The 43709-nt window shown below is 65.8% G+C and carries 41 protein-coding genes and 1 pseudogene; 10 read left to right on the top strand and 32 right to left on the bottom strand.

The genetic code is table 11. The features are described 5' to 3' along the window. The 5 genes from BM060_RS29935 to BM060_RS29915 form a co-directional block, all read right to left on the bottom strand. A partial coding sequence (locus BM060_RS29935; RefSeq protein ID WP_143096611.1) for an acyl-CoA dehydrogenase family protein occupies positions 1 to 176 on the bottom strand: 176 nt, incomplete at its 3' end. A 36-nt stretch (positions 177 to 212) separates the two neighbouring features. Then, complete coding sequence (locus BM060_RS29930; protein WP_074985878.1) at positions 213 to 1118, bottom strand: SDR family oxidoreductase; 906 nt, start codon at positions 1116 to 1118, stop codon at positions 213 to 215. Between the two features lie 21 nt (positions 1119 to 1139). Beyond that, positions 1140 to 2279: an acyl-CoA dehydrogenase family protein gene (locus BM060_RS29925; protein ID WP_074985890.1), complete on the bottom strand. Its 1140-nt coding sequence runs from the start codon at positions 2277 to 2279 to the stop codon at positions 1140 to 1142. A 40-nt stretch (positions 2280 to 2319) separates the two neighbouring features. Continuing rightward, positions 2320 to 3390, bottom strand: a complete 1071-nt coding sequence (locus BM060_RS29920) for an acyl-CoA dehydrogenase family protein (protein ID WP_135499937.1) — start codon at positions 3388 to 3390, stop codon at positions 2320 to 2322. A 29-nt stretch (positions 3391 to 3419) separates the two neighbouring features. Continuing rightward, positions 3420 to 3728, bottom strand: a complete 309-nt coding sequence (locus tag BM060_RS29915; protein WP_074985876.1) for a hypothetical protein — start codon at positions 3726 to 3728, stop codon at positions 3420 to 3422. A gap of 223 nt (positions 3729 to 3951) precedes the next feature. On the opposite strand from BM060_RS29915, the gene BM060_RS29910 reads away from it, so the two are divergent. From BM060_RS29910 to BM060_RS29895, 4 genes are all read left to right on the top strand, one after another. Continuing rightward, positions 3952 to 4755 (top strand): IclR family transcriptional regulator domain-containing protein, encoded by an 804-nt coding sequence (locus tag BM060_RS29910; RefSeq protein WP_210147056.1) that lies wholly within the window; start codon positions 3952 to 3954, stop codon positions 4753 to 4755. A 177-nt stretch (positions 4756 to 4932) separates the two neighbouring features. Beyond that, the gene (locus BM060_RS29905; protein WP_074985870.1) at positions 4933 to 5865 is read left to right on the top strand and encodes an alpha/beta hydrolase; all 933 of its coding nucleotides are present in this window, start codon (positions 4933 to 4935) and stop codon (positions 5863 to 5865) included. A gap of 95 nt (positions 5866 to 5960) precedes the next feature. Further along, the gene (locus BM060_RS29900) at positions 5961 to 6713 is read left to right on the top strand and encodes an SDR family NAD(P)-dependent oxidoreductase (RefSeq protein ID WP_074985868.1); all 753 of its coding nucleotides are present in this window, start codon (positions 5961 to 5963) and stop codon (positions 6711 to 6713) included. Positions 6714 to 6810: 97 nt separating this feature from the next. After that, a complete protein-coding gene (locus tag BM060_RS29895; RefSeq protein WP_135499938.1) occupies positions 6811 to 7527 on the top strand; it encodes a carboxymuconolactone decarboxylase family protein in 717 nt (238 codons plus the stop codon). A gap of 46 nt (positions 7528 to 7573) precedes the next feature. On the opposite strand, the gene BM060_RS29890 is transcribed toward BM060_RS29895, so the two are convergent. The 4 genes from BM060_RS29890 to BM060_RS29875 form a co-directional block, all read right to left on the bottom strand. After that, a complete protein-coding gene (locus BM060_RS29890) occupies positions 7574 to 8239 on the bottom strand; it encodes an SDR family NAD(P)-dependent oxidoreductase (RefSeq protein WP_210147057.1) in 666 nt (221 codons plus the stop codon). Between the two features lie 166 nt (positions 8240 to 8405). Further along, complete coding sequence (locus BM060_RS29885) at positions 8406 to 9314, bottom strand: alpha/beta hydrolase (RefSeq protein ID WP_074985864.1); 909 nt, start codon at positions 9312 to 9314, stop codon at positions 8406 to 8408. Positions 9315 to 9428: 114 nt separating this feature from the next. Further along, positions 9429 to 11435: an oxidoreductase gene (locus BM060_RS29880; protein ID WP_074985862.1), complete on the bottom strand. Its 2007-nt coding sequence runs from the start codon at positions 11433 to 11435 to the stop codon at positions 9429 to 9431. 53 nt (positions 11436 to 11488) lie between these two features. Further along, complete coding sequence (locus tag BM060_RS29875) at positions 11489 to 13024, bottom strand: flavin-containing monooxygenase (protein WP_083426871.1); 1536 nt, start codon at positions 13022 to 13024, stop codon at positions 11489 to 11491. A gap of 113 nt (positions 13025 to 13137) precedes the next feature. Here BM060_RS29875 and BM060_RS32760 point away from each other — a divergent pair, with 113 nt between their 5' ends. Next, positions 13138 to 13425 (top strand): hypothetical protein, encoded by a 288-nt coding sequence (locus BM060_RS32760; protein ID WP_135499939.1) that lies wholly within the window; start codon positions 13138 to 13140, stop codon positions 13423 to 13425. A gap of 17 nt (positions 13426 to 13442) precedes the next feature. Here the strand turns inward: BM060_RS32760 and BM060_RS29870 are convergent, their stop codons facing one another. The 19 genes from BM060_RS29870 to BM060_RS29780 all read right to left on the bottom strand — a co-directional run bounded on the left by BM060_RS29870 (position 13443) and on the right by BM060_RS29780 (position 32962). After that, complete coding sequence (locus BM060_RS29870; RefSeq protein WP_074985884.1) at positions 13443 to 13778, bottom strand: hypothetical protein; 336 nt, start codon at positions 13776 to 13778, stop codon at positions 13443 to 13445. 114 nt (positions 13779 to 13892) lie between these two features. After that, positions 13893 to 14795: an NAD(P)-dependent oxidoreductase gene (locus BM060_RS29865; RefSeq protein WP_083426869.1), complete on the bottom strand. Its 903-nt coding sequence runs from the start codon at positions 14793 to 14795 to the stop codon at positions 13893 to 13895. Positions 14796 to 14876: 81 nt separating this feature from the next. Then, complete coding sequence (locus BM060_RS29860) at positions 14877 to 15629, bottom strand: SDR family NAD(P)-dependent oxidoreductase (protein WP_074985859.1); 753 nt, start codon at positions 15627 to 15629, stop codon at positions 14877 to 14879. A 58-nt stretch (positions 15630 to 15687) separates the two neighbouring features. After that, entirely contained in the window at positions 15688 to 16254 is a 567-nt protein-coding gene (locus tag BM060_RS29855) for a nuclear transport factor 2 family protein (RefSeq protein WP_074985857.1), read from the bottom strand. Positions 16255 to 16311: 57 nt separating this feature from the next. Then, entirely contained in the window at positions 16312 to 17967 is a 1656-nt protein-coding gene (locus BM060_RS29850) for a flavin-containing monooxygenase (protein WP_074985855.1), read from the bottom strand. 108 nt (positions 17968 to 18075) lie between these two features. Continuing rightward, positions 18076 to 19173 (bottom strand): ABC transporter substrate-binding protein, encoded by a 1098-nt coding sequence (locus BM060_RS29845; RefSeq protein ID WP_210147058.1) that lies wholly within the window; start codon positions 19171 to 19173, stop codon positions 18076 to 18078. 274 nt (positions 19174 to 19447) lie between these two features. Beyond that, positions 19448 to 20698 (bottom strand): OprD family porin, encoded by a 1251-nt coding sequence (locus BM060_RS29840; protein ID WP_074985851.1) that lies wholly within the window; start codon positions 20696 to 20698, stop codon positions 19448 to 19450. A gap of 183 nt (positions 20699 to 20881) precedes the next feature. Further along, the gene (locus BM060_RS29835; RefSeq protein WP_074985848.1) at positions 20882 to 22066 is read right to left on the bottom strand and encodes a CaiB/BaiF CoA transferase family protein; all 1185 of its coding nucleotides are present in this window, start codon (positions 22064 to 22066) and stop codon (positions 20882 to 20884) included. A 41-nt stretch (positions 22067 to 22107) separates the two neighbouring features. Further along, on the bottom strand, positions 22108 to 22893 hold the full coding sequence (locus BM060_RS29830; protein ID WP_074985846.1) for an IclR family transcriptional regulator: 786 nt from the start codon (positions 22891 to 22893) through the stop codon (positions 22108 to 22110). After that, positions 22883 to 23665 carry an IclR family transcriptional regulator gene (locus tag BM060_RS29825; RefSeq protein WP_159458829.1) on the bottom strand — a complete coding sequence of 261 codons (783 nt, stop codon included), beginning with the start codon at positions 23663 to 23665 and terminating at the stop codon, positions 22883 to 22885. The genes BM060_RS29830 and BM060_RS29825 overlap by 11 nt, the downstream gene beginning before the upstream one ends. 99 nt (positions 23666 to 23764) lie before the next feature. Continuing rightward, positions 23765 to 24583 carry an enoyl-CoA hydratase/isomerase family protein gene (locus BM060_RS29820; RefSeq protein WP_074985841.1) on the bottom strand — a complete coding sequence of 273 codons (819 nt, stop codon included), beginning with the start codon at positions 24581 to 24583 and terminating at the stop codon, positions 23765 to 23767. Positions 24584 to 24603: 20 nt separating this feature from the next. Then, positions 24604 to 25383, bottom strand: a complete 780-nt coding sequence (locus tag BM060_RS29815; protein ID WP_074985838.1) for an SDR family oxidoreductase — start codon at positions 25381 to 25383, stop codon at positions 24604 to 24606. A gap of 19 nt (positions 25384 to 25402) precedes the next feature. Next, positions 25403 to 27343 (bottom strand): AMP-binding protein, encoded by a 1941-nt coding sequence (locus BM060_RS29810; protein ID WP_074985835.1) that lies wholly within the window; start codon positions 27341 to 27343, stop codon positions 25403 to 25405. Positions 27344 to 27395: 52 nt separating this feature from the next. Further along, on the bottom strand, positions 27396 to 28121 hold the full coding sequence (locus tag BM060_RS29805) for an ABC transporter ATP-binding protein (protein ID WP_074985833.1): 726 nt from the start codon (positions 28119 to 28121) through the stop codon (positions 27396 to 27398). Continuing rightward, positions 28118 to 28861 carry an ABC transporter ATP-binding protein gene (locus BM060_RS29800; protein WP_218161396.1) on the bottom strand — a complete coding sequence of 248 codons (744 nt, stop codon included), beginning with the start codon at positions 28859 to 28861 and terminating at the stop codon, positions 28118 to 28120. Before BM060_RS29800 ends, BM060_RS29805 begins: the two co-directional genes overlap by 4 nt. Further along, positions 28858 to 29808, bottom strand: a complete 951-nt coding sequence (locus BM060_RS29795; protein ID WP_074985831.1) for a branched-chain amino acid ABC transporter permease — start codon at positions 29806 to 29808, stop codon at positions 28858 to 28860. The genes BM060_RS29800 and BM060_RS29795 overlap by 4 nt, the downstream gene beginning before the upstream one ends. Continuing rightward, positions 29801 to 30676 (bottom strand): branched-chain amino acid ABC transporter permease, encoded by an 876-nt coding sequence (locus tag BM060_RS29790; protein WP_074985829.1) that lies wholly within the window; start codon positions 30674 to 30676, stop codon positions 29801 to 29803. The genes BM060_RS29795 and BM060_RS29790 overlap by 8 nt, the downstream gene beginning before the upstream one ends. Positions 30677 to 30705: 29 nt before the next feature. Beyond that, a complete protein-coding gene (locus BM060_RS29785; RefSeq protein WP_210147059.1) occupies positions 30706 to 31815 on the bottom strand; it encodes an ABC transporter substrate-binding protein in 1110 nt (369 codons plus the stop codon). 286 nt (positions 31816 to 32101) lie between these two features. Next, entirely contained in the window at positions 32102 to 32962 is an 861-nt protein-coding gene (locus BM060_RS29780; protein WP_074985824.1) for a MaoC family dehydratase, read from the bottom strand. Between the two features lie 386 nt (positions 32963 to 33348). Between BM060_RS29780 and BM060_RS29775 the strand changes: the two genes are divergently transcribed. Together BM060_RS29775 and BM060_RS29770 are read left to right on the top strand one after the other, a co-directional pair. Continuing rightward, complete coding sequence (locus tag BM060_RS29775; protein ID WP_074985821.1) at positions 33349 to 35004, top strand: electron transfer flavoprotein-ubiquinone oxidoreductase; 1656 nt, start codon at positions 33349 to 33351, stop codon at positions 35002 to 35004. Between the two features lie 103 nt (positions 35005 to 35107). Then, positions 35108 to 35896, top strand: a complete 789-nt coding sequence (locus BM060_RS29770) for an IclR family transcriptional regulator (protein WP_074985818.1) — start codon at positions 35108 to 35110, stop codon at positions 35894 to 35896. A 6-nt stretch (positions 35897 to 35902) separates the two neighbouring features. Here BM060_RS29770 and BM060_RS29765 read toward each other — a convergent pair whose 3' ends face one another. Further along, complete coding sequence (locus tag BM060_RS29765) at positions 35903 to 36694, bottom strand: helix-turn-helix domain-containing protein (RefSeq protein WP_074985816.1); 792 nt, start codon at positions 36692 to 36694, stop codon at positions 35903 to 35905. A 129-nt stretch (positions 36695 to 36823) separates the two neighbouring features. Here BM060_RS29765 and BM060_RS29760 point away from each other — a divergent pair, with 129 nt between their 5' ends. The 3 genes from BM060_RS29760 to BM060_RS29750 all read left to right on the top strand — a co-directional run bounded on the left by BM060_RS29760 (position 36824) and on the right by BM060_RS29750 (position 40707). Beyond that, positions 36824 to 37639 (top strand): carbon-nitrogen hydrolase family protein, encoded by an 816-nt coding sequence (locus BM060_RS29760; protein WP_074985813.1) that lies wholly within the window; start codon positions 36824 to 36826, stop codon positions 37637 to 37639. An 89-nt stretch (positions 37640 to 37728) separates the two neighbouring features. Beyond that, positions 37729 to 38823 (top strand): polyamine ABC transporter substrate-binding protein, encoded by a 1095-nt coding sequence (locus tag BM060_RS29755; protein WP_074985810.1) that lies wholly within the window; start codon positions 37729 to 37731, stop codon positions 38821 to 38823. Positions 38824 to 39309: 486 nt separating this feature from the next. Next, a complete protein-coding gene (locus BM060_RS29750; RefSeq protein WP_043317342.1) occupies positions 39310 to 40707 on the top strand; it encodes a tyrosine-type recombinase/integrase in 1398 nt (465 codons plus the stop codon). Between the two features lie 114 nt (positions 40708 to 40821). On the opposite strand, the pseudogene BM060_RS33460 reads toward BM060_RS29750, so the two are convergent. From BM060_RS33460 to BM060_RS29735, 3 genes and pseudogenes are all read right to left on the bottom strand, one after another. Beyond that, positions 40822 to 41047, bottom strand: a pseudogene (locus tag BM060_RS33460) (IS5/IS1182 family transposase); the annotation flags it as partial. A 418-nt stretch (positions 41048 to 41465) separates the two neighbouring features. Continuing rightward, positions 41466 to 43445, bottom strand: coding sequence for a DEAD/DEAH box helicase (locus tag BM060_RS29740; protein ID WP_143096610.1), 1980 nt, complete (start codon positions 43443 to 43445; stop codon positions 41466 to 41468). Further along, positions 43408 to 43709, bottom strand: a 302-nt coding sequence (locus BM060_RS29735; RefSeq protein ID WP_143096604.1) for a transposase domain-containing protein, incomplete at its 5' end; no start/stop codon positions are given. The genes BM060_RS29740 and BM060_RS29735, both read right to left, overlap by 38 nt.

Here is a 43709-nt window from a genome sequence, read left to right as displayed (position 1 = left end):
TCCTCGGGGATCATCGCCGACAGCCAGCCGGCCTCGGTCATGGCTTTGACGAAGGCTTCGGGGAAGCCTTTCACTTCATCGATCTTGCGCCAGTACTCGGCGGGGAACTCCGCACAGAGGGCGCGCACGCCCTCACGGATGTCCTGGTAGCTCTCTTGGGCACGCTCAGCGTTCATCAACTCAACCTCATGGATACAGTGGCAGCGGGCCGGTCAGACCGGGTCCCAGCAGAACACGTCGGCGCTGACCTGCAGCGGCGTGAAGGAGCCGGCCAGCGCCGGCATGCCGTGCTCGGCGATGCTCTGCGCGGTCCAGCCTTCGCCCTGCTGCACCGAGCGCACCGGGCGGTTCTGGCTCATCAGGAAGATTTCGTTGCGGCGCACGGTGAAGACCTGGCCGTTGACGCCCTTGGCCTGGTCGGACAGCAGGTACGCCGCCAGCGGCGCGTTCTTCTCCGGGGTCATCTGCTTCAGGCGCTCGACGCGGGCCTTCTCCTCCGGGGTGCTGTCGGGGATGGCGCTGGTCATGCGGCTCCAGGCGAAGGGCGCGATGCAGTTGGAGCGCACGTTGAAGCGCTGCATGTCCAGGGCGATGGACTTGGACAGCGCGACCATGCCCAGCTTGGCCGCCGAGTAGTTGGCCTGGCCGACGTTGCCGATCAGCGCCGAGGTGCTGACCATGTGCACGAAGGCCCCGCCGTTCTGCGCGCGGAAGCGTTCGGCGGCGGCGCGGCTGACGAAGAAGCTGCCGTTGAGGTGGACCTGGATCACCGACAGCCAGTCCTCCACGCTCATCTTGTGGAAGATCACGTCGCGGATGATCCCGGCGTTGTTCACCACGCCGTCGATGCGCCCGAAGCTGTCCATGGCGCAGGCGACGATCTGCTGCGCGCCGTTCCACTCGGCGACGCTGTCGGTGTTGATCACCGCGCGGCCGCCGAAGCCTTCGATCAGTTTCAGCGTCTCCTGCGCCGGGGTGGCCGAGCCGCCCTCCCCGCCCAGCGAGACGCCGACGTCGTTGATCACCACCGAGGCGCCGGCGCGCGCCATTTCCACCGCGATGGCCCGGCCGATGCCGCCACCGGCACCGGTGACCACCACTACTTTGTTGTCGAGCATGTCGTTCTCTCCGTCGTTCGCTTACAGGCCGAGCACGGCCTTGGCCAGGATGTTGCGCTGGATCTCCGAGCTGCCGCCGTAGATGGTCGCGGGGCGCGCCTGGAGGAACAGGCCGGTGGGGTTGAGGTTGCCGTTGCCCTCGATGGGCTCCAGCAGCGCGGCGTACTCGCCGGAAATCTCCAGCATGTAGTCGGTGATGCGCTGGAACAGCTCGGTCTGGTGCACCTTGAGCAGCGACACGTCGGCGCCCAGGCTCTCGCCGCGGCGCAGGCGCTCGGCGAAGCTCTCGAACAGCAGCTTGTGGTCGTCCAGGTCCAGGCGCAGGCGCGTCAGGCAGTCGCGGAAGCCGGGCTCGTCGGACAGCCCCAGGTGCTCGCCGAGCAGCTCCAGGCGCGTCAGCGCGTTGGCCGACTGCTTGGGCGAGCCGAGGAAGATGCGTTCGAAGCCCAACAGCGCCTTGGCCATGGTCCAGCCGGCGTTCATCTCGCCGACCAGGTTGCCGCGCGGCACGCGCACGTCGTCGAAGAACACCTCGCACAGCTCGTCGTGCAGGTCGAGGTTGAGGATCGGCCGCACGGTCACGCCGGGGCTGTCCATCGGCACCAGCAGGAAGCTGATGCCTTCCTGTTTCTTCGCCGTCTTGTCGGTGCGCACCAGCAGGAAGATCCAGTCGGCGTCGGTGGCCAGGGTGGTCCAGATCTTCTGGCCGTTGACCACCCACTCGTCGCCGTCGAGCACGGCCTCGGTGCGCAGGCTGGCCAGGTCCGAGCCTGCGTTCGGCTCGCTGTAGCCCTGGCACCAGATGTGCTCGCCGGAGAGGATGCGCGGCAGGAAGTACTGCTGCTGCTCGGGCGAGCCGTAGCGGATCAGCAGCGGGCCGAGCAGCATGATGCCGTGGTCCGGGGTGCGGGCCACGCCGTAGTTCTCGAACTCCTCGGTGTAGATCAGCTGCTTGGCCGCCGACAGGCCCATGCCGCCGAACTCGCGGGGCCAGCCCGGGCACAGCCAGCCGTGCTCGGAGAGGGTCATGTACCAGTCCTTGACCTCGTTCCAGTGCAGGCGCTTGGGCAGGTCGCGCAGCTCCTCGGGGAAGTTCGCCCGTAGGAACTCGCGCACACTTTGGCGGAACGCGTCGTCGCTCAGCGCGTTGAAGTCGGGCAGTTGCGGTTTGTCGCTCATTGTCGTTCTCCTCCAGCGGATGTCAGGCGTCGCCCAGGCGCGGCATGCAGGCGTCGTAGCGGCGTCGGTGCTGGGCGGACGAGCCGTAGAGGTTGGCCAGGCTCATGGCCTTGCGCAGGAACAGGCCGACGTCGCATTCGTCGGTGTAGCCGATGGCGCCGTGCAGCTGCACGGCCTGGCGGGTGACCAGCAGCGCCGCGTCGGCGGCGCGCGCCTTGGCCCGCGACACCGCGGCGCGGCGCTGGGCCACGGGGGCGCCGGCGTCACAGGCGGCCGCGGCGGCCTCCAGGCTGGCGCGCCACAGGGCCAGTTGCAGCTTCAGGTCCACCGCGCGGTGCTGCAGGGCCTGGAAGTTGCCGATGGCCTGGCCGAACTGCTTGCGGGTGCGCAGGTAGTCCAGGGTCAGGGCGAAGGCCTGCTCGGCGGCGCCCAGCAGATAGGCGGCGGTGCCCAGCGCGGCCTCGTCCAGGGCGTCGGCCAGGGCCTCGGCGTCCAGCGGCAGCAGCTCGGCCGGGGCCTGCTCCAGCAGCAGGCTGCCCAGGTGGCCGCCGTCCTGGGTCTGGGCGAGGTACAGGGTCACGCCGGGCGCCCCCACCTCGACCAGCGCCAGCCCCCGGTCCGTGCTGACCAGGAAGCCATCGGCGCCGGCGGCCATGGGCAAGCAGACCTTACTGCCGCTGACCTTGCCATCGACCAGGCGCGTAGCCCCGGCCTGCGGTTCCAGGCTGTCGTACTGCTCCTGCAGCGCAGGCAGCAGCAGGCGCTCACCAGTCAGCTGGGCGGCCAGCAGCTCGCCGTTCAACAGGCGCGCGGCCAGCACCGCCGGCACGAAAGGCTCCGGCACCAGCGCGGCGCCCAGCACTTCCAGCAGCGCGCAATATTCGGCCATGCCCAGGCCGGCGCCGCCCTGCGCCTCCGCCAGCGGCAGGCCGAGCCAGCCGTTGCCGGCCATCTCGCGCCACACCGCCTTGTCGAACCCTGGGGCCTGGTAGCGCAGCCCGCGCACCCGCGCCAGCTCGCCCGCCGGGGCGAAGGCCGAGGCGCTGTCGCGGATCATGCGGATATTTTCCAAACGCTCTTCAGACGAATACATCCCGTTCTCCCGATTACCCGACATGCCGCTCACAGCCGAGCCATGTCAGTTGCATAACGCTTCAAGTCGCCACGCCGCGCCTGGCCCTCGTGCTGCCCGGGCTCGCGTCCGGGCAGCAGGGGTTGTTGCAGTGCCAGCCTGGCCTGGGCCACCCGCGCCTCTCGCGCGCCGGCATTGCCGTCATGGCCGGATCGCAGCGCGGCGCCACCGCTCCACAGCGGCGGCTGCCCCAGCACGACGCCCAGGAGCAACGCATGGATCACGGCGGCCCGGCGCTGGCGGACGCGTCGCACCGCAGTCCCGACGGCCCCGTGTCGTGCGCTGGTTCCAGCAATCATGTGGCGCCCCCTTTCGTGTTGCCTTCGCTGCGTGCCAGAGGTTGAAATCGATATTTCATTATCTGAAATTTCATTTCAATCAACGATGCCGCTAAAATCCCCCCGTCAGCCACGCTATCTGCGCGTTGTTCCGTAGTTCGGTATTCGGCGGGCCCGGCGAAGGCTGCCGCCCCGCTCCGGCGACAGGCCCCCAACCCCCATGCCCCAGACTCAAGGACGCCCCGTGAAGAACCTGCGCAAGCCATCTTTCAAACCGGTCGAGGCCGTTGTCCGCGCGCTCAGGGTGCTGCGCGTCATCAACGAGGAGAAGCAGTCGACCGTCGCCTCGCTCCACCGGCAGACCGGGCTGGACAAGGCGACCATCGTGCGCATGCTGGAAACCCTCCACCATGAGGGTTACGTCGCCAGGGACCAGGAGCGGGCGCTGTATTCGGTGACCGCGCGCACGCTCCTGCTGAGCCAGGGCTACGACAGGTCGCGCTGGCTCGCCAGCGTCGCCGAGCCGACCCTGGCGCGCTTCCGCAACGCCATCGGCTGGCCTTCGGACCTGGCCCTGTTCGATTTCGACGCCATGGTGGTGGTGCAGACGTCCCGCGGCAGCGGCCCGCTGTCGTTCAACCGCCAGCCCGGCTTCCGCTCGCCCATGCTGGCCACCTCCATCGGCCTGGCCTACCTGGCGTTCTGCGGCGAGGAGGAACGCCGCTCGATCATCGAGAACCTGGCCGCCAGCCCCGGCGAATGGAACCAGCTCGCCCAGGACCCCGAGCGGCTCGAAAAGCTGCTGAAGAAGATCCGCAAGGACGGCTTCGCCGTCATGAGCAGCGAGTACAGCCGCGACGTCTTCGCCAGCAACGTCTGGGCCATCGGCGTGCCGGTGATGCACGAGGGCGAGCTGTTCGCCACCATGAACGTCATGCTGCTCAAGAGCGCCGTCAACCTCACCGAGGCGCGCAAGACCCTGCTGGCGCCCCTGCAGCGCACCGCAGCGCAGATCGCCCGCGACCTCGCCCAGTCGCGCTACAGCTGACGGCAACGCCCGACGCATCGGGCGCCGTGCGATGGAGGCCGGACGGGCATTCCATTGCACGGGCCGCAGCCCTCGTCAAAGCCGCATCCCCAGCCTGCTATGGAAAGATGGCCGTGACCGCCTGCGACTCGCGTCGGGGCGGGTCCGGTCATGCATGACAAGAAGAGGATGCGGCCCATGGCACTCGATCCCAGTACGCAAGATTTCGTCACTGCCGCGCGGCTCAATGCCCGCAAGCCCAGGCACCTGATGTCGCCCGAGGAAGCCCGCGACGCCCTGGCTGGCCTGAAGGGCCTGCTCGGCCCGGGGGCCGGGCTGGCGCTGCGGGAGAACCGCAGGCTGGCAGTCGCGGGCGGCGAGATCGAGCTGCGCCTGCTTCGCCCGGAAGGCGAGCTTCTGGGCGTGATCGTCTATTTCCATGGCGGCGGCTGGGTCGTCGGCAGCAACGACGAATTCGAACCCATGTGCCGCAACCTCGCGGCGCAGAGCGGCTGCGCCATCGTCATGGTGTGCTACCGCAAGGCCCCGGAACAGCCCTTCCCCATCCCGCTGGAGGATGCCTGGGCCGGCTTCGAGTGGGTCGCCGCGCAGCGCCAGGCGCTCTTCGGCGGCGACCTGCCGTTGCTGCTGGCCGGCGACAGCGCCGGCGGCAACCTGGCGGCCTGCGTGGCCCTGCGCGAGCGCCAGCGCGGCGGCGAGCGCATACGGGGCCTGGTGCTGATCTACCCGGTGACCGACGCGGACTTCCAGACCGCGTCCTACCTCGACCCGGACATGCAGGTCCTGCTGCCCGCCGAAGTCATGCGCTACTACTGGGACCACTACGTGCCCGATGCCAGCCGGCGCAGCGACCCCCGGGTGGCGCCGCTGCGCTCGCCCAGCGTCGCCGGCCTGCCGCCGAGCATCATCCTCACCGCCGAGCACGACGTGCTGCGCGACGAAGGCGAAGCGTTCGCCGCGCGGCTGCGCGAGGCGGGCGTGCCGGTGGCCCATCGCCGCTTCGAGGGGCAGATCCACGCTTTCATGATGATGGTCGACCTGCTGCCCGGCAGCGCCGAGGCCATCCGCTACACCGCCGACGAAATCAGGGCCCTGCTCGGCAGGCGCTGAGCAGGGCCGACCTTGCGAGCGAAGGTGTCGGTTCCCGGTGGGCAGCGGCTCACGCCGGGATCGATGCCGTTTCCATCCACCCCGGGAGAACCCCCATGCAAGCAGAGAAGCAGACCGTCCTGATCACCGGCGGCGCCAGCGGAATAGGCGCCGCCGTCGCCAGGCTATTCATCGGCCAGGGCGCGCAGGTCGCCATCGCCGACATCCATTTCGAGCAGGCCAGGGCGCTGGCCGCCGAGCTGGGCGACAACGCCAGGCCCTTCGCGCTGGACGTCGGCGACGCCGGGAACGTCCGCAGCCTGGTCGCGCAGCTGGGCAAGGTCGACGTCCTGGTGAACAGCGCGGGCATCCTGCTCAACAAGCCCTTCCTCGACACCGAGCCCGAGGACTTCGAGCGCCTGCTGCGGGTGAACCTGCTGGGCACCTGCCTGGTCGCCCGGGAGGCGGCGCGGAACATGCTCGGCCGCGGCGGGCGGATCATCAACGTCGCCTCCGCGGCCGGCCTGCTGGGCTTCCCCGGGCGCACGGCGTACGCGGCCTCCAAGGGCGCGGTGATCGCCGCGACGCGGGTGATGGCCCTGGAGCTGGCCGAGCACGGCATCCTGGTGAACGCCATCGCCCCCGGCTCGGTGGCGACGGCGATGACCGCCGCCACCTACGACGAGCGCTTCCGCCGCAGCATCACCGCCAGCGTTCCGCTGGCCCGGGTGGCCAGCCCCGAGGAGATCGCCGAGGTCGCCGTATTCCTGGCCTCCCCCGCCGCCAGCTACATCACCGGCCAGACCTTTGCCGTGGACGGCGGCATGAGCAGCACCGGCATGACCTGCCAGAGCCTGCAGCAGGACTAGCCCCGGCCACCGGCGCCTGCCGCCGCGGCGGGCGCCTCGAACCCAAGCGAGGACGACCGCATTGAACCCACGGAATATCGAACTCAAAGACGCCTTCGTGAAATTGCAAGGCTACTGGAACGACGACCTGCAGCGCGCCCTGGATACCGATCCGGGGTTCTTCGAGGCCTGCCTCCGGCTCTGCTTCCCCTCCCCGCGCCCGCCGCTGCTGGAGGCGCGCGTGCGGCACCTGGTGCTGATCGCGGCCAACGCCGCGGTGACGCACCTGAACGAACGGGAACTGGGGGTGCAGATAAAATGCGCGCTCGACCAGGGCGCCACCCGCGAGCAGGTCCGGGAAGTCCTGCAGATGGCCTCGGTGCTGGGCATGCACGGCTTCATGCTGGGCGCTCCGATCCTGATGCGCGAACTCGGCGGCGGCCAGGCCCGCGAGGCGTCGGCCGAACACCGCGCCAGGGCGGAACAGGTCCGGGACAAGTTCACCGCCGGCCGGCAGTACTGGAGCGAGCTGCTGGAGGACATGCTGCAGGCCCACCCCGAGTTCTTCGACGCCTATGCCGACTTTTCCTCGGTCCCCTGGCTGACCGGCACCCTCGAACCCAAGGTCCGCGAATTCATCTACGTCGCCATCGACGTTTCCACCACCCACCTGCATGGGGAGGGGGCGCGGATCCACATGGCCAACGCCCTGCGCCATGGGGCGACGGTGGACGAGCTGGTGGAGGTGATGCAGATCGTCAGTTGCCTGGGCGTGCAGAGCTGGACCACCGGGCTGCGCGTGCTGGAGCAGGTCGCGCCGTCCGCCCAGGACTAGCCCCCGCGGCGCATGCCGGGCAACTGCCCGGCATGCGCCCTTCCCGTCAGCGCTGCCCCGCGTTTTCCCGCAGGCGCCACATGCCCGCCCCCGCGGCGAGCCAGCCGCCGTCCACGGCCAGGCATTGGCCGGTGACCGAGCCGGCGCGCCCGGAGCACAGGTAGGCCACTGCATCCGCCACTTCGGCCGCGCTGGAGAAGCGCCCGCTGGGAATGCTCGCGACGTAGTCCGCATAGTCCTTCGCCGACAGGTTGGCGATGGACAGCGGGCTTTCCACCGGCCCGGGCGCCACGGCGTTGCAGCGAATGCCAAGGGGCGCGAGTTCGACCGCCGCCTGGCGCGTCAGCCCTTCCAGGGCGGCCTTGGACGGCCCGTAGGCAGCGCGCCCCACGCTCGCCCGCCTGGCGGTGATGGAGGTGATGTTGACGATGGCGCCGCGGCCACTGCGCGCCAGGACCGGGGCCGCCAGGCGAATGAGCGCGAAGGGCGCGGTGACGTTGACCTCGAAGGTGCGCCGCCAGGATTCGAGGTCGGTGTCCATCAGCGGCCCGAACTCCACGATGCCCGCGCAGTTGACCAGCGCGGCGAGTTCGCCGCACTGGGCGACGATCGAGGCCAGCTGCTGGTGGTCGGTGATGTCACAGGCCACGGGGGTGACGAACTCCTCATGTTCCAGTTGGTCGATGGCGCCAGCGCGATCCAGGCAGACCACTCACCAGCCATCGGCGATCATCGCCTGGGTGATCGCACGGCCGATCACTCCGGCGCCACCGGTTACCAGCACGACAGGACGACTCATACCTTGACTCCTTGGTTGGGTGAAACAAGGGTTGGGAGGGAAACCGCTGCATTGGCGCCGGCCCAGGCATCCGCCCGGCTCAGGGCAGGCTGTCCACCCAGCGGCGGATGTCGGCGAACGCCTCGCGCGCGCGCCGGCTGACCATGGCCATGCGCAGGAAGCCGTGGATCAGGCCGTCGTAGCGCAGGTGCGTCACCGCCACGCCGCTCTCGGCCAGGCGCCTGGCATAGGCGTCGCCTTCGTCGCGCAGGGGGTCGAATTGCGCGGTCATCACCAGCGCCGCCGGCAGGCCCGCCAGCGACGGCGCGCGCAGGGGCGCGGCGTAGGGCTGGCAGCCCTGCTCCGGGGTGGCGACATAGTCCTGCCAGAAACGGATCATCGCGTTGCGCGTCAGCGAGTAGCCCTCGGCGTTCTCCAGGTAGGACGGGGTGGCCGGCGTGTGGTAGTCGGTGACCGGGTAGGCCAGCAGTTGCCCGACCAGGCGCGGGCCGCCCTCCTCGCGCAAGCGCAGGGCGGTCACCGTCGCCAGGTTGGCGCCCGCGCTGTCGCCGGCCAGGATCAGGCGCTCGGTGCTCACCCCCAGTTCCCGGTCGTTGGCGGCGATCCAGCGGACGGCGGCGATGCAGTCGTCCAGCGGTATCGGGAAGCGGCATTCCGGCGCCCGCCGGTAGTCCACCGCCACCACGCTGCAACCGCTGGCGTTGGCCAGGTCGCGGCACAGGTGGTCGTGGGTTTCCAGGTCGCCGATGACGAAGCCGCCGCCATGGAAGTAGACGATGAGCCTGTCCGACGCCAGCTCCAGGGGCGTGTATTGCCGCAGGGGAATGCCCAGGCCCGCCACCAGGTCGCGGACCGCGGCGACCGGCGCGCGACGCTCCGGTGGAACGGGCGCGACGCTCGCACGCAGCTCCGCCAGGCTCATGCGTTCCATGGGCGGCATGCCCTCCAGGGACTTCAGGACTACGGCGATTTCCGGATCGAGTGGCATGGCTGGGCTTTCTCCCTGTAGCGCTGGGCAGTTGGCCGCGAAGCCGCCGGGGCCGCCCTGGGCGGGCCGGCCGGTGGCCTTCGCGAAGCGTTCCGAGCCGGGTGGCTCACGGGTTCACATGTTGTTCCACAGGCTTTCGATCCGCGGCTCGTCGATCGAGCGCGCGGCGAAATGGCCTTCGCGCATGGCGCAGACCAGGTCGCGGGGGGAAAGGGCATCCCCCACCACGTACAGCTGCGGCCCGGCGTCCACCAGTTCGTCCCACAGCTCCCGCAGCGCCTCGCGATAGGCCACCACCACGGTGGTGTCGGCCTTCACGCTCTCCGGCCTGAAGCCGTCGATGGGGCGCACCTGCACCGCGTCCCGCTGGATCGCCACCACCACCGAGCTGGTGAGGAGGCGGAAGTTGCCCAGGGCATAGAAGCGCCGCAGCGCGGCCTGGGTCCTGCCGGTCTTGTCGATTTCCGGCGCGAAGGAGGCGTGGCGCGTCACGTAGGTGACGTCCAGCCCGCGCTCCAGCAGCATCTCGCAGCAGCCGATGGCCTCGTAGTGGCCGATGTCGTCCACCACCACGGCGCTGCCGCCCAGCTCGCCGGCGGCGCCGAGCACCAGGTCCTCGGAGGAGACCACCCGCGCGCCGGGCTCGATGTCCAGCTGCAGTTGGGGCGCGGCGGTCTGCACGAAGGCGTCGGCGGCGGCCGACATGGAGCCGGTGGCGAGGATCACCACGTCCGGCTGCATCGCCAGCACCTCGGCGGCATCCACGTAGGTGGACAGCTTCACCTGCACGCCGAGGCGGAAGACCTCGCGTTCGAGCCAGTTGGTCAGGTCGCCGATGCCATGGTTCTTCGGCAGGTGCTTGGCGAGGTTGATCTGCCCGCCGAGGTCGGACGACGCCTCGACCAGGGTGACCTCGTGGCCCGCCAGCGCCGAGACGCGGGCAGCCTCCATCCCCGCCGGGCCGCCGCCCACCACGACGACCTTGCGCGGCTGGCCGGAGCGGACGATCAGGTGTTCGCCGAGGCGGCCTTCGTGGCCCACCGTCGGGTTCGCCGTGCAGCTCATGCGGCCGGAGAACAGGCCGCCGATGCAGCCCTGGTTGCAGGCGATGCAGGGGCGCACCTCCAGCGAGCGCCCCTCGACTTCCTTGCGCACCAGATGGGGGTCGGCGATGGTGGCGCGCACGAGGTTCACCATCTCGGCATCGCCCGCCCGCAGCGTCTGCTCCACGTCGTCGAGGGTGCCGAAGCGGCCGACGACGATGCGCGGCACGCTGACGTCCTTGCCCACCTCGCGCATCGCCGGCAGTTGGTAGCCCGCGGGCTGGTCCATCGCGGCATAGCGTTCGACGTGGAAGTAGTAGTCGCCCTGGGAGATGTTCACGAAGTCGATCAGCCCCTTCGCCTGGAGCCGGAGGATCGCGGCGTTCACGTCCTGCGCCGAGAGGATCGCCGGATCGGAGCTGGCGCCCATGCGCACGCCGAGCGCGAAGCTGGCCGGCACCTGGGCGCGCACCTCGCCGAGCAGTTCCTCCAGGAAGCGCAGGCGATTCTCGAAACTGCCGCCGTAGGCGTCGCCGCGGGTATTCAGCGACGGCGAGAGGAATTGCGAGATGAGGTAGCCGTTGCCGGCCAGCACCTCCGCGCCGTCTATCCCCGCCTTGGCCAGGCGCACGGCGGCCGCGGCGTAGGCGTGGACCAGCTCGGCGATCTGCCGCGGCGACATGGCCACCGGCGGCATCCGCGAGTAGCGCCCGGGCAGCGCCGTCACCGACCAGGGCGGCCCGCCGTTGGGGGCCGGCTCGACGTTGCCGCCGTGCCAGAGCTGCTGGAACAGCTTCATGCCCGTCGGGCGGATGGCCTCCACCAGGCGGCTCAGCGGGGCGATGCCGGCGTCGTCCTCCAGGCCCAGGGAAAAGGTCGAGGAACGGTGCACCGATACGCCTTCCAGGATGGTCAGGCCGATCCCGCCCCGCGCCCGCTCCAGGTGGTAGTGGATGTGGTCGTCGTTCACCTGGCCGCGCGAGAACAGCGTGGCGTGCGCCGTCCGCACGAGGCGATTGGGCAGTGTGACCGGCCCGACCTGCAGGGGGGAAAGGGCCAAACGGTACTTCGAGGTCATCAGGTACTCCACGGTATTGCGGTTTCGCCTTGCGTTCTCGCGGCCCGGGCCCGTCAGCGGCCGGCCGGGGCCTGCGGCGCGACGAAGGCGTCGTAGTTGGCGTCGTCCTCGCGGGCCAGCAGGTCGAAGTAGGCGCGCGTGCGCTCGGGCCAGTTGTTGACCACCTTGCCGCTGGCGGTGCGATACCAGTTGTGGCAGCCGCCGCTCCAGGAGAAACGGTCGAATTTCGGCGTCATGTCGGCGTAGAAGCGTTCCTGGGCCTGCGGCTTCACGCTGATGAAGCGGCCCGGGGCGGCCTGCAGGCCCTTGGCCTTGCGCGCGATGTACTTCGCCTGGGCCTCGAGCATGCCGATGATCGAGTTGTGCGTATTGGTATTGGGCCCGTACATCAGGAACAGGTTGGGGAACTCCGGCACGCTCATGCCGAGGTAGGCCTGCGGCTCGCCTTGCCAGGTGGCGTGCAGGTCGGCGCCGTCCAGGCCCTTGACCACCATGGGGAAGAGGAAGTCCGTGGAGCGGAAGCCGGTGGCGAACACCACCACCTCGGCCTTGTGGCGGTTGCCGTCGGTGTCGACGATCTCATCGCCCTGGAAGGCCTCGAGCCCGGCGGTGACCACTTCGACGTTGTCCCGCGCCAGGGTGCTGTACCAGTCGTTCGACGCCAGGATGCGCTTGCAGCCGGGCAGGTAGTCCGGCGTGACCTTGCACCGCAGCTCGGGGTCGGCGATCTGCGACTCGATCAGCTGGCGCCCTTCCTCGCGCGCCTGAACGTTCATCGGCGTGTCCGCCATGTACTTGTCGAAGCCGGCCTCGAACTGCTCGTAGAGGGCTTCGCGCTCCTGCCGCAGCAGCTCGGGGTGGAGGCGGTAGTGCAGGCGCTCCTGCAGGGGGATTTCGCGCTCGGGCTTGGGGAACACCCAGGCCGGCGAACGCTGCAGCAGAATCAGCTTCTCCACCTCGGGGGCGATGGCCGGGACGATCTGGATCGCGCTCGCCCCGGTGCCGACCACCGCCACGGTGCGCCCCTTGAGCTCGACGTCGTGGCGCCACTGCGCGGAATGGAAAGCCGCGCCCTGGAAGCTGTCCAGCCCCTCGACCCTGGGCATGGCCGGGTGATTCAGCTGGCCCACCGCCGAAACCAGGGTGCGGCAGGTAGCCAGCACCCCGTCGGCGCCGTGCAGCGTCCAGATGCCCCGCGCCGGGTCGAACTCGGCCTTGAGCACTTCGGTGTTGAAGCGCGTGCGCAGCGTCACGCCCTGGCGTTCGGCGGTTCGCATCATGTAGGCGAGGATTTCCCGCTGCGGCGGATAGTTCGAGGTCCAGCTCCACTCCGGGGCGAACGACAGCGAGTACAGGGCCGCGGGCACGTCGCAACGGGCGCCGGGATAGTGGTTCTCGCGCCAGGTGCCGCCGACCTTGTCGGCCTTCTCGAACAGGACGAAATCCGTCAGGCCCAGCTCGTCCAGGTAATGCGCCATGGCGATACCCGCGAACCCCGTGCCGATGATGGCGACTTCATGATCGACATATTGCTCGCCGATATCTGCTTGCTCGCCGATATCTGCCGACTCACTTGTGTAATTGACCATGTTTCACAACCCTACTGAATATTCGGCGAAACGACTCCGCCGCCCTGCGAACGGATCGCACGGATATTGAATTGACGACAGGAGCGCTAGAGGACGAGGAAGGCGACGCCAAAGTGCGCGGACTCAGCCTGCGCACGCTTCCTCAAAACATCATCGGCGGGAATGAACAGGCAAGTAATGAGGCGATAAATGCGTTGCAGATAAATATTCATCGAGATCACCCGTTTTGTATTTCTTATGTGATTCGATTAGAAAACCGCCGCCCGGCAGCGTCAACGCAACCCTGGCAAGGGTTCCGTACAGTGGAATCCGCCGCCCAAGAAAAAAGCAGCGCCCGCCAAAGTCGGGACACTGCTTCGATGCTCAAAGCGAGCAAGACTCCAATCGCTTCGGGGCCTTAAGCCGCGCCGTGCGGCGCCTACAGGCAGCTCCTGGCGCGGTCGCCCCAGGTTTCGGCCCGGCCCTGCGCCGTCGGCAGGAAGACCTCCACCCTGGAACCGCTTTCCTGGGCGTCGATGATCGCCAATGCCACCGGGCCGCTCTGCGGCGCGGAAGCCTCCAGGGAAAACCCGCTCCGCGTCCTGGTCTTGGATGTGGATATATTCACCGCCTGCCACTTGGGCTCCAGGCAGGTGACATATTCCTGCGGGGACTTCCGGGTATATTCGGAGAAACTTCCCGACCTGCTTTCACCCGATGGTGTAGAACATCCATATAGCGTCATCAGGGAAATGACACCGGCCATCATTTTCATCATTGCGCTCCTTGGTAGTTCGCTGTGCGAAGTCCCGTTTGAAAAGTCACTTCGAAAAAACTCCGCCGGAAAAAGCCCCGTCGAAAGAAGGCGAACAACGCCTTCCACCGGCCCTCAGGCGCTGCGCACTTCGGTGCCCGCCTGTTTCTCCACGAAGCGGATGATGCTGGTGAAGTCTTCGTCGCTGTGCCCGTCGGCGACGGCGGCCGCCCAGATCGCGCGGACCGCCTCCAACCCCGGAACCGGTACCTCCAGGGCCGACGCCTCGTGCACGCCGAGCGCGACGTCCTTGGCGACGATGGAGAGATGGGCGCCGAAGCTGTAGGAGCCGGGCTTCAGCGCCTGCGCCAGTATCTCGGTCAGCGCGCGGCTGCTGCCGGTGCTGGCGGCCAGCACCTCGAGCATGGTCGCCGCATCCAGGCCGGCCTTGCTGCCCAGGGCCAGGCCCTCGGCGGCGACGACCATGTTCGCCGCCATCACCAGGTTGTTCACCAGCTTCATGATCTGCGCCTGGCCGGCCTGGCCGCCCAGGTTGGTCACCTGCCGGCCGATCCGCCCCAGCCAGGGCAGTACTTCGTCCACCGCGGGCGGCGGGCCGGACACCATCATCGTCAGCCGGCCCTCGCGGGCCGCGGGGGCGCCGCCGCTGATGGGCCCGTCCACCAGGGCGACGTTCTTCGCCGCGAGGCCCGCGGCGATGGCCTGGATGCAGTCGCGGCCGATGGTCGAGGTTTCGACGTACAGCCGCACCCGCTCGCCGAAGATCACCCCGCCCTCGTCCAGCGCGACGCTCTTGCTGATGGCCGGACTGGGCAGGCAGGCGAAGACGATTTCCGCGGCGTCGGCCACCTCGCGCGGGGAGCCATGGACGACCGCGCCCTTGCGCGAGAACGCGTCCAGGACCTGCGCGTTGCGGTCGAAGACATGCAGGGTGACGTCCTCACCCAGCAGGCGCTCGGCCATGGGCGCGCCCATCTGGCCAAGGCCTATCCAGCCCAGATCGATTCGTTTCGACATAAGTTTTCTCGCTCCTGCAGGCTCGCCGAGGGCGAGCGATGCGTGGAAAAGGGGCGCGGGCCGCTGCCCTGCCCCGCTGATTCAGTAGATCGTCACGCCGCTGTCGACCGGCAGTATCTGCCCGGTGACGCGCCGGGACTCGTCGGCGCCGAGGAACACCGCCATCTCCGCCATGTCGATGGGCTCGCAGACGCCCAGCAGGCACTGGTCGGCGAGTTTCTTCAGTTCCTCGCGCTGGTCGATCAGCCCGCGGGTGCGCTCCGAGAGGGTCAGGCCCGGGGCGATGGCGTTCACCCGCACCTTGTCGGCGGCGTATTCGTGCGCCATCGAACGGGTGATCGCCGACACGCCGCCCTTGGCCGCCGTATAGCAATCGCGCTCGGGCAGCGACATCAGCGCGACCATCGACGAGAAGTTGATGACCGAGCCGCCGCCGGCTTCGATCAGCCTGGGAATGCCGTACTTGCAGCAGACGAAGGTGCCGAACAGGTCCAGGCTGATCGCCCGCCAGAACTCTTCCTCGGGGGCCCCGGTGACGCGGCTGTCGTGGGGCGTGGAGCCGCCGGCGACATTGCACAGGATGTCCAGCTTGCCGAAGGACTTCACCGCCAGCTCGATGCCGGCGACCACGCTTTCGCTGCGAGTGACATCCACCACGCCGGCCACGATGCGCCCGCGATCGACGCAGGAGGCGATGACGCCCTCCAGCGCGTCCCGCGAGATGTCCGCCGCCAGTACGCAGGCGCCCTCCTGCACGAAACGCCTGCAGATCTCCGAGCCGATGCCACCCGCCGCGCCGGTGACGAAGGCCACCTTGCCAGCCAACCTACCCATTGTCTTTCTCCTTCAAGCTGATGCCCGCCCCGCCACCACGGGGCGAACGAACCCATGGTCAATCGCCCAGGCCGGCGGCGCGGCGGATCGCGAACAGCGGATCGCCGGCGTCGCGCTTGCCCAGCGCCCACCTGGGATGGTCGTCCACCGTGCCGACGTTGGGCCGGGCATGGGTGGAGTCGAACACGGTCACCCGCTTGGCGATGCGCCACTGGCCGTCGCGCTTCTCGAAACGGTCGACGTAGCGGCCCAGCACGTCCATGCGGACGCTGGCCGAGGCGTCGGCGTCGTCGCCGAAGAACATCTTGCGGTGTCCTTCGGAGCTGGCGCTGAGCTCCAGCACCGCGAAGAAATAGGTCTCCACCACCGCCAGGTTCTGGTCGCCGAACTCGATCAGGCAGTTGCCCAGCAGGTGCGTGGACTTGGGCACGCCGGAATGGTTGCCGCTCACCCAGTCGATGAACTGCTCGCGACTGCCGAAGAAGTCGCCGTGGTGATCGGTGGCGTCCTCGAAGAAGGCCGCGCGGGCGCTCTCCCAGTCGCGGCGGTCGACCGAGCGCGCGTAGCGCATCACCACGTCATGGATGATGGATTTGTCGATCAGTTGCTGGATCGCATCAGTCATTGCTGTTCCCTTGTAGTCACGGATGCCGGCCGCCTTGGCCGCGGCCGGCAGGGCGCATCACGCCAGCTCGGTTCCGGCCTTGGCCGCGGGGGTTTCGAGGCGCTGGAAGATGAAGCCGCGATAGCCGTCGTTCGCCACCTCGTCGCACTTCTCCCGATAGCCGCCGGCGCCCCCCAGGTAGGGGATGAACACCCGGGGCTTGCCGGGCACGTTGGCGCCCAGGTACCAGGAGTTGGCCTTGAGGTAGAGGGTGTTGCTCACCACCTCCTGCACGTGCTCGAACCAGTGCTCTTCCGCGGCCTGGTCGGCCTCGATGGAGGCCAGGCCGTTGCGGCGCATGTAGGCGATGCAGTCGGTCACCCATTCCACGTGCTGCTCGATGGACACCGCCATGTTGTTCAGCGGGCCGGGGCTCAGGGGGCCGGTGATCATGAAGAAGTTGGGGAACTCGCTGGTGCTGATGCCCAGCAGCGCCCGCGGGCCGTCCCGCCACTTGTCCTGCAGCTTGCGGCCGTTGCGGCCGGTCAGGTCCACGCGCAGGATCGCGCCGGTGAGGGCGTCGTAGCCGGTGGCGAAGACCATGGCGTCGAATTCGTGGTGCACGCCGTCGCGGGTGAGGATGCCGGTCTCGGTCACGCGCTCCACCGGTGTCTCCCGCAGGTCCACCAGGGAGACGTTGTCGCGGTTGAAGGTCTCGTAGTAGGCGATGCCCAGGCACGGGCGCTTGGTGCCGAAGGGGTAGCTGGTGGGGATCAGCTTCTCGGCGATGGCCGGGTCCTTGACGATCCCGCGGATCTTGCGCGCGAAGAAGTCCGCCACCGTCTTGTTGGCCGCCTCGTCGGCGAGGATGTCGGCGTAGGTCATGCGGAAGGCCAGCAGGTGGCCCATCTCGCCCCAGGCCTGCTCGTACTTCTTCTCGCGCTCCTCGGCGCTGACGTCGAAGGCCTTGGTGCTGGGGAAGTCCACCGGGATGCCGTAGCGGGTGTAGCGGGACTTCTGGCGGCGCGCGGCGTAGCTCTGCTTGACCCGGTCGCGGAGTTCGTCGGTCAGCTTGTAGTTGTCGGTGGGCACGCAGTACACCGGGGTGCGCTGGAACACGCTCAGGTGCGCGGCCTGGCGGGCCACGATGGGAATGACCTGGATGCCCGAGGAACCGGTGCCGAACACGGCCACGCGCTTGCCGGTGAAGTCCACGCCCTCGTGGGGCCAGCGCCCGGTGTGGTAGGTGGCGCCCTTGAAGCTGGACAGCCCTTCCAGCTCGGGGGCCTTCGGCTCGGACAGCACGCCGACGCCGCTGATGAGGTAGCGCGCCTTGAGGGTTTCGCCGCGGTCGGTGTGCACGGCCCAGAGCGCCTGCTTTTCCTCGTAGGTCGCGGCCGTCACGCGGGTCTGGAACTGGAAGTGGCGGCGCAGTTCGAAGCGGTCGGCGACATGGTTCAGGTAGCTGAGAATCTCCGGCTGGGCCGCGTAGCGCTCGCTCCAGTTCCACTCCTGCTGCAACTCCTCGGAGAACGAGAAGGAGTAGTCGAAGCTCTCCAGGTCGACCCTGGCGCCGGGGTAGCGGTTCCAGTACCAGGTCCCGCCGACGTTGTCGCCGGCCTCGAAGCCCTGGACGTCCAGGCCCATGTCGACCAGCTTCTTGGTCATGTAGAGGCCGGACATGCCGGCCCCGATTACCACCGCATCGACGATGCGAACCGTTTTCTCAGTCATGGCAGTGCTCTTCCCATCTCGGTGAATCGATAGCCAGCCAGCGCTGGCGCTGGGCATCCGCCCCCGCCGGGCACGGGGCGCCGGCGGGAGCGAAGCGCCCGTTCCTCGTCAGTCGGCCAGCCTGGCCGACAGCTCCTGCGGCTGGATCCGCTCGATCTCCACCAACTGGTTGCCCTTGAGCTGGGCAACGATGGCCGGAATCAGGATCTGCTGCGGCGTTCCGTAGGTGGCGGCGCCACCGAAGGCGGCAGGGCCGTAGAAGGAGTCGAAGGTGACCTTGGGCAGGGCCGCGGCGACGGCGCCGGGCTCGATGCTCTGGGCCTTCTGCATGGCGGCGGCCAGCGCCTTCACGCCGTCGTAGGAGGCGATCTGGATCGGGTTGACGTCCTCGCCGGTCAGCGCCCTGACGCCCTCGTTCAGGTAGGCCCGGTGCTTGTCGATGGCGCCGCCCTGGGGCGTGGCGAAGCCCATGTACAGGTTCTCCACCGCGCCCTGGCCGGTGACCAGCAGGCCGGCGGCGCTGGTGCCGATCTGGTTGACCTTGACGCCGTTCCAGCCGAGCGCGGCCAGCTCCTTGAACACCCGGCCGCTGTCCGCGGCGGGGCTGGCGCAGAGGTCGACGACGTCCGGCTTGAGCGCGGCCAGCTTGGCGGCGACCGGCTGGAACTCCGAGGTGCCGCGCTCGAACCAGTCGCTGGCGATCACCTTCACCCCGGCGGCTTCCCAGGCTTGCCTGGTGACCGCCTCGACTTCCTTGCCGCTGGCGTCGTTGGGGTTGAGCAGGACCACCGTCCTGATCTGCGGGTTGGCGCTTTTGACGTAGCGGACCAGCGGCGCGACGATTTCGCGGGGGCCGTTGTTCAGCGTGAAGGTCAGCGGGTACTTCGGCCCCTTCAGGCTCTCGCCCCAGGCGGAGGTGAACATCAGCACGCCGCGCCGCTCGGAAAGCGACTGCAGGGCGCGGGCGGTGGCGGTGCCATGGGCGGCCACCACGTACTTGACGTTGTCCTTGCTCAGCAAGGTCTGGGCGACCTTCGCCCCATCGGCGGCGTTGTACTTGTTGTCGTAGGCCACGCACTGGAAGTTGTAGACGTGCCCGGAAACCTTCACGCCACCGGCGGCCGCGACTTCCTTGGCCGCTTCGTCGCACAGCCATTTCGAACCTATGCCCCAATTACCGGCGGAGCCCGAAAGAATCAGCGACATGCCGAGTTTTATAACTTCATCGGCACTGGCCTGAGAGGAAACCGATGAAATACCTATGAATAAAGAGCAGGCAAGCGAAACAACTTTCTTATTGATCTTCTTCATGGCGGTTACCGCATGATGTTTTTATTTGAATTCATTAGAAGTTCGGCCTGCCGCAGCGTCAACGCAACCAGGCCGGACGTTCCGTTCTTTGGAATCTTTCGGTTGAACCGGGCCCGGGCAAGTTCAGGCATCGATGACGCCAAGGCCTGAACCCGGCCTGCCCCTGGGCTCAGAACAACGGGATGGTGTAGTTGAAGATCAGGCGGTTCTGGTCCTCGTTGCGCTGGATGTCGCTGCGCATGGAGGCGTTCCACCAGGTGACGCCGAGGCCCTTCAGCGGCCCACTCTGGATGACGTAGTTGACGTTGAAGTCGCGCTCCCACTCGCCCTGGTCGCCCCCGCCGACGGCCTCGATGTCGCGCCCCCGCAGGTACATCGCCGAGGCGGTCAGGCCGGGGATGCCGACACCGGCGAAGTCGTAGCCGTATTGCGCATAGCTGGTGGCTTCGCCCGCGGCGGTGAAGTTGGTGATGAGGCGGTTGGTGTACAGGTAGACGTTGACACCGCCGGCGCCGGCGTCAGGCACGCTGCCGGAGTTCAGCTGCACGAAGGGGCTGTCGTCGGAAACCTTCTGGTAGCCCAGCAGGAACGAGTGGCCGTGGACCGAGTAGATGAAGGTCGCGCTCCAGGTGTCGTTGTCGATCTCGCCGTCGCCGCCGCTGGTGTAGCCGCTGACCTGGTAGCCGGCCTTGCCCGAGGCGTTGGCGCCCTGGGAGTTGGTCTTGAAGTAGCGCAGGTCGGTCTTCAGGAACTGGTCGTTGCCCAGGCTCAGGGTGTGCACCGCGCCGACGAAATGCTGGCGGTAGTAGTCCTCCAGCGAGGCCTGGTAGTACTGCACCAGCAGGTTCTTCCTCAGCTGGTAGTCCGCGCCGGCGAAGTAGAACTCGTTGCTCTCCTCCTTGCCGCCCCGCACCGACAGCCCGGTCCGGTCGCTGGAGCCGCGGCCGGTGGTGCTCTCGAGCTTGCCGCCGACCAGGGTCAGGCCGTCGATCTCGCTGGAGGTCACCATCCCGCCCTGGAAGGTCTGCGGCAGCAGGCGGGCGTCGTTGGCGTCGACCACTGGCAGCTTGGGCAGCAAGGTGCCGACCCGCGCCTCGGTCCTGGAGGCGCGCATCTTCAGGGTCATGCCGAAGCGGCTCCAGTTGTCCACGGCGCCCTCGCCGTCGGAGGGGATCAGGGTACTGCCCGGATGGCGTCCCTTGCCGCTGTCGAGCGTCACCCCCAGCAGGCCCAGGGCGTCCACCCCCAGGCCGATGGTGCCCTCGGTGAAGCCCGACTGGTAGTCCAGCTTGAAGCCCTGGGCCCATTCCTCGGTCTTGGACGGCGCGTTGCTGCCGTCGCGATAGTCACCGTTGAAATAGAAGTTCCTCAGCCCGAGGTTGAGTTTGCTGTCACCGATGAAGTCCGCCCTGGCGTGCATCGAGGCGAGTACGCCAAGAAGCGGGACAGTTATATACAACGTGCGTTTCGAACTACACATACCACCACCCTCATTTTATTGTTTTTGGGGTCGAGAAAAGCCGACGCCAGAACTTATCGTCAGCGCGTTTTAAATGGTGATAGATCTAAATTACTGGAAGTGGATACTCTGGGCAGGCCGTCGTCAGATCACCTTTTTAAGTTGCCACTCCTTTATCTGGGCAGGGTCGAAACCATATTCCTGGAGAACTTCCAGGGTATGTTCCCCAACCAACGGAGCATGTTTCTGGATTTGCAGGGGCGTTCGGGAAAGATTCACCGGCGGGGCTATGTAGGGCGCCCCCGAATCCAGGTGCGGATGTTCCAGCCAGACGTAGGCGCCGCTATCGGCAATCGCCTGGTCGGCATTCACCTGCGCCGGCGAATAGACCGGCCCGGCCGGAATCTTGGCCTGGCCGAGTTCCTGCAACGCCTGCTCCCGCGTGCGCTGGGCGCACCACTGGGCCATGCGCTCGGAAAGCTCCTCGCCGTTGCGCCCCCTGAGCTCGTCGTCGGCGAAGCGCGGGTCGTCCAGCAGCTCCGGGCAGCCGACGATCCGCGTCCAGCGCTTGAACATGGCCGGGCCGATGACCTGCACAATGATCCAGCCGTCGCGGGTCTCGAAGATGTCCGAGGGGCCGTAGCTCTGGCTGCGGTTGGCGGTGGCCTGGCGCTCCAGCTTCAGCAGCTGTTCCTCGATGAGGTAGCCGCTGGAGAAATTCAGCGCGGTCTGCAGCAGAGAGGCCTCGACCTTCTGCCCCTGGCCGCTCTTGTTGCGCTCGTAGAGGGCGGCGACGGCGCCCAGCGCGCAGGAGATGGCCGTGGCGTAGTCCACCACCGGCACCATCGACTTGATCGGCTGACCGGGGAAGCCGGACAGGTAGACGCCGCCGCTCATGGCCTGGCCGACGCCATCGAAGCCGATCTTGTCGCGCAGCAGTTCGCTGTCGCCGAACGCCGAGGGCGCCACCAGGATGATGTCGGGCTTGATCGCCTTGAGCGTCTCGTAGTCCAGCCCGAGGTTGACCAGCGTCGCGCCGGGCATGTTGGCGATGACGATGTCCGCCGATTCCACCAGGCGCCGGACGATCCTGCGCCCCTCCTCGCTGGCCAGCTCCAGGGTGATGGAGCGCTTGTTGCGGTTGGATTGCAGGAACACCGCGCCATCGCCCTGTTCGGTGACCGGCATGACGAAGCGGTCCTCGCTGCCGCCCAGCCGGTCGATGCGGATGACGTCGGCCCCCAGGTCCGCCAGCAGCGCGCCGCAGAACGGCCCGGCGATGAACCGCCCGAAATCCAGGACCCGAATATTCTCTAGCACCTTCGCCATGGTTCGCCTTTTCACTTGTTCAAACGGAGGATTCTTGTTCACTAGAACGGCCCTTCGAGGTCACGGAGGATGCGTTCCAGTTCCGGGGCGGCGTCCTTGAGCCGCTCGCCGATGACACTGCGGACCTTGTCGAAGTCCGCGCCCACCACGGCGGCGCCGCAGTTCAGCCCCATCACGGTCGCGGCGCGGCCGATCCGCACCGGTACGCCGATGCCGTAGGTGTCGCGCTGGTAGCCGCCCTTGACCAGGCAGGTGCCGGTGCTCTGCAGTTCCGCGAAGCTGCCCTGGATGCCCGCCAGGACCTGCGGGTAGCGCTCGCCGAAACGCCGTTTCATCTCGCCGAAGAGCTGCGCGCGCTCCGCCTTGCCGAGCCCCCACAGGTAGGCGCGGCCTATGGCGGTGGACTCCATCGGCAGCATCGAGCCCACGCCCAGGCGCAGCGTGGCGATGGACCGGCTCGAACAGTAGGTCACGTAGAGCATTTCCAGGTCGTCGCGAACGGCCAGCGCCACCGACACGTTCAGCTCGTCGGCCAGTTCCTGCATGAAGGGCTGCGCCAGGCGCACCAGGGGGCTCGACTCCAGGTAGGCGTGGCCGATCCCCAGCGAACCGGCCCCCAGCTCGAACTGGCGCCCGCCCACCGCGTGGCGCAGGAAGCCGGCGAACATGAGCGTCGTGGTCAGGCGCGACACCGTCGATTTCGGCAGGCCGGTGCGCGCCACGATCTCGGCGTTGGACAGGGGCGTGCGCTCGCCGCGGAACGCCCGGAGGACCTGCAGGCCGCGCTCGACGGTCAAGAGCGCATCGCCGTGCTCGTCAATTGCCATGCTCGGGCTCCTCCCTGTAGTGGCTGGCGGCGGAGGCGTCCAGCGAGTGCTTGAACTGGCTCGCCAGCGCCGCCAGCTGCGGCCCCAGCTCGCGCGAGACGCGGGCCTTGCTCATGTGCGCCAGCGAGCCGATGCAGGCCAGCACGAACAGGCCCTTTCCGGCGACGTTCATCGGCACCGAGACCACGCCCAGGTCGCGGTCGAGCTTGCTCAGCGAATAGCAGAAGCCCATGGTCCGGAACTGGTTGATCGACTCGGTCAGGTGCGGCTCCAGCCCCTCCCACTGCGCGGGCATGCGCCTGGCGATGTTCTCCAGCAGGTAGGCGCGCTCCAGGGCCGGCAGCGATGCCAGGAGCGTGTGGCCCATCTGCGAGGACGAGATGGCGATGCGCGTGCCGACGTTCAGGCCCGAGCGGCGGAAGCTGCCGGTGCCCGTGCAGCTCTCCAGCGCCACCAGGTCCAGGCGATCGCGCATGGCCAGCAGCACGGTCACGTTGTGCGCGCAGGCGAAGCGGATCAGGTCCTGGCGCACCAGGCGCTGCACGTCGGAGTGGAAGGTGGCGGAGTAGCCCAGCGAAAGGACCGGGGCGGCCAGGCGGTATTGCCGGCGCTCCTTGCAGTAGCCGACGTAGCCCAGGGCGACCAGGCTGCGCAGGAAGCGGTTGACCGTGGAGGCCGGAAGCCCCGTCCGGTCGGCGATGTCCTTGTTGCCCAGCCATTGGTCGTGGGCGCTGAAGGCGGACAGCACCTCCAGCGCGCGCAGCAAGGGCATGACCAGCCCCGAGCGGGCGGCGGGAAGCTCCGGAAATTCCAGGGTCTGGCTCCGCTGCAACTCGGCTGAGGTACTTTCGGCCCGGGTCATGCTCCCCTCCTACACCTGGGTATCGTCCGGGAACTTCGGCGCGCGCTTCTGCCGATGGGAGGCCACGCCCTCCTTCACTTCGGCGCCGCCGAAGCCCAGCATTTCCAGGGCGAGCGAGGCGTCGAAGATGGGGCCGGCCTGGCGCAGCCAGTTGTTCAGCGAGTACTTCGTCCAGCGGATCGCCGACTGCGCGCCGCTGGCCAGGCGCGTGGCCACGTCGAGGGCCTTGTCCTGCAGCTCGTCGTCCTCCACGCACAGCGACACCAGGCCCAGGCGCTCGGCCTGCTCGCCACTGAGCGGCTCGCACAGCAGCAGGTGGTACTTGGCCTTGGCCATGCCGCACAGCAGGGGCCAGATGATGGCCGCGTGGTCGCCCGCGGCGACCCCCAGCCGGGTGTGGCCATCCACCAGCTTGGCGCTCCTGGCGGCGATCGAGATGTCGGCCAGCAGCGCGGCGACCAGGCCCGCGCCCACGGCGGGGCCGTGGATCGCCGAGACGATCGGCTTGTTGCAGTTGATGATGTTGTAGACGAGGTCCTTGGACTCCTTCCACATGCGGCAGCGGTACTCGAAGTCGTCGATCATCTGCTCGACGACCTCGAAGTCGCCGCCGGCGGAAAACGCCTTGCCGTCGCCGCGGATGATCACGGCATTGACCGAGTCGTCGGCCTCCACGTCGCGCCAGACCCTGGCGATCTCGGCGTGGCCGATGGCGTCCAGGGCATTGAGCCGCTCGGGACGGTTGATGGTGATGCGCAGCACCCGCGGCGCCGGACGGTCGAAGGTCAGGCGCTGGTAGTCGGCTGCATAGGAAACTGTTTCGGACATCGCTGTAATCTCCGTTGTGCTCAGCGTCCGCCGCTGATGGAGCGGTTGGAAACCAAGCCGCCGTCGAGGGTCACCACCGCGCCGCTGGTGTAGGACGAGCGGGCCGAGGCGAGGAAGACGAACAGGTCGGCCACTTCGTCCACCGTGGCGGGGCGGCCGAGCGGGTAGCGCTTGAAGGCCTCCGCCTCGTCCGCACCTTCGCTGGTCCCGGCTTCCAGCAGACGACGGATGCGCGGGGTGTCCACCGGCCCCGGGTTCACCCCGACGACACGGATCCCGTCGTCCAGGCTGCGCCCGCCCAGCGCCCGGGTGAAGGCCATCAGCGCCGCATTGCCGGTGGTGCCGGCGATGTAGTCGAAGTCGAACATTTCGCCGCCGCTGCCGATGTTGTTCAGGATCACCCCGCCGCGGCGCTCGCGCATCGCGGCGTAGACCAGGCGGGTCAGGTTGATGTAGCCGAACACTTTCAGCTCCCAGCCCTGCCGCCAGCGTTCCTCGTCCACGTCCCAGAGGTTCCCCGCCGGGATGCTGCCGGCGTTGTTCACCAGCACGTCGATGTCCTGGCCGAAACGCGCCACCTCGGCGATGGCGCCGGGCAGCGACATGTCCAGCGGCAGCACCTCGACGTTCACGCCGAAGCGTTCCCGCACGGAGCCGGCCAACGCGGCCAGGCGGCTTTCATCGCGGGCGACCAGCTTCAGGTCGCTGCCCTCGCGGGCGAACGCCACCGCCAGGCCTTCACCGATGCCCTGCGAGGCCCCGGTGATCATCACTGTCTTGCCTTTGAGTTCGAGATTCATGTCGTGTGCCTATGGGAATTCAGCGCTGCAGCGCCTGCCGGATCACATCCAGCGCAGCGGGGTTGTCCAGCGACGACATGTCGCCCAGCGGCAGGTCGTTGCAGAGGTTGCGGATGACCCGGCGCATGACCTTGGAGCTGCGGGTCTTGGGCAGCTGCGTCACGAAGAGGGCGCGGGCCGGCACGAAAGGCTTGCCCATGCGCGCCTCGACGTGCGCCGCGATGCGCTTGAGCAGGTCGGCGTCGCCGTCCTCGACGCCGGGGGCCACCAGGAACACCACCAGCTTCTGGCCCTTGGTCGGGTCCTTGACGCCCACCGCGGCCGCTTCGCTGATCTGCGGGATTTCCAGCAGCACCTCTTCGATCTCCGCCGGCCCCACGCGCTTGCCCGCCAGCTTGATGGTGTCGTCCGAGCGGCCCAGCATGAAGTAGCTGCCGTTCTCGCGCAGCGCCAGGTCGCCGTGGACCCAGAGGCCGGGGATGGTCCGCCAGTAGGACTCCAGGTAACGCTCGTCGTCCTGCCAGAAGGACTGGGTCATGCCCACGAACGGACGGCGGATGGCCAGCTCGCCGGGTTCGCCGCTCACGTCGCGGCCGTCGTTGTCCACCACGCAGACCGCGACGCCGGGGGAAGCGGTGTTGAACCCCGCGGGGCTGATCGGCCGGATGATCACGCTGGACAGCAGCGCGCCGGACACCTCGGTGCCGCCGGTGTAGTTGATGACCGGGCAGCGGCCGGCGCCGAAATGCTGCTGGAACCAGCAGAAGTGCTCCGGGTCGATCCCCTCGCCGGCGGTGATCAGCAGCTTCAGCGAAGAGAAATCGGCCTGGCAGGAAAGCGCCTCGTGGGCGGCCAGGCCACGGATCAGCGTCGGCGCCGAACCGAAGTGGGTCACCCGGTGGCGCTCGATCAGCCCGCCCATCCGCGACCAGTCCGGGAAGTCCGGCGCGCCGTCGTAGCAGACCAGGGTGGCGCCGCGCATCAACGCGCTGCACAGCACCAGTGCGCCGGCGATCCAGCCCATGTCGGCGGGCCAGCAGAACACGTCGCCCGGCTTCACGTTGAAATGCACCGCCGAATCGTGGGCGATCTTCAGGGCGAAGCCGCCGTGCACGTGCACGGTGCCCTTGGGCTTGCCGGTGGTGCCGGAGGTGTAGACGATCATGAACGGATCGTTCGCCGCCATGCTGGCCGCCGGCCGCTCGCGGCCGACCCCGGCCTGCGCCACCGCGGCCCAGGAAAGGCCGTCGCCGCCCTGCCCCGGCGCCCCTTCGGGCGTGTGGACGATCAGCGTCTCGATGCTCGGAAGTTCTTCGCGGGCGGTCTTTATCAGGCCGAGTATGTCGACCCACTTGCCGCGGCGATGGAAGCCCGCGCTGGCGATCAGCGCCTTGGCCGAGCAGGCGGACAGCCGCGAGCGGATGGCGTCCACGCCGAAGCCGCTGAACAGCGGCACGGCGACCGCGCCGACATAGGCGATGGCCAGCAGCGAAACGGTCGCTTCCAGGCCGTTGGACATCAGCAGGCCGATGCGGTCGCCACGCTTCAGGCCGCTGGCCTCGAGCCCGGCGGCGAAGGCCCTGACCATCGCCGACAGCTCCGCGTAGGTGGCGCGCCGCGCCGGGCCGGTCTCGCTCTCGGCGATCACCGCGGCCTGCGCCGCCAGGCTCGCATCGTCCGCCTTGCCGAGGATGCTCTGCACCCAGTTGAGCCGGCCGCCGGGGAACCAGTTGGGGAATTCCGGCCCCCGGGAGTCGTCGAGGTAGGCGTCGAACGGCTGCTCCCAGGCGATGCCGCAATACTGCATCACCATGCGCCAGTAGCGGTCGGGGTCCTGGATGGAACGAGCGTAGAACTCGTCATAGTCATCCGTTCCCAGCAGGCGCATGAGTTCCACCACGTTGGCGGTGGCGAGGTCATCGGCGCTGGGTTGCCATTCAGTGAGCGAGTTGCTTTTCATCTTACTTCCCATGTCCAACCAGATCAGAAGCCAGAGGGGCGGCCAGGGCCCCTCACATACCCATGTATGCCCTTTGCACGTCTTCGTTCTGCGCCAGTTCCGCCGCCACGCCTTGGGAAACGATTTCGCCGCCCTCCATCACATAGGCATAGTCGGCGATGCGCAGGGCGGTTTCCGCGTTCTGCTCGACCAGCAGCACGTCGACGCCGGTATCGCGGATCCGGCCGATCACCTGGGCGATCTGCTCGACGACGGCGGGCGCAAGACCGATGGTCGGCTCGTCCAGCAACAGCAGCCTGGGCTTGCTCATCAGCGCCCGGGCGACCGCGACCATCTGCTGCTGCCCGCCGCTGAGCGAGCCGGCCTGGCTGGGCAGGCGCGGGCGCAGGTCGGGAATGAATTCCAGGCACTGCTCCAGGTCCGCCTCGACCTGCGAGCGGTCCTTGCGGCAATAGGCGCCGAGCATCAGGTTCTCCAACACCGTCATGCTGCCGAACAGGCGGCGGCCCTCGGGCACCAGGCTCAGGCCGCGGCGCAGCAGTTCGTCGGGCTGGCGGTTGGCGACCGCTTCGCCATTGAGCCGGACCTCGCCCGCGTCGCTCTTGAGCAGGCCGCTGATGCACTTCATCAGCGTCGACTTGCCCGCGCCGTTGGCGCCGATCAGCGTCACCACCTGGCCGCGCGCCACGCCCATGCTCACCCCGCGCAGCGCGGGCACCTTGCCGTAGCTGGCGACCAGGTGCTCGACCTGCAGCGAATACTCGACGGCGCTGTTCATTGCACACCTCCCAGGTAGGCGGAGATCACGCGGGGGTTCTGCCTGATCTCCCCGGGCGTGCCGGTGGCGAGCATCTGGCCATGGTGCAGCACGACGATGCGATCGCAGATCTGCATCACCGCCTTCATGTTGTGCTCCACCAGCAGGATGGAGCTGCCGAACTCGCGGCGGATGCGGCGGAAGACTTCGAGGGTGGACTCCACTTCCGTCTGGTTCAGGCCGGTCAGAGGCTCGTCCAGGCACAGCAGCCGCGGGCGGGTGGCGAAGGCGATGGCGATGCTCACCAGGCGCTGGATGCCGTGCGGCAAGGTGCCGGCGGTGGACGCCAGGCACCCCGTCAGCCCGAGGATTTCGGCGGTGTCGAGCGCCCGGGCGCGCTGGGCCTTGCTGGCCAGCAGCGGCAGCGCGCCGATGGCGCCGATGAGGATGTTGTCCAGCACGCTCATGCTCGGCAGGATGCTGCCGTGCTGGAAGGTGCGGGTGATGCCCATGCGGCTGATCGATTCGGGCGAGACGCCGGTGACGTCGTTGCCGTCCACCTCCAACCGCCCGCTCGAGGGCTTGTAGAAGCCGCTGATCAGGTTGAAGGTGGTGCTCTTGCCGGCGCCGTTGGGGCCGATGAGCCCCAGCACCTCGTTGCGGCGGATGTCGAAGCTGAGGTCGGCCACGGCCTTGACGCCGCCGAACGAGCGGCTGATGTCGCGGGTGGCGAGAATGGACTGGGTGGCGGCGTTCATCATTGGGCCCTCCGGGCGACGACGCTGGCGCGGGACGCCCGCGGGCGGCACGACAGGGCGCGGCCGACGAGGCCGGCCACGCCCTTGGGCAGCAGCAGCATCGCGATGACGATGGAGGCGCCGTAGAAGATGTGCTCGTTGAGGCCGCTGTCCAGCGCCAGGGCATTGAGCGATATGAGCAGCGCCGCGCCGAGGATCGGGCCGAGCGGGTGCTGCTCGCCGCCGACCTTCAGGTAGGCCAGGGCGAAGGTCGAGAGCAGGAAGCCGAAGTCCCCGGGGCTGATCACGTTGTTGGTGAAGGCATGCAGCGAGCCGGCGACGCCCACCGCGAAGGAGGCGATGACGAAGCAGGCCACCTTGCTCAGGTGCACGCGGATGCCCACCGAGCGGGCCACGCCTTCGTTGTCCTTGATGGCGGTGAAGATCTTGCCGACGTTGGAGGTCTCGATCAGGTAGAGCGCGGCGACCAGTCCCCCGCTCAGCAGGATCACCAAAGGCGTGGTGTAGGCGTCCAGGCCCTCGGGCATGAAGATGCCGACCAGCCCGGAGTTCCCGCCCAGCCATTCCGACTTGGTGTAGATGATCCGCATGACTTCGGCGAAGGCGAAGCCGATCAGCAGGAAGTAAGGGCCCTTGGTGCGCAGGGTGATGAAGCCGAACACCAGGCTGATCAGCGCGGCCACCACCCCGCCGGCCAGCAGGGCGACGACGAACGGCCACTCCAGCATGGTGGTCATGACCCCGGCGGTATAGGCGCCGATGCCATAGAAGGCCGCGGTGGCGAAGTTCAGCTCGCCGATCAGCATGACGAAACGCAGGCTGGAGGCGACCAGCGCGGCGATGGCGATCCAGACCATCAGCTTGGCGCTGTAGCCGTCGCCGGCGAAATGGCTGGCCACGGCGATGGCGACACAGAAAACACAGCAGACAAGGAATTTTTGCTTAGCCACGGCCCAGCACTCCGTTCGGACGAACAAGCAGCATCAGCATCACCAGGACGAAAATCGCGAGGCTGGCGCTGGAGGGGTCGAAGTAGAAACCGCCGAAGGCTTCTATCGCGGCGATCAGCAGGCTGCCGATGATGGCGCCGGGCACGCTGCCCAGGCCGCCGATCACCACCGCGATGAAACCCTTGATCAGGAAGCTGTCGCCGAAGGTCGGCGACACCGACGACACCGGGGCGATCAGCGCGCCGGCCACGGCGCCGATCAGGGTGGCGAAGACGAAGCCGCTGAAGGCGATCGACTTGTAGGGGATGCCCTGCAGCATGGCCGCCTCGTGGTCGATGGACACGGCGCGCAGGGCATTGCCGAAGCGCGTCTTCGCCAGCGCCCAGGTCAGGCCCGCGGTCAGCAGCACGGCGATGATGCAGATCAGCAGGCGCTGGGCGCTGATGCCGGCGCCCAGGATGCTGACGGTGCCTTCCACCAGCGGCGGGACGGAGCGCACGGCGCCGCCAAAGATCTCCAGGTAGGCCCCTTCGAACAGCAGCACCAGGCCTGCCGAAAGAATGAAGGAGCCGACCAGGTCCCGCTGGAACCAGCGGAAGCCGACCTGGTAGGCCAGCACGCCGAAGCCGGTGGCCAGGGCGATGCCGGCCAGCAGGCCCAGCCCGTAGGCGGCGAACAGGGAAAGCCCCTGGGCGGTGAGCCAGGGAATGACCACCGCGACGACCAGCGCGGACATCGTGAAGAACTGGCCATGGGCGAAGTTCACGATCTTCAGCACGCCGAAGATAATGGTCAGGCCCAGGGCGAACAGCACATAGACCGAGCCGATCTGCACCGTCGTCAAAAACAACTGGAATATAGTTTCCATGACTCCTCCAACCACCTCGACGGCAGCGATCACTGGATGCGCTGGGTCAGCTCTTCGGGTTGCACGCGGCCCACTTCGACCAGCTTGTCCTGTTGCAGCTGGGTGACGATCACCGGGACCAGGATTTGCTGGGGCGTGCCGTAGGTTGCCTTTCCGCCGAACGCGGACTTGCCGTAGAAGGAGTCGAAGGTGATCTCCGGAAGCGCCTCGGCGACGGCCTTCGGCTCGACGCTCTGGGCTTTCTCCATCGCCGCGGCCAGGGCCTTGACCGAGTCGTAGAAGCCGATCTGGATGGCGTTGATCGATTCGCCGGTCTGGGCTTTCACGCCGTCGTTCAGGCGGCGCTGCAGGTCGGTGGTGCCGGGCGAGTCCAGGGCGACCGCGGCGCCCATGTAGGTACCGCTGGCCGCCTCTCCGCCGGTCGCCAGCAGGCCGCCCGCGCCGGTGCCCACCTCGATCACCTTGACGCCGTTCCAGCCCAGGCCGCTGAGTTCCTTGAACAGCTGGCCGCTATCGGCCGGCGTGCTGGAGCAGAGGTCGACGGCGTCGGGCTTGAGCGACGCCATCTTCGAGGCCACCGGCTGGAACTCGGTGGTCCCGCGCTCGTACCAGTCGCTGGCCAGCACCTTCACCCCGGCCGCTTCCCAGGCCTTGCGCGCGATGGCCTCGGTTTCCTGGCCGGTGGCGTCGTTGGGGTTCATCAGCACCACCGTCTTGATCGACGGGTTGCGCTCTTTGACGAACTTGACCAGCGGATAGACGATCTCGTTGGGCGTATTCATCTGGGTGAAGGTCAGCGGGAACTTGGGCCCCTTGATGCTGGTGCCCCAGGCCGTGGTGAAGATCAGCGCGCCACGGCGTTCGGAGAGGGATTGCAGCGCCCGTACCGGCGCGGTGCCCAGGCTGCCCGCGACGAACTTGACACTGTCTTTGCTGAGCAGCGTCTGGGCAACTTTCGCACCGTCGGCGGCGTTGTATTTATTGTCGTAGGCCACGCATTCGAAGTTATAGGTCTGGCCCGCAACCTTGACGCCACCCTGCGCCGCGACGTCGCCCGCGGCCTGTTCACAGAGCCACTTGGCGCCGATACCCCAGTTCGCGCCGGCACCGGACAGCGGCACCGACAAACCGAGTTTCATGACTTCCGCCGCACTGCCACACAGCGGAGCGAGGGCGCCGAAGGAAAGACCGAACAGCAGATAAAACCGTTTAATTGCGGACATGATCAAACCTCTTGTTCTTATGATTTCATTTAATTCCCGCACTACTGGAGCGTCAACGCGACCGCCCCGCACGTTCCGTACTTCGGAATAACGACTGCTATTGCTCCTCGCGCTGCCGCGCGCCGAAAAACCTGAAGCCCCTTGCCAGAGCGTCTGCCAGCTTGAAATTCCAGAAACCGGAACAATTCCGCGACGCGGAATTTCAGGACGCTCCCGCCAACTCCACCCGGCCATTGCCGACCACGAGCACATCGCGCTCGACGACCCGCGCCTGGAAGCTGCCGTCGCGCCAGATTTCGCAGCGGATGGTCTCCCCGGGATACACCGGCGCGGAGAAGCGCAGCGCCATGGTCTTCAGCTGCTGCGCCTGGTAGTCGGCAAGGCTCTTGAGCAACGCATGGCAGACCACGCCGAAGGTGCACAGGCCATGCAGGATGGGGCCCGGGAAGCCGGCCCGGGCGGCCACCGCCGGGTCGGCATGCAACGGGTTGTCGTCGCCGTTCATCCGGTAATAGAGGGCCTGCTCCGGGCGGGTCGGCAGGTCCACGACGAAGTCCGGCGTGCCTTCGGGCCGCGGCCTGCTGGTGCCGATGGGCGTGGCCGAACCGCCGAATCCGCCGCCGCCGCGAATGAAGGTGGTATTGAGCGTGGAAGCCACCAGCCGGCCGTTGCCGACATCGGTCAGGCGCTTGCGGGTATACAGCAGCGCGCCCTGGCCCTCGCCCTTGTCGACCAGGCCCACGATCGAGGTTTCGCTGAGCAGCGCCCCCTCGACCGGCAGCGGCGCATGCAGCGTCAGTTCCTGCTCGCCGTGGACCACCTGGGTGGGGTCGACGCCCGAGCGCGGGTCGGCCAGCCAGAAGCCCGGGTGGGCCAGGACCAGCGCCATCGACGGCAGCGCCAGCAGATCGCGGGAATAGTCCACGTAACGCAGTTGCCGCTCGTCCCGCGGGTCCTGCCCGAGCCCGACGGACAATGCGTAGAAAGCGGTTTCCCGGCGCGTCAGCGACTGACGGACGCTGGGTATCGAATAACTGAGCAACTTCTCGGCATCGATGGGCATACCGCTTTCCTCTTGTTCTATCGCCGGCTCGGGCGTCGATCCATTTCATTTCAATAAATGAAATCAGGTTTCAATTCATACTTATCCCATTCAATGGAACGCACAACCGCGAAGTGCGGGTTGTTCCGGATATCAGAATCTGCGGCCGGCCCGGATTATCCGGTGAATCGTTTGTTCATCGATTCCAGAGCGGTTCATTCCACGCGGCGGGAAACGCTTTAAAAGCCTTGAAGCGGCACTTGTCAGCGGCGATTCGGGGAGATATCCATGAAAACCCGAATTTCATAAATTGAAATTTCATTTCATTCATTGAATCATGCGCCCCATTGCGGAGCTGCATCGATGCCGGCGCCAGCCAACGCCACTGAAACAGGAGAGAGCAGGAAGTGGAACGCGAATACATGGAATTCGACGTCGTCATCGTCGGCGCCGGCCCTGCCGGTCTGTCCGCCGCATGCCGACTGAAGCAGAAGGCCGCCGACGCGGGTCAGGAGATCAGCGTCTGCGTGGTCGAGAAGGGTTCCGAAGTAGGCGCCCACATTCTCTCCGGCGCCGTGTTCGAGCCCCGCGCGCTGAACGAGCTGTTCCCCAACTGGAAGGAACTCGAAGCCCCGCTGAACACTCCGGTCAAGCGTGACGACATCTATGTCCTGAAGAACGACCAGGCCGCCACCAGGGTGCCGAACTTCTTCGTGCCCAAGACCATGCACAACGAGGGCAACTACATCATCTCCCTGGGCAACCTGTGCCGCTGGCTGGCCCAGCAGGCCGAGGGCCTGGGCGTCGAGATCTACCCGGGCTTCGCCGCCCAGGAAGCGCTGATCGACGAGAACGGCGTGGTCCGCGGCATCGTCACCGGTGACCTGGGCGTCGACCGTGAAGGCAATCCGAAAGAAGGGTACTACACCCCGGGTATGGAGCTGCGCGCCAAGTACACCCTGTTCGCCGAAGGCTGCCGTGGCCACATCGGCAAGCAGCTGATCAGGAAGTACAAGCTCGACAGCGACGCTGACGCCCAGCACTACGGCATCGGCATCAAGGAAATCTGGGACATCGACCCGGCCAAGCACGACCAGGGCCTGGTGGTGCACACCGCCGGCTGGCCGTTGAACGACGACAACCCGGGCGGCTCCTTCCTCTATCACCTGGAGAACAACCAGGTGGTGGTCGGCCTGATCATCGACCTGTCCTACAGCAACCCGCACCTGTCGCCCTTCGATGAGTTCCAGCGCTACAAGCACCACCCGGTGATCGCGCAGTACCTCGAAGGCGGTAAGCGCGTGGCCTACGGCGCCCGCGCCATCTGCAAGGGCGGCCTGAACTCGCTGCCGAAGATGGTCTTCCCCGGCGGCGCGCTGATCGGCTGCGACCTGGGCACCCTGAACTTCGCCAAGATCAAGGGCAGCCACACCGCCATGAAGTCCGGCATGCTGGCCGCCGAGGCCATCGCCGAAGCCCTGGCCGCCGGCCGTGAAGGCGGCGACGAGCTGAGCAACTACGTGGACGCCTTCAAGGCCAGCTGGCTGTACGACGAGCTGTTCCGCAGCCGCAACTTCGGCGCGGCCATCCACAAGTTCGGCGCCATCGGCGGCGGTGCCTTCAACTTCATCGACCAGAACTTCTTCGGCGGCAAGATTCCGCTCACCCTGCACGACACCACCCCGGACTACGCCAGCCTGAAGAAGGCCAGCGAAGCGCCGAAGATCGACTACCCGAAACCGGACGGCAAGCTCAGCTTCGACAAGCTCTCCTCGGTGTTCCTCTCCAACACCAACCACGAGGAGGACCAGCCGATCCACCTCAAGCTGACCGATCCGAGCGTGCCGATCGGCAAGAACCTGCCGCTCTACGACGAGCCCGCGCAGCGCTACTGCCCGGCCGGCGTGTACGAAGTGGTGAGCAACGACGACGGCAGCAAGCGCTTCCAGATCAACGCGCAGAACTGCGTGCACTGCAAGACCTGCGACATCAAGGATCCGGCGCAGAACATCACCTGGATCGCCCCGGAAGGCACCGGCGGGCCGAACTATCCCAACATGTAAATCATCCCGACATGTAAGTCCGCCCAACATGTGACGCCAGCCAGCCACGGTCGCTCCCCGTGGCCGGTCCGGCCCGAACCACTCCCCTGCCCCGGTGCCCAGCATGACCCGCGAAAAGCCCACAGGCGAAAGCCACCCCCGCCGCGCCGGCGCCAAGGACGTCGGCGCGGTGGTCAACGCCATCCACATCCTCCGCCACCTGGCCGCCGCCGAGGCGCCCGAAGGCGTGACCAGCATCGCCCGCGCCACCGGCATCAGCCCCAGCACCTCGTTCAACATCCTGCGCACGCTGAGCCACGAGCAACTGGTCTGCTTCAACGGCCAGGACAAGACCTACCAACTGGGCCTGGGCCTGTCGGAGCTGGCCGTGGGCTTCATCGGCCGCAGCTACGCCGACCTGATCCAGCCGGAACTGGACGGGCTGAGCCTGAACCACAACATCCTCATCACCCTCTGGCAACTGACCGGCGATGCCCACATCCGCGTCATCGCCCACTCGATCCCGCCCACCGCGCACATCAACGTCGCCCTGGGCGCGCGCCTCCCGGAACTGGCCGGCGCCGCGGGGCGCTGCATCGCCGCCGCGCGCAACCTGCCCGACGCCGAACTGCGCCGCCGGCTGACGAAAATCCGCTGGGAAAGCCCGCCCGGCTTCGAACAGTTCCGCGCGGAAGTGGCGCAGGCCGCGGAAAGGGGCTGGGGCATCGACCAGAACCAGCTCTACCGCGGCGTCAGCACCGTCTCCAGCGCCATCGTCGACCGCGAAGGACAGCCGCGCTTCGTGATCTCCGCCATCGGCATCAGCGCCCAGCACGAGCAGGATGGCCTCGAACGCATCGGCGCGAGCCTGCGGGATACCACCCGCTTCATCGAACGGGCGTTGTTCCCCTGAGCGGCGTCAGCTGCCGGCCTGGGCGTTCTGGAAGACCTTGAAGAGTTCCGGCTGCGACTTGACCTTGAGCTTGGCGTAGACGTGCCGGCGGTGGACCTTCACCGTCTCGGCGGAGATGTCGAGCTTGGCCGCCACCTCCTTGTTGGAACAGCCGCTGAGCACCAGGCGGATGACGTCCAGCTCCCGGCCGGTCAGGGGCGTGCCCAGGCGCGCCATGATCTGCTCAAGGTTGCCCTGCCAGCGCACGCCGGGCCGGGGGGATGGCTCGTTGACGCCGCCCTCGAAGAACAGGCGCTGGCGCATCAGCGCGCACACCCAGGGGCGGATCAGTTCGAGCAGTGCGATCTGCTGCGGCTCGAAGCGCGAGCGGCTGCCCAGGGACAGGCACAGGCTGCGCTCGCCATCCAGGCAGACGTTGTACTGCACCTCGTCCTCCACCACGTTGTGCGTGAAGTACAGCCGGTAGTACTCGGTCTCGCGGAAGCACTCCGGGGCCACCTCGGCGAGGCGGAACAGGCCGCTTGCCGGCCGCTCGCGGTTGGCGATGTAGAAGGGATCGAGCAGGTACAGGCCCTCAACGTAATCGTGGAACAGCGGGTCGGGGCCGCCGCCCTGGTAGGGGCTCTCGGCGAATATGCGCGGGCGGTCGTCGCTGAACATCAGCGCCACCCAGCTGCCCAGCGCCATGTGGTCGCCCAGTACGTCGGCCAGGGCGCGCCAGAAATCGGGTCGGTCGAGGCGCTCGGCCAGTTGCCCGAAGGCCCGGTGCCAGGCCACGTCCAGGAGCGTCAGAGCCATGCAGTACCCCCAGGGTTAACTAAACGGCGGAATAGGAAATTCGCTTGCGCTTCGCATACTTGCACTGGCCCTGCCGAAAAGTCACCGACTTTCCCGGTGCGGCCCCAGCTCATCGACAAGGTCCGAACAATGAAACTCGAGCTCGTGCAACAAGCCGCCCGCGACGGCGACACCTCCTACAACCTCCACCGCATCCTGCAGGCCATCGCCGGCTGCGCGCCAGACACCGACATCGTCGTCTTCCCCGAGGCGCAGATCACCGGCTTCCTCAACGCGCAGAACATCGCCGCCAATGCCGAACCGCTGGATGGCCCGAGCCTGCAGGCCGTGCAGCGAGCCGCCCGCGAGCGCGGCGTGGCGGTGGTCGTCGGCCTGATTGAGAACGACGGCGGCCGCTTCTACAACACCAGCGTATTCGTGGCCCCCGAAGGCCTGGCGCTGAGCTACCGCAAGACCCACCTGTGGGTCTCCGAACCGGGCCTGGTGCTGCCCGGCGACCGCTACGCCACCCTTGAGTGGCGCGGCGTGCGCATCGGCCTGCTGATCTGCTACGACAGCGAGTTCCCCGAGAGCGCCCGCGCCCTGGCGGAACTCGGCGCCGAACTGATCCTGGTCAGCGACGGCAACATGGAGCCCTACGGCCACGTCCACCGCACCTCCATCACCGCCCGCGCCCAGGAGAACCAGGTGTTCGCCGTCGTGGTGAACCGCGTGGGCGACGGCGAGGACGACATCACCTTCGCCGGCTGCAGCGCGGTGGTCGACCCCTTCGGCCGCATCCAGTTCGAGGCCGGCAACCGCGAATGCCGGCACTTCGTCGAACTGGACTTCAGCCAGATCGCCGCCGCCCGCGAACTCTACGACTACCAGGCGGAAAAGCGCTTCCAGCTGCCCGGCGAACGCATCGAGCACGCCGACGGCCGCCGTGAGCTGCTGATCCCCTGAGTCCACGCTTTGCAAGCGCCCTTCGCTACCTGCCAATAACAACAGACCGCTGGCCACCTCCCGGGGAACAGGCCAGCCAGGAGCCCCAGATGAAACTCCCGCGCCTCTTCCCGTTCGGCCTGGCCTCGTTGCTCGCGCTGGGCACCGCCTACGCCGAGCCGCCGACCGTGCACCTGTACAACTGGTCCGACTTCCTCGCGCCGGACACGGCCAAGGAACTGCAGGCCGCCACCGGCATCAAGCTGGTCCAGGACGTCTTCGACGATGCCGAGGTGATGGAAAGCAAGCTGATGGCCGGCCGCAGCGGCTACGACGTGGTCATCATCCCGGATGACCTCATCCCCAACTTCGCCAAGGCCGGCGTGCTGCAGGAACTGGACCGCTCGCAGCTGGGCAACTGGCCGCACCTGGACGCCGAAGTGCTGCACAAACTGCAGGTGAACGACCCGGGTAACCGCTACGCGGCGCCCTACATGTGGGGCACCACCGGCATCGGCTACAACGCCGACAAGGTCGCCCAACGGCTGGGGCCCGACGCGCCGGTGGACTCGTGGGACCTGATCTTCAAGAAGGAAAACATCAGCAAGCTCAGCGAATGCGGCGTCGCCATGCTCGACGCGCCGGTGGAAATCATCCCCATCGCCCTGCACTACCTGGGCCTGCCGCCCAACAGCAAGAACCCGGCCGACTACGAACGCGCCGAAGCCCTGCTGCGCAGCATCCGCCCCTACATCCGCTACTTCGACTCATCGAAGTTCCCCTCCGACCTGGCCAACGGCGACATCTGCGCCGTGGTCGGCTGGGGCGGCTCGGTATACAGCGCCAAACAGACCGCCGAACGGGCCCACAACGGCATGAAGATCACCTACAGCATCCCCCGCGAAGGCGCCCCGGTGTGGATGGAAAACCTGGTGCTGCTCAAGGACGCGCCACACCCACAACAAGGCTACGCCTTCATCGACTACATCCTGCGCCCGGAAATTACCGCGAAGAACTCCAACTACGTCGGCTACCCCAACGGCAACAAGGACGCCACCAAACTGATAGACGCCCAACTGCGCGAAAACCCGGCGCTGTATCCCACGAAGGAGGTCATGGATACGTTGTATCCGCTAGAGACATTGCCCTTGAGGCTTGAGCGGGTGCGTACGCGGGTCTGGACGAGGGTGAAGACTGGGACGTGAGGGGTTTGGGCTGTTGGGGGGCCGACTTCTGCTGGGTGGGGGTCGGCTGGTTTTGTTGAGCAGTGGCTGCCATTCCATAGTGACGTCGCCTGACCTCAGCGAAGGCCGCTATCTGACAAGGGCCTTCAAGCCAGTAGGTCTGGCCGGATGCTGTTTCAGACTTGGATATGAGCGAGTTCTCTCGATGGTTTCGTGCGCAATTTGGAGCCAGAAATAAAAACAGCTCAAGCAGCGTATGTGCTTAGCAATACTTGATCGAGACAGAGCGCCCTAAATAATCTACCCCTTGCACCCCATGCGCTTATTTGGTGGATTTCCATGGACGCCGATGGACACTGACGGATCGCCTACACCCTAGTAAATACGGGGCATACAGGCTAAATTAGCGTCCATCGCGATCCACGAGCATCCACCGACAGCCAAACGATTAGGTGGGGTAAAAGTGGGGTAAAATTCCATGAAGCCGAACTAGGCAAGGGGTAGGACATGGCCAAACTGACAGCCAAGCAACTGGAGGCGCTCACCACAGCCGATGACGGCCGGATCCTCCGCGAAGACGGGGGACTGGTCGCCAAAGTCCGTGCCGGCGTGCGCGGCGTGACGGTGCAGTTCCGCTACGAATTCAAGCAGGATGGAATGAAGCGCGACCAAAGCCTGGGCAGTTGGCCGAAGAAATCGCTAGCGCAGATTCGCGCCGAACGCGACGAAGTGAAAGCGATAGCCGCCAAAGGAATCGACCCCACCGCTGCCCGCAAGGCCGCCAAGATCGAAGCCCAGGCCGCCATCGCTGCCACCATTGCTGAAGCCGAGCGCCAGGCTGCAGAGAACAAGACGGTCGCCGATCTCTTCGAAGAATGGATGCGCGACGGTGTGTCCCGCCAGGACGGCAACGCCGAGTTGCGCCGTAGTTTCACCAAAGACGTGCTTCCACTCATTGGCAAGAAGCCGCTGCGCACCCTGACCGAGAAAGACCTGCTCAACGTCTTACGCTCAGTCAAAGCCCGCGGCCTGAATCGCACCGTAGTGATTCGCAGCAAGGACATCGGCCAGATGCTGCGCTGGGCCGAGAAACGCAAGCCATGGCGCACCCTGATGGCCGACGGCAATCCAGCCGACCTAATTGATGTCAATAAGCTGCTCGACCACGACTACGAGGAACAGCGCGATCGCCTGCTCTCTCCTGACGAAATCCGCGAGCTGCGTGATATCTTCGCCCGCCTGGAACGCGACTACGACGCCCTCCCCGCCGGCCAGAAATACTCTGGCATCCGCCCAGTCAATCCGCGCGTGCAATGCGCCGTCTGGATCTGCCTGAGCACCCTCTGCCGCATCGGCGAACTGCTCAAATCCGAATGGCGTCATGTGGATCTGGAGAAAGGCACCTGGTTCATCCCTGCCGAGGCTACGAAGGGCCACAAGGGCAAGCGCCAGGATCACCATGTATTTCTGTCGTCATTCGCGCTGAAGCAGTTCGAGCGCCTGAAAGAAGAAACCGGCCATACCCCGTTCTGCTTCCCCAGCAAGGATGAGAATAGCCACGTTGACACCAAGACAGTCAGCAAGCTAATTGGTGACCGGCAGTGCCGCTTCAAGAATCGCAGCAAGCCACTTACTGGCCGCCACCATGACGACTCACTGGTACTAAGCAAAGGCACCAAAGGGGAATGGACTCCTCATGACTTGCGCCGTACCGGTGCCACCATGATGCAAGAGCTTGGTGTCGCACTGGAAATCATCGATCGTTGTCAAAATCACTTGCTGGGTGGTTCAAAGGTACGCAGGCATTATCTGCATCACGATTATGCCAAAGAAAAAGCAGATGCCTGGAAACGGCTCGGCGAACGTCTCGAAGCCATCCAGAGCACTGGAGATGCGATGCCATAGCGGAGACTAATTGAGCGATCGCTCATCACTCTCAGTCGCCGGGCAATACGCCCAGCCAGCGTTGGCGCAACGCTGCAGTATTGGTGAGGGTGTTGCTGCGGCGCCCATTCAAGTCTTCAGCGCGCAGAACGGATGCTCCACCGTCGTCGGGCAGCGGATGCGTATCATTTCCAGAGCTTGATCTAGGCGGGGCTGCATCGCGTCAAGCACCGACTCATGTTCCCATGCGACTCAATCGCCGCTGAGCACTCTATGTGCATTATTCCTTCAATGTACACCCTTGGCAGTTCGAGCCCCAGTAACGGTTCAGCTTCAGGCCTTTCTCAATCGTCGCAACTCTGGAGCGACTAATTGAGTCCCAAGGAGTAAAGTTTCGTATATATACCTTTGGCCGCATTGCAGCTGCAGGAGCCTCAGTTGCGGGGGGTGTCACAGGCGGTATTGGGCGCCCTCTAAAGTATTGCGATCGCTGCCCACGATATCGCGACATGGTATCCAGGCTACGAAACCGCAAAGAACTTCTCCGGATCTAACGCTCACGTCATCTATAAAAATAAGCATCAACACATAAACCTCTACCTGAGAGCCCACAACCATGTTTAATCTTAAAAATATTAAACATGGCTCGCTTTCGAGCAGAAGTGAACTTCACTACCTGAGCCTAGAAGCGCACAAGACGAAACCTGTTTTTCTACAGTGAAAGTTCGCACTGTATAAAGCCCCACCAAAACCAACTATTAGACGATAGTACCGAAGCCTTAAAACTCATAATAATCAATGCTATCAGGATACTTCCGATGCAAATCAATAGCGACCCTTCCAATGTATGACCCAGGATCCGAGACATGGATTACGAGTGTATCTATTGCTCTTGTAAGAGGAATCATTACCCACTTTCTCGCATACTCCAGGGCCGCCTCTGCCTCGTCGTAGAATATATCGTTTTTCTCCTCCTCGCTGACTTTAGCGTTCTCCTGTTTGTAAGAAAAAAACTCATCTAAGGCGAAATTAACCACGACCCATCCCTCAAGGCCTCGGCATGACTCGTACTGAACAATCCTAAACTGCTCAACGCTGGTTGGATATTCATCTCGCTGCTCCGGATCGACGGCGTCCCAACACTCAAGACCCCATTCAGCAAACTGTTTTCCAACCTTCGAGCGCCTTTGCCCATCGGCGGATGTTTCCACCCATCCAGGTGGAACACAAAACAGGATGTCAATCGGCTTATTCCCATCATCTCTAGCAGTTGCCACTAGTTTAGAATGAAATTTCTTGGAGAATGGATCACCAACAACTACGATGACTTTCCCGCCGTGTGATTCAGGCAGAGGTTCGAGGTTCCAATTCGCGTAGTCAATTTCCTTTGCGAAGTGGCCTACTGTCTGGCAAAGGCTGGACTTGAGTCGCAGACTTTTTCTTAGCGGAACAATCTGACTTTCGCACACTCCTATATTTGCTCGCCAATCGATTTTTTCCACACCTCGTACGAACTGGTCAACCCCGTCGGCAATGATTACCTTCTTTGGCCCGTATAGCTGATAGATTAGATCTCGCTCAGTAGCAGGCCAATCTTGCGATTCATCGATGAGCAACAGGTCCCATGTCAATGACCTACTGCGGGTAGATCTCGACCTCTCGACTTCTTCTTGTGTCACAGCACCGGCCAACAAGTACTCAAGCGCAGTTTTTTTATACTCTTCATATGCTTCAAGGAAATCGGGCTCCTGCTTCGAGATAAAACCCAAAGCCAGCAGCCATTCGCGCATGAAGCTATGAATAGTCTTGATCGAGATACTTCCCACCCCGACCGAATCCTTAGCTCCGAGCAAGGTCAGAAGTCTACGCAGATCTGCGACTAAAGCCTTATTATAGGTAAGCAGTACAACACGCAAACCAAACTCGTCATATGCTTGATATGCCATGCGAATAAGGCGTACTGTCTTTCCCGTCCCCCCGCGCCCTCTAAATATTAGAAGTTGCCTTCCCAGCTTCTCGGCGTACTGTTGCTGCGTTCGATCCAGAACAGACCTTGTGATCGCCTCAAGCCGCTTTCTGTCGATTTTAGATGGGACCAGCACGTTTGAAAAAACTGCCAAAGTGTTAGCCATGTATGCGCGCACGGAAAAGCAACACACCTCGTTACAACCTGGCCGACTCGATAATAAGGCTACCTTTTCCAACAAGAGCCCCCAAGTCACATCTGATCCAAGGATGTTGTTCTGCGACTTCGGAATAAGCGAGCATTGAACTCGCTCGAGCCAAATAAAGTTTGTAATCCAAGGAGAGCTTTTGCTCAGGCTATTTTTCTCAATGTACTTTTTTATAGAGTATTTCTGCCCATCACTTTGCGTAGTGACATCATGATCACTATCATTATATTTAACAAAACACCTATTCCCCTCAAAGCGAACCAAGCTCGGCGAATGCCCCTTTACTTCAAACGAAGCACAGAATGAATGGATTAGTGTATTGGTTTTTTCTGACCGGATTTCTTCTTTGCGATAATTGGCAAAGAAAACGAGCAAATCAATATCCTGGACCTTTTGCCCAAAGCATTTAGCCGAAGGAAAAATCTCAAGAACAACCTGACTATCTTCATCAAGCCCGGAAATATACGCAGCTGCGAGACCTGCTAGCCTCTCAGCAGCCTGATACTCCGGCGAATTGTAAGCGTACGGGCAAGGCATCTTGCGCAGGTCAGGCTGGTATCCACTGATGCGGCAACAGCTGCTCAATCTCGCTGGCCTTCTGCGTCGGCAGCCGCGTCAGTACATCCTTGAGATAGGCGTATGGATCATGCCCATTCATCCGTGCCGACTGGATCAAGCTCATGATCGCCGCCGCCCGCTTGCCGCTGCGCAGTGACCCTGCGAAGAGCCAGTTCGAACGACCGAGCGCCCACGGCCTGATCTGGTTCTCGACCGCATTGTTATCGATGGGCACAGCACCATCGTCCAGGTAGCGCGTCAGCGCTACCCAGCGTTTCAAGCTGTAATCCA

Origin of the sequence: Pseudomonas citronellolis (assembly GCF_900112375.1) — a bacterium.
GTDB lineage: Bacteria > Pseudomonadota > Gammaproteobacteria > Pseudomonadales > Pseudomonadaceae > Pseudomonas > Pseudomonas citronellolis.
Note: the sequence above shows the minus strand (reverse complement) of the source record. Positions and strands in the feature narration are given on the sequence as shown.

Bases quoted from the DNA above. Each gene is read 5' to 3' on its own strand.
- BM060_RS29930 (WP_074985878.1), bottom strand. From the start codon at position 1,118: ATGCTCGACAACAAAGTAGTGGTGGTCACCGGTGCCGGTGGCGGCATC.
- BM060_RS29920 (WP_135499937.1), bottom strand. From the start codon at position 3,390: ATGTATTCGTCTGAAGAGCGTTTGGAAAATATCCGCATGATCCGCGAC.
- BM060_RS29915 (WP_074985876.1), bottom strand. From the start codon at position 3,728: ATGATTGCTGGAACCAGCGCACGACACGGGGCCGTCGGGACTGCGGTG.
- BM060_RS29905 (WP_074985870.1), top strand. From the start codon at position 4,933: ATGGCACTCGATCCCAGTACGCAAGATTTCGTCACTGCCGCGCGGCTC.
- BM060_RS29900 (WP_074985868.1), top strand. From the start codon at position 5,961: ATGCAAGCAGAGAAGCAGACCGTCCTGATCACCGGCGGCGCCAGCGGA.
- BM060_RS29885 (WP_074985864.1), bottom strand. From the start codon at position 9,314: ATGCCACTCGATCCGGAAATCGCCGTAGTCCTGAAGTCCCTGGAGGGC.
- BM060_RS29880 (WP_074985862.1), bottom strand. From the start codon at position 11,435: ATGACCTCGAAGTACCGTTTGGCCCTTTCCCCCCTGCAGGTCGGGCCG.
- BM060_RS29875 (WP_083426871.1), bottom strand. From the start codon at position 13,024: ATGGTCAATTACACAAGTGAGTCGGCAGATATCGGCGAGCAAGCAGAT.
- BM060_RS29870 (WP_074985884.1), bottom strand. From the start codon at position 13,778: ATGAAAATGATGGCCGGTGTCATTTCCCTGATGACGCTATATGGATGT.
- BM060_RS29865 (WP_083426869.1), bottom strand. From the start codon at position 14,795: ATGTCGAAACGAATCGATCTGGGCTGGATAGGCCTTGGCCAGATGGGC.
- BM060_RS29860 (WP_074985859.1), bottom strand. From the start codon at position 15,629: ATGGGTAGGTTGGCTGGCAAGGTGGCCTTCGTCACCGGCGCGGCGGGT.
- BM060_RS29855 (WP_074985857.1), bottom strand. From the start codon at position 16,254: ATGACTGATGCGATCCAGCAACTGATCGACAAATCCATCATCCATGAC.
- BM060_RS29850 (WP_074985855.1), bottom strand. From the start codon at position 17,967: ATGACTGAGAAAACGGTTCGCATCGTCGATGCGGTGGTAATCGGGGCC.
- BM060_RS29845 (WP_210147058.1), bottom strand. From the start codon at position 19,173: ATGTCGCTGATTCTTTCGGGCTCCGCCGGTAATTGGGGCATAGGTTCG.
- BM060_RS29840 (WP_074985851.1), bottom strand. From the start codon at position 20,698: ATGCACGCCAGGGCGGACTTCATCGGTGACAGCAAACTCAACCTCGGG.
- BM060_RS29835 (WP_074985848.1), bottom strand. From the start codon at position 22,066: ATGGCGAAGGTGCTAGAGAATATTCGGGTCCTGGATTTCGGGCGGTTC.
- BM060_RS29830 (WP_074985846.1), bottom strand. From the start codon at position 22,893: ATGGCAATTGACGAGCACGGCGATGCGCTCTTGACCGTCGAGCGCGGC.
- BM060_RS29825 (WP_159458829.1), bottom strand. From the start codon at position 23,665: ATGCCCTTGCTGCGCGCGCTGGAGGTGCTGTCCGCCTTCAGCGCCCAC.
- BM060_RS29820 (WP_074985841.1), bottom strand. From the start codon at position 24,583: ATGTCCGAAACAGTTTCCTATGCAGCCGACTACCAGCGCCTGACCTTC.
- BM060_RS29815 (WP_074985838.1), bottom strand. From the start codon at position 25,383: ATGAATCTCGAACTCAAAGGCAAGACAGTGATGATCACCGGGGCCTCG.
- BM060_RS29810 (WP_074985835.1), bottom strand. From the start codon at position 27,343: ATGAAAAGCAACTCGCTCACTGAATGGCAACCCAGCGCCGATGACCTC.
- BM060_RS29805 (WP_074985833.1), bottom strand. From the start codon at position 28,121: ATGAACAGCGCCGTCGAGTATTCGCTGCAGGTCGAGCACCTGGTCGCC.
- BM060_RS29800 (WP_218161396.1), bottom strand. From the start codon at position 28,861: ATGATGAACGCCGCCACCCAGTCCATTCTCGCCACCCGCGACATCAGC.
- BM060_RS29790 (WP_074985829.1), bottom strand. From the start codon at position 30,676: ATGGAAACTATATTCCAGTTGTTTTTGACGACGGTGCAGATCGGCTCG.
- BM060_RS29785 (WP_210147059.1), bottom strand. From the start codon at position 31,815: ATGAAACTCGGTTTGTCGGTGCCGCTGTCCGGTGCCGGCGCGAACTGG.
- BM060_RS29780 (WP_074985824.1), bottom strand. From the start codon at position 32,962: ATGCCCATCGATGCCGAGAAGTTGCTCAGTTATTCGATACCCAGCGTC.
- BM060_RS29770 (WP_074985818.1), top strand. From the start codon at position 35,108: ATGACCCGCGAAAAGCCCACAGGCGAAAGCCACCCCCGCCGCGCCGGC.
- BM060_RS29765 (WP_074985816.1), bottom strand. From the start codon at position 36,694: ATGGCTCTGACGCTCCTGGACGTGGCCTGGCACCGGGCCTTCGGGCAA.
- BM060_RS29760 (WP_074985813.1), top strand. From the start codon at position 36,824: ATGAAACTCGAGCTCGTGCAACAAGCCGCCCGCGACGGCGACACCTCC.
- BM060_RS29755 (WP_074985810.1), top strand. From the start codon at position 37,729: ATGAAACTCCCGCGCCTCTTCCCGTTCGGCCTGGCCTCGTTGCTCGCG.
- BM060_RS29750 (WP_043317342.1), top strand. From the start codon at position 39,310: ATGGCCAAACTGACAGCCAAGCAACTGGAGGCGCTCACCACAGCCGAT.